We start from the raw sequence: 57,281 nt of genomic DNA, 5'->3' as shown, positions 1-57,281 counted from the left end.
ACCCATCTGGCGTGTTCCCGTGGGATCGCTATGGCAGCGAACTGCCGCTCCAGATCAGTTGGGCGGCAAAAACGCTGCACCCCGACCTGTTTACGGATATCGACCCCGTGGTGCTGACGCAGGATTTCTACCGCACCTATTTCCACTACAACCTGACCGCGGATGACGCACAGCGCATCCTTGCCGGCCAGCCGCCGCAGCCCGTGCCGGGCAGCGCCCCTTGAGGTTGCGCGGACTGACCATTGCAGCCCTGGCGACTATCGTGCTGATGGCGTTTGCGGTTTTCTCGGCCTGTATCGGGCGCTTTGCGGTGCAGCCCGCGCAGGTGCTGCACGCGTTGGCGGCCAGCATCGGGCTGGTGGCGCGGGCCGATACGCCACAGGCGCATATGGTGCACAGCGTCGTGTTTGGCGCGCGCCTGCCGCGCATTGGCGGCGCGCTTTGCGTGGGGGCGGCGCTTTCGGTGGCGGGGGCGGCGTATCAGGCGGTGTTTCGCAACCCGCTGGTCTCGCCGGGCCTGCTGGGCGTGCTGGCCGGTGCGGGCACCGGGGCGGCGCTGGGCATTGTGTGGGGGCTTGGGCCTGCGGGTGTGGGCGGACTGTCCTTTCTTGGCGGGTTGCTGGCGGTGGCCTGTGGCGTGGGGGTGGCGCATCTGTTTGATGCCGCGTCGATGCTGATGCTGGTCTTTGGCGGGCTGATCAGTTCGGCACTGTTCACGGCGCTGCTGTCGCTGCTCAAATACATCGCTGACCCGCAGAACCAGCTGCCTGACATCGTGTTCTGGCTGCTGGGCAGCCTCACGCAGGTTACGCCGCGCGCGCTGGGGGTGATGGTGGGGCCGGTTGTGGTAGGCATCGTGCTGCTCAGCGCGTGCGGGCGCATGCTCGATGGCCTGGCCATGGGCGATGAGGAGGCCCGCACGCTGGGCATTCCGGTCGTGGCGCTGCGCTACGGCGTGATTGGCGCGGCCACGGTGCTGGCAGCACTCACGGTCTCGGTTGCGGGCATGATTGGCTGGGTGGGGCTGGTGGTGCCGCATGTGGCAAGGCTGCTGGTGGGGCCGTGCAACATGCGCGTACTGCCCACGAGTGCCTGCCTTGGCGGCATGTTCCTGCTGGTGTGCGATGATCTGGCGCGCACGCTTTCAGTCGAGGAAATTCCCGTGGGCCTGATTGCCGACCTGCTCGGTGTTGCGCTGTTCGTGGCCGTGCTGCCCTTGCTGCGGCGGGGGTGGCGGGCATGAGTGTCGTGCTGTGCATGGATCATGTCAGTTTCAGCCATGCCGGGCGCATTGTGCTGCATGACCTGTCGTTTGGCATCAGGGCAGGGGAGATGACCGCGCTGCTCGGCCATAACGGCGCGGGCAAGACCACGCTGTTGCGCCTGCTGCTGGGGCTGACACGACCGGGGGCTGGGCAGGTGCTGCTGGAAGGCCGGCCCATGCAGGCGTGGTCGCGGCGCGAGGTGGCGCGGCGTATTGCCTATGTGCCGCAGGGGCATGTGCCGCTGTTTCCCTACAGCGTGCGTGACATCGTGGGCATGGGCCGCCTGGCGGAAACGCCCTTTGCGCCGGGCCTGCATCGCCATGACCGCGATGAGGTGACGCACGCGCTGCATGCGCTGGGCATAACCCATCTGGCGGACCGGCCCTATACCGAGCTTTCGGGTGGCGAGCGGCAGGCGGCCCTGCTGGCCCGCGCCCTGGCGCAGGGGGCGCGCACGCTCATTCTCGATGAGCCGGAAACCGGGCTGGATTACGGGCAGAAGCAGCGGCTTTATGCCCTGTTGCGCACACTTGCCACGCAGGGCCACGCCATTGTGGCCACCACGCATGATCCGCTTGCCGCTGCCCGCGTGTTTGACCGCGCCATTGCGCTGCGACAGGGGCGGATCATGGCCGATGGGCCTGCGGCCGATGTGCTTGCCCCGCCCATGCTGGAACAGCTTTACGCGCCGCGCTAGAGAATGGAAGTTTTTGGTGAAGCGTTTTTCAAAAAGGCGGCACCCAAAAACTTTTTGTGCGAGTACAGGGCCGACATGATGGTCATGCCCTGCTGCGCCATGCCAGAAGGCACAGCGCCTGCATGCAGACCGCGCCCAGTGGCAGCCACACAAATCCTGCCATAATCCATGCGGACAGTTCCGGTGGCTGCGCAATTCCACCCTCGATGTAATGGCCCTGTGACAGGAACTGCGCCAGAACGAAGCCGGTCAGCCCCATTGCCAGTTTCGTGACCCATGTGTTGATCGAATATGCCAGGCCAGCCGCCCCGGTCGAGCTGCGTGGATCACCATCATCCACGGCCTGCGCGAGCAAGGTGTAATACAGCGGAGACATCACGCCCTGAGCCAGTGCCAGAAGGGCCACGGACAGGAAAAAACCCGTCATGGACGCACCTGCTGCAGCCATCATCAGATAGGCGGCTGCCTGCGCGATCAGGCATATGATCCCGCTACGGACAGTCCCCATACGTCTTGCAAGCGGAAGGCACGCGGGCACGCCCGCAAATAGCAGAATGGTGACGCCGGTAATGATATTCGCACCCAGTTGCTCCGTACCACCCAGAATGACGCGGGCGTAATACAGAACAAAGCCGAACAGGGCCGCCTGCCCCACGAAGTAAAAGAATGCGAGCAGGTTGCTCAGCACCCAGTGCCGGTTTGCGCAAAGATGGCGCAGCGTGACCATAGGGTTCTGGCGGATGGGTGCCGGTGCATGCCGCACGGTGCAGCCACGCGCCACGCACAGCCACAACAGGCTGCCCAGAACGGACAGCGCCAGCACATAAACCGCCATGCCATACCGGTGCTGCGCCGCACTCTCGCCCCCACCGAGCCATGTGATGGCGGGAATGGTCAGCAGCGCCACAAGCAGTGATCCGGCCTGGCACCCCATCATGCGGAAGGCATTAAGGCCAACCCGCCCTGTGGCGGAGCGGCTCATCATGACCGCCAGCGCACCATAGGGCGTGTTGATGCACGAATAGATGGCGCCAAACACGATATAGGTCGCGCCAGCCCACACCACTTTCCCCGTGGGCGAAAGCGGCAGGGCCACAAAGCACAGGAAGCCCGTCAGGCCAAAGGGAATGGCAAGCAAGCGGATCAGGCGCGGTACGATCAGCCCGCCGATACGGTCAACAACATAACCGATGGCCGGATCGCAGAAGGCATCCACAACACGGGCCACCAGCAATATCCACGATACGGCAACCAGCGGCAGCCCGTATATGTCCGTATAATAATACATCAGGTAGGATGACGTCATGCCCCACATCATGTTGGAGGCAGCATCACCGCAGCCATAGGCCATCTTTTCTTTTACCGAAAGCGCCTGCCTGTTCTCCATTATCCTGCTTTTCCGGCAATTTCAGGTCCAGCCGCACGCTATCATGTGGCTGTAAAACGGCAAGCCGTGCTGGGCGCCATCAATTCAATAGTAAACCGGGTCATGAATGGTTCCGCCTGCCAGGCCGCGTGCTCCTTGGGAAACATAAGGAAGTTTTGGGGGAAGCTTTTTTCAAAAAGCGTCGATGAACGCTGCCTTTTTGAAAAAAGGCAGCACTCCAAAACTTCTGTCTTTCATGGCACTTTTCCAGCGCTGGCCAGAGAACCATACACCCCCCCATGCGTCTGCCTGATATCCCCCTCAAGCAGGACGTTTTCCCATGAAAGCACTGACCTGGCAGAAAAAAGGCAAGATCACCTGCGAAAGTGTGCCTGATCCTGTCATTATGGATGGACATGACGCCATCATCAGGGTCACCGCCTGCGCCATCTGTGGCTCCGACCTGCATCTGATGGATGGCATGATGCCAACCATGCAGTGCGGCGACATCCTTGGCCACGAAACCATGGGCGAAGTCGTTGAGGTGGGGCGTGACAACACCCGCCTTACGGTAGGCGACCGGGTGGTGGTGCCCTTTACCATCTCGTGCGGGGCGTGCCGGCAATGCAGATGGGGCAACTGGAGTTGCTGCGAGCGCACCAACCCCAATGGCCGCCAGCAGGCCGAGACCTTCGGCTACCCGCTGGCGGGGCTGTTTGGCTACTCGCACATAACGGGTGGTTTTCCCGGCGGGCAGGCGGAATACCTGCGGGTGCCGCATGCCGATGTCGGGCCGATCATCGTGCCGGAAGGGCTGAGCGATGATCAGGTTCTTTTCCTGTCCGATATCTTTCCCACCGGCTATCAGGCTGCCGAACACTGCGACATCACGCCCGAGGCCGAAAAGACCATCGCCATATGGGGCTGCGGCCCGGTGGGGCAGATGGCGATCCGCTCATGCTTCCTGCTTGGGGCCAAACGGGTCATCGCCATCGATCAGGTACCCGAGCGGCTGGCCATGGCGCGGGCGGCGGGAGCCGAGACGATCGATTTTGGCACTGAAAATATTCAGGAAACCCTCGTTGAAATGACTCACGGGCTGGGGCCGGATGCGGTGATCGAGGCCGTGGGCATGGAAGCGCATGGCGCGGATACCATGATGCAGAAGGTGGGCTCGGCCCTGCTGTCAGCCACCACGCTCGAGCGGCCCTTTGCGCTCAACCAGGCCATTCTGGGCTGCAGGCCCGGCGGCATCGTGTCGATGCCCGGTGTTTACGCAGGTGCCCTCGGGCCGGTCATGATCGGGCTGCTGATGAACAAGGGCCTGACCCTGCGCACGGGGCAGACCAATGCCCAGAAATACCTCCAGCCCCTGCTTGAGCGGATTGAGAACGGCGACATCGACCCCTCCTTCGTCATCAGCCACCGTTCCGCCGATCTTGAGGAGGGGCCTGCTTTGTATGAGAAATTCCGGGACAAGAAGGATGACTGCATCAAGGTTGTGTTTTACCCGCATGGCGGTGGCTGACAGGCCATAAAAACAGGAAAACGAGCCGGGGCATCCAAACAATCGGTTTGCCAGACAGGCGCGGACAGTCCACTTTCGCTATCGAAACAATCCGGCGTAACCGCGAAAGATCAGGACATGAATCAGCGTCGCATAGCCGTCATACAGGCGGGAACCAGCCTGTTCGACACCCCCCGCACCCTTGACCGCATGGAGGCGCATTGCCATGCCGCCGCAGCACAGGGTGTTGAACTTGCCGTTTTCCCCGAAGCCTATATCGGCGGCTATCCCAAGGGGCTGACATTCGGCGCCGTTCTGGGCAGCCGCTTTCCCGAAGGGCGCGATGACTACCTGCGCTACTGGAAATCGGCAATCAATGTGCCGGGGCCGGAAACGATGCGGATCGGTTCATTCGCAGCGAAGATGAAGGCGCATATCGTGGTCGGTGTCATTGAACGCGATGGCGCCACGCTTTACTGCACGGCGCTTTTCTTCGGGCCTGATGGCACGTTGCTGGGCCGGCACCGCAAACTCATGCCCACCGGCACCGAGCGGCTGGTATGGGGGCAGGGCGATGGGTCCACCATTCCGGTATTCGAGACAGGGATCGGCCGTATCGGCGCCGCCATCTGCTGGGAAAATTACATGCCCGACCTGCGCCAGAGCATGTATGCGCGCGGGATCAACCTGTGGTGCGCACCAACGGTGGATGAGCGCGACATCTGGCAGGCCTCGATGCGCCATATCGCCTATGAGGGCCGGACTTTCGTGCTTAGCGCCTGCCAGTACATGACCCGCGCCGATGCGCCCGAGGCCTATGACTGCCATCAGGGCAACAACCCCGAGACCGTGCTCATCCGTGGCGGCAGCATTATCGTCAATCCGCTGGGCGAGATCATTGCAGGCCCGGTTTACGATCGGGAAGCCATCATCACCGCCGATATCGATCTTGATGATGTCATCCGGGGCAAATACGATCTCGACGTGGCGGGACATTATGCACGCCCCGATATTTTTACGCTGCACGTCAATGATGCAGCCCAGCGCCCCGTATCCTTTGCCACGCCGGTTCCGCCCGCGCCCGTAGACGGGGAGGATGCCCAATAGGGAACGCCCGGCAGCCTGCTTGCGAGCGCGCGCGCTTTGCGCCCGTGCCGCTACAGGTTTGCCGTCAACTGTATGCCCAGCACCGCAGCGTCATGAAAGGTGGTCGTGGCGCCCGGGTGCTGGAGGTACTGGAAGTCAAACTGCATGGTGGTGGAATTGCGCAGCACGTGGGTGCTGTAAAAGGCTTCGTACACGTTTTCCCAGTGCTGCACGCCCCATACCGGCCCCCACTGGTTGCTCAGGTAGGGCAGGCCGAGCGCGCGCGATGATTCCTGTTGCAGCGACAGCGTGCTGCTCATGTCCATGTGCTGGAACATGGCCCCGATCTGGTCCTGCCTGCGGTGCCACGGCGAGCCTGATTCAACAAGGCCAATCCATTCATGGTCACGCATGGCCACGAGGTTGCCCTGCGAATAGCCAGCACCACCCACCGCCACCAGTCCCTCCGCAACGCCGGGGCCATTACGCACCAGCATCTGGTCAAACATGAACCACGCCGTGCTCATGCCCGCTTCATACCGGCGCGGCTGGCCCGTAAGCTGGAATGAGTTGCCATGAACATCAGAATAGAGGTTGGGGTAACGCGAGTTATCGTACCACGCGCCAAGCTTGTAGTTGCCGCGCAGCGAATGCTTGCCAAACCACGGCATCCAGCCCAGTTCGACCTGCGATGTGACCTTGCTCATGCCGCTCTGGGCCAGCGCCCAGCCTGAAATGCCGCCGTTATAGGAATGGGGTGACACCATGAAGATGCCCCCCATGAGATAGACCTTCTTGGCCGGGAACACGCGCAGCACCCCGCCCAGATTGCCCGAGGGCCAGTCACGCCCGCCCGGCACGTATTTGCCCGGCGCGAAATTGCTGCACACCGACACGTTCATGAAAGAACAGGCCACGTAATCATAGGCGAAGAAGCTGCCGGTCGGAATGTCACCGCCGGAAACGACGATCCGTTTATGCAGGAACGTCTTTTCGGCATACAGCGCCACCAGATGCGCCACGACATTACCGCGCCCGCCATAGATCTGCTCGGGGTTGGTGACCGAATCACCAAGGTTGTAGCCAAAGTTGCGCCCATGGCCGTTGATGACGAGCATATGGGTCCATAACCCGCTTACATGCGCAAGCCGCTGCCAGTCGATATCAAGTTCACCGGCCACCTGGCCTGCCAGCACGTCCGAGCGCGTGCGCCCGCCGCGCACATTGCCCATGAATTCCTCATTGACCGCAAAGTTGAGGTACAGGCCATGTTTGTTCAGCCACCGGCGCGCGCCAAACCACTGGCCAAGCAGATGCGGCGCGCCATGCAGGGTGGGCACCTGCGGGTCAACCACGGCGTTGCCCCATCCTTCAAGCGGAAAGGCATGGGCGGAATAGGGCTCAAGTTCGACGGGCAGGGATTTGGAGGTTTCACTCTGGGCAAATGCGTCATCAATGCAGATCACGATTATGAAAATCAAAGCAATTGATGTCAGTATTTGCTTCACGAGGAATCCGTTCCAGAATTTCCCGTTAATTGCATTATTTTCGCAATTGACTTCAAACTATAAAATCTAATTAATTTGTAATATTTTGCACATATTTAATAAAATAAGTATGAATTGATGTAAAATTTCCGCTATTTAAAATAAAATTATTAACAAATGTTCATAAAAATACATTTCTGCCTGTCAAATGCGTCTGAAGTCGCAATCAGGAAAAACCGGTGCTGCAAAATAGCTCATAAGCGTATCAGGTATTGATAAAAGTATTTTGCAGAAAATGGATGGATCTAAAAAATACATATGTATTTTTTATTTTAAAAACACAAAAATATTTCGATTATGCTTTAATCATAAAAAAGTTTTGGTGAAGCTTTTCCAAAAAGCTTCAGAAGAACGCCGCCTTTAAAAAAGGCGGCGCCCGGAAACTGTTGATTTTTATCCCCCGCAGGATTACTGCGCCGGAGGCTGCCCGGCTTCGGGCGTCTCATTCGTTTCAGTGGCGGGGGGCTCGTCACGGTCAACCACCTTGATGGAATCCCCCACCAGCCCCTTGGCAAAGGCCTCGGCGGAGAAGGGGCGCAAATCTTCGGCCTGCTCGCCCACGCCCACCAAATGCACCGGCAGGCCGAACGCATCGGCCAGCGCCACCACAATGCCGCCGCGTGCCGAGCCATCAAGCTTGGTCACCACAAGCCCGGTCACGTTGACCAGTTCCTTGAACACCCGCACCTGCTCCACCGCGTTCTGCCCGGTGGTGGCATCGAGCACCAGCAGCACGGAATGCGGCGCGGTTTCATCAAACTTGCGCATGACGCGGATGATCTTGGTCAGTTCCTCCATCAGCGCGCTCTTGTTGTGCAGGCGGCCCGCGGTATCGACCAGAAGCAGGTCGGCACCTTCCGCCGTGGCGCGCTTGAGGGCCTCGAATGCAAGCCCCGCCGCATCGGCATTGGGCTTGCCCGCAATGACCGGCACGCCGGTGCGCTCGCCCCACACCTGCAACTGCTCGACGGCGGCGGCGCGGAAGGTATCGCCCGCCACCATCATCACCTTCTTGCCCTGCTCGCCATAATAGCGGGCCATCTTGCCAATGGTGGTGGTCTTGCCCGTGCCGTTCACGCCCACCACCAGCACCACATGCGGCTTGTGCCTGGGGTCTGGCTCGAACGGAATGGCGACGGGCTGGAGGATGTTGGCAATTTCTTCGGCCAATGCCTGGCGCACTTCCTCGTCCGTCACTTCCTTGCCGAATTTGGAGCGGCGGAAGGAGTCAATCACCTTGCCCGCAACGCTGGGGCCAAGATCGGCGGAGATCAGCAGGTCTTCCAGATCTTCCAGCGCCTGGTCATCAAGCTTGCGCCGGGTAAAGACGGCGGTCAGCCCGCCGCTGAGTTTCTGCGTGGAGCGCGACAGCCCCGCCTTGAGACGTGAGAAGAAGCCAAGAGCCATATCAGAGAATTTCCGCCACCAGTCCGTTATCGTCAACCGCCACCGGGCGCACCGTCTCGATCCGCCCTGCACCCGACACGGCACCTTCCACCAGCCGCACCGGCGCGAATTCTTCCGAATGGCCCGCCGTGTCGGTTTCCATCAGCACGCGCAGGGTGCGCCCGCGCAGGCGTTCATGAAAGTCGCGTGCCGCCTGTGCCCCTGCCGCACGCAGCCGCGCCGCGCGCGCCTTGCGCTCGGGCACGGCAATGGCGGGCATGCGCGCTGCTGGCGTGCCGGGTCGCTCACTATAGGGAAAGACATGCAGGTAGGGCAGGGCATTGTTCCGCACGAATTCGAGTGTCTGTTCAAACAGCGCGTCATCCTCGGTCGGGAAGCCTGCAATGACGTCCGCCCCGATGCCGATATCGGGCCTGAGTGCCCGCGCGCGCGCCAGAACGGCTGCTGCATCGGCCGTAAGGTGGCGGCGCTTCATGCGCTTGAGGATGATGTCGCTGCCCGCCTGCAAAGACAGGTGCAGGTAGGGCATGAAGCGCGGCTCGGCCTTGAGCAGCTTCCAGATATCCTCGTCAATCTCCACCGGATCAACCGAGGACAGGCGCAGCCGCTCGAGTTCGGGCACAAGGGCGAGCAGCCTGCGGCACAACTGCCCCAAAAGCGGCTTTCCCGGCAGGTCGTGACCCCATGAGGTAATGTCCACGCCGGTCAGCACCACCTCGCGGTAGCCCGACTGCACCAGCGCGCGCACCTGCTCCACCACCGCGCCCACCGGCACAGAGCGCGAGGGGCCGCGGCCAAAGGGAATGATGCAGAAGGTGCAGCGATGGTCGCAGCCCTGCTGCACCTCGACAAACGCGCGGGTGCGCCCGGCAAATTCGGTTACCAGATGCGGTGCTGTCTCCCGTGCGGCCATGATGTCGGACACGGCATGGCCTTCGCCCAGCGCCATCTCGCTCCAGCTTGCGGCTTCCAGCTTCTCGCGGTTGCCCAGCACGCGGGTCACGCCGGGCAGGGCAGCCCAGCGTGCGGGGTCGATCTGGGCGGCGCAACCGGTGACCACGATGCGGGCATCGGGCCGCTCGCGGTGCGCGCGGCGCACGGCCTGCCGCGCCTGGCGCTCGGCCTCGCCCGTGACCGCGCAGGTGTTCACGATCACCACATTGTCCAGTCCGGCGGCGTGGTTGCGCATCACCTCGCTCTCATAGGTGTTGAGGCGGCAGCCGAAGGTCAGGATTTCGGGCTTGGTCATCGGGGGTAGTCTTCAGGGTTGAACTGGCCGGTAAAGCTGGTCACGGCGGGGCCGGTCATGAGCACGTGGCCGTCCGCCTCGCGCCACGTAATGTTCAGCTCGCCGCCATCCATCGCCACGGTGCAGGTGCGCGCGACCAGCCCGCGTCGTATGGCGTTGACCACGGCGGCGCACGCGCCCGAGCCACAGGCCCGCGTCAGCCCGCTGCCACGCTCCCACACGCGCAGGCGCATGGCGTCCGGTGCGGTGACATGGGCAAAGCCGATATTGGCGCGCTGGGGAAAGAGCGGATGGTGCTCGAGTTCCGGCCCCGCCACGTACGGGTCCATCGCATCAGGCGTGGGCAGGAAGAAGGTGGCATGCGGGTTGCCCATCGACACTGCCGCCGGATCGCCCGCAATGGGCAGGTGCAGCGTGTCCATCGCTTCGGCCAGCGGCACATCTTCCCAGCCCTGCGCAGGCACGCCCATATCGACCGTGACCATGCCGGGGCGGATGATGGTGGCAGGCAGTACGCCCGCGCGGGTCTGCAGGCCGATGCTGGTGCGCCCGCTTTCACGCGCCACAAGGTCGGCAACACAGCGCGAGGCATTGCCGCAGGCGCCGGATTCCGAGCCATCGGCGTTGAAAAAGCGCACGAACACGTCCGCACCCTCGGCGCAGGCCGGGCGCAGGATGACGAACTGGTCGCAGCCAATGCCGGTATGCCGGTCGGAAAGGGCGGCAATGCGGGCAGGCGTGAGGTCATGGCGCTGCGCGCGCTCATCGACCACCACAAAATCATTGCCCAGCCCGTGCATTTTCAAAAAACCGGTCATCATCCGTCCTGTATAGCGGTTCGCCACCCCTTTATGCGAGCGGGATGGCACCGCCTGCGCCCGCTTGCAAGCCCGATCAGATAAAACGCCCCGGCTTTCCGCGCTGCAGCACCTCGATCTTGTAGCCATCGGGGTCGGTGATGAAGAAGAACCTGCCCACGAACCGTTCGCCACACGCCATGTCCTTCACCGCCAGCGGCGCAAGGCCTGCTTTGGTCAGCCGGGCATGCTCGGCATCCACATCGGCGACTGACACGGCAAGGTGCCCATAGCCATCACCAAGGTCATAGGGCTTGGTGCGCCCGTGGTTGACGGTCAGTTCCAGTTCAAATGTCTGTTCATCATTCGACAGGTAGATAAGGCTGAAGCTATCAAAAACAAGCCGGTCGGCCACTTTCAGGCCGAAGGCGGTTTCATAGAAGGCAAGGCTCGCGGCTTCATCAAGCACGCGGATCATGGAATGGATCATGCGGGCCATTCGGCTTTTCTCCTGTTCTCCAAGGCACGGGGCGTGATACGCCCACCCCGTATCGCATTGTTACACCTGCACTGTCTGGCACATTCATGAACGACCTGCACGGGTTTCACCCGCATTCCTTCACCGTCGCCTCTTCTGAGTCCGATACGCTGTTCTATTCGCGCAGGCCCACCGGCCCCTTGCTTGATCAGGGCGCGCAGACAGCCATCACAGCGCTTTATCGCACGCTCCTGCCCGAGGATGGCAACATCCTCGACCTGATGGCAGGCCCGGACAGTCACCTGCCGCCCGACATGGCATTTGACAGTGTGATCGGCATCGGCGTGAATGCGCAGGCGCTTGATGCCAATACCCGCCTGACCGACCGCGTGGTGGAGGACATAAACGAAACCCCCGACCTGCCACTCGCCGATGAAAGCATGGATGCCGCACTGCTGTGCGATGTCGTGCCCTATTTGCGCCAGCCGGTGCAGGTGCTGCGTGAAGTGGCCCGCGTGCTGCAACCCGGCGGCCTGATCATCATTACGTATGGCGAGCGCTTCATACCGCAAAAGGCCACGGCGCTGTGGCAGGCGCTTGAGCCTGATGACCGCGGGCGCATGCTTGGGGTGCTGTTGCAGCGCGCGGGGTTTGGCCCGGTGGATACCGGCAGCGTGACCCCCGCGCCGGAGGACATGTTCTGGAAGGATGCGGTCATGGCGCTGACGGCTCGCCGCCCTGACATTTTGTAACATTGGCTGCCCGTGCGGCCATATTCCGCCATGCCGGGCGTGGCACAAACAGCACGGCGCGGCGGATCACGACTTATTAAAACAAATTATCATTTACCCGGGCCGCCGGACATGTTTTGTCACATCCTGTCTTGAACCTGTTCTGGGGCCTCCTGGCAATAAATGCAGATTCCGTTCCTCTCCGGCAAGCCCGCCGGCCGTCTGGCCAGCCTGCTCATGCTGTGTTCCGTTCTGGTGCCCATGGCTGCTGCATGGGGCGATGAGGATCCCGAATCGCTGGATATCATGGAACGCCAGATGGCCCATCTGCAGCAGCAGCAGCAGGCCCTGCAAAATGAACTTGCCGCCATGCACCAGCAGATAGCCCAGCACCGCGCCCGCCTTGGCGGCACGTCGGCGGCTGGCGGCGGCAGCGCGGGCCACCCGCTTGAGGTCACGGGCTCGGGCGGGCATGTGCGCGGCGGCTGGGTGCCGGTGGAAGGCCATGCAACCCAGCAGGCGACGGGTGGCGAGCGCGTGGGTCGCCCCCATATCGGCGGCTATTCCGACCCCACATCAGAACTTGGGGATCAGCCCACGGTTGAATCCGTGGTGGCGCATCGCGAGGAAGACCTGATCTCGCACATGGCCAACAACAATGTCGGCCCCCACAACCGCGAGACGGTGGGCGCGCAGTCGGCTGGTGCGCTGGGCAGCAAGGTGTTCCACCTTGGCCCGGTGGCCATCATCCTTGGCGGATTTTTCGATGCGGCGGCGCTGGTCGAGAACCGTCAGGTGTCATCGGGCATCTTCAACTACTGGAATGCCATCCCCTTCCGCGACAGTTCGAATTTCCACACCACCAATTTCAATGGCGATGCGCGGTATTCGCGCTTCTCGCTTATGGCGCGCGGGCAGCTCAACCCGCACCTGACCGTGGCGGGCTTTGTGGAAACCGATTTTGGCGCGAGTGCCGAGACCACCAACCCGTACGAGAGCAATTCCTACGTGCCCCGGCTGCGGCAGGCTTACCTGACGCTGGATGATTCGCGCGCGGACACGCATTTCCTCATCGGCCAGGCCTGGACCATGCTCACGCCAGACCGCGTGGGCATCGTGCCCCGCCAGGAAAGCCTGCCCGAAACGATTGAATCCTCCATCCTCGCGGGCCAGACCTGGTCGCGGCAGTGGCAGGTGCGCATCGTCAAGGACTTCCTCAAGCATCGCCTGTGGACCGGCCTGTCGATCGAGAACCCGGCCACCATCTATGACACCACCGGCTTCTCCGCCGCGGGTGACAATGGCGAATACAGCCTGGCCAATGGCGGCTATGCCAAGCTCGGCTCGAACGGCGTGGGGCTGAGCAGCGCCACCACCAACTATTCCAACGAGATCGCGCCCGACATCATCGGCAAGCTGGCATGGGACCCCTCATGGGGCCATTACGAGGTCGAGGGCGTGGTCCACTTTCCACATGACCGTTCGGTCATCAACGGCGTGGGCGAGAACCATACCGCCATTGCCTGGGGGGCGGGCGGCTCGATGATCCTGCCGGTCATTCCCCACCGGCTGGAAGTGCGGCTGGCAGGGCTGGCGGGCAAGGGCATTGGCCGCTACGGCTCGGTGCTGCTGCCTGATGCCACGCTGCGCGCCAATGGCGCGCCCGCCCTGCTGTCAAGCGCGCAGACCACGGCAGGCGTGATCGCGCACCCCAACAAGGTGATCGACGTGTATGGCTATTTCGGCATGCAGCGTTCGGGCCGCAGTTATTTTGACGAAGATGGCGGCACCTATGGCTACGGCAACCCCAATGCCGACAATACGGGCTGCATGACCGAAGGCTCGGACCTCAACTCCGCGGCACTCGGCGGCTGCACGGCCAATATCCGCTCGGTGGAGGAGTTTACCATCGGAGCCTGGTATCGCTTCATCCACGGCCAGTACGGCACGGTGCAGGCGGGCACGCAACTGGCCTATTCGCGGGTGCATACATGGGGTGGCATGGGTGGCGCGCCCACGACCAGCCTGAGCGAGATCTTCTTCGATTTCCGCTACCTGCCTTTCCAGTAAGGCAGGCGTGTCACGGCGCATATTGCGTCAGGCCGGGAAAAGGGGGATGGTGGCCCCGCAATCGGGAAAAACGGAAAGGCCTGCGCTCATGTCCATCAGGTTACGGCATTTGGTCCTTGCTGCGTGGCTGGGTGCTGCTGTTGCGCCAGGCATGGCCATGGCGGAGGGCGGTCATGCCGATGCGGGCAATGAAGACCCCGGCGAGGCCTCGCAGCGTCATGCCACCATGCACCAGCTTTCCAAAAAGCCGCCGCTTCCCACGCTGCATATGGATTACAGCCAGTACCGCTTCATCCCCAAGGGTGACAGGATCAAGGAACAGCCAGACGTGAACCGCCTGCTGTTCTGGACCCCCGCCGGCGAGCCGGATGGCTATGCCGAGAAGCGCGGCACCGCCGTGCTGTATTACGACCGCACCGGCAAGGCCGTGCGCGTGGATACAAACCCCTACAACCGCTAGGAACAATAAAGGGAAGTTTTTGGGTGTCGCCTTTCAAAGCTTTTTGAAAAAAGCTTCACCAAAGACTTCTGTCATTTCAACGTATTGTTCATGAAAAAAGGGACCACCTGATGATGGTCCCTTCCTTCACGTAACGGGGTGGCCGGTCAGATGGGCATGGCCCGTTCAAACACGGCTTCAAGCGCCATGATGCCGGGCAGCGTCTTGCCTTCCAGCCATTCAAGGAAGGCGCCGCCAGCACTCGAGATGTAGGAGATATGCTTCTCCACCCCCGCATGGCGCAGGGCGGAGACCGTATCACCACCGCCTGCAATGCTCTTGAGCGCGCCTGCATCGGTCAGGCGGCCCACCTCGCGGGCGACTTCATTGGTGGCCGTATCGAACGGCGTGATCTCGAACGCGCCAAGCGGGCCGTTCCAGACCAGCGTTTTCAGCGTGGCGAGCTTCCCGTTGATCAGCCTGACCGTCTCCGGCCCCACGTCGAGCGCCATGGCGTCAGCCGGAATGGCATTGACCGGCACCGTGCGCGTGGGCACGTCGGCCCTGAAGTCGGTTGCGGTCACCACATCAACCGGCAGGATGATTTCGCAGTTCTTTTCCTTCGCCTTGGCCATGATGGCACGCGCGGTGTCGTGCATCTCGGCCTCCTGCAGCGAGCGGCCCACATCCACGCCTTGGGCAGCGAGGAAGGTGTTGGCCATCGCGCCGCCAATAATCAGCATGTCCACTTTTTCAAGCAGGTTGCCGATCAGGTCGAGCTTGGTCGAGATCTTGGCCCCGCCCACGATCGCGCCCACCGGGCGTGCGGGGTTTTCAAGCGCGATGTTGAGCGCGTTGAGTTCCGTCTCCATCAGGCGGCCTGCAAAGGAGGGCAGCAGCCGGGCCACGCCCTCGGTCGAGGCATGGGCGCGGTGGGCGGCGGAGAACGCATCATTGACGTAATAGTCGGCCAGGGAGGCGAATTCCTTGGCCAGCGCCGGGTCGTTCTGCTCCTCGCCGGGGTAGAAGCGGGTATTTTCCAGCACCACCACGTCGCCATCCTGCATGGCGTCAACCGCCTGCTGCACCTTGGGGCCGGTGCAGTCATCGACAAAGGTGACCGGGCGGCCAAGTGCATCCCCAAGCGCGTTGGCGATCGGGCCGAGCGACATTTCAGGCACCGGCTTGCCCTTGGGGCGGTCGAAGTGACTGACCACAATCACCTTCGCGCCCTTCTGGGCCAGTTCCTGAATGGTGGGCAGCAGGCGCAGGATGCGCGTGGCGTCCGTGATCTGGGCGTTGCGCACCGGCACGTTCAGATCAGCGCGCAGGAGGACCTTCTTGCCCGTGGCATCAAGGTCATCGAGCGTCTTGAAGCTTGCGGCACCCATTACAGGGCACCGAATACGGCGGCCGTGTCGGCCATGCGGTTGGAGAAGCCCCACTCATTGTCGTACCAGCTGCAGATGCGCACCAGCTTGCCGCCATCAATCACCGCCGTCTGGGTGGCATCGAAGGTGGAGGAGGCGGGCGAGTGGTTGAAGTCGGTGCTGACCAGCGGCGCGGTGTTGTAGGCGAGGATGCCCTTGAGCGGGCCCGACTCGGAGGCTTTCAGCAGGGCTGCATTCACTTCCTCGACGGAGGCCGGGGCCTTTTTGGGCACGAAGTCGAGCGAGACGAGCGACACGTTGGGGGTCGGCACGCGGATGGCGGTGCCATCGAGCCTGCCCTTGAGGTGCGGCAGTACCAGCCCCACGGCGCGCGCGGCCCCGGTCGAGGTCGGGATCATGTTCAGCGCGGCGCCACGGGCACGGCGCAGGTCCTTGTGCAGTGTGTCCACCGTGCGCTGGTCGCCGGTATAGGAGTGGATGGTGACCATGTAGCCACATTCGATGCCGAACGTGTCATCAAGCACCTTGGCCACCGGGGCAAGGCAGTTGGTGGTGCATGACGCGTTCGAGATGACGGTCATGTCAGGCGTCAGCACGTCCTGGTTCACGCCGTAAACGATGGTGGCGTCCACGCCCGATGCCGGGGCGGACACGATCACCTTGCGCGCGCCTGCGGTAATCAGCTGGGCGGCCTTTTCCTTGTCGGTAAAGCGGCCGGTGCATTCGAGCGCCACGTCCACGCCCTTGAAGGGCACCTTTGTGGGGTCCGCCTCGGCCGAGACGGTGATGGGCGCGTAGGTGCGGCCATTGGCCGTGATGATGATCTGGTTGCCTTCAACCTTCACCTCGGCGGGGAAGCGCCCGTGCACGCTGTCATACGACAGCAGGTGTGCGTTGTCGGCCACGCTGCCCAGGTCATTGATCGCGACCGGCACCACATCGGTGCGCCCGCTTTCAATGATGCCACGCAGCACGAGGCGACCGATGCGACCAAAACCGTTTATTGCGACTTTAACAGCCATGTTCTTATTATCTCCGTAAGGGTCAGACATGTTCACACACTGGCATCGAGCGATGCCGTCCCTGATGGTGGAGGCGCGCCGTTTCCTCCCACGGTTTCCATCGCGGTTCCGTCATGGGTGCGGAGCAGCCGCATGGCGTCGCGGCAGATCCGCTCCGGCGTGATGTCGGCCAGGCTGTCAGGCGCATCAGGCGTGGGGGTGGCCCCGAACCCGTCAATGCCCACGAACAGCCCGCCCGTTCCAAGCCAGCGATCCCATCCAAAACCCGATGCGGCCTCGATTCCGATCCGGGGCGCTGTTCCCAGCACGGCAGCACGATACGTCATTTTTTGGGCGGCGAACAGTTCCCAGCACGGAAGTGATACAACCGCCGCCCCGATGCTTGCCGCGCGCAGCAGCGCGCGCGCGCCCAGCGCCACGATGGCCTCATGCCCCGTGGCCACCAGCGTAACCTGGCGCGGGCCTTCCGCCTCGGCCAGCACGTAGCCGCCGCGCGCACACAGGTTGGTCAGGCCATGCTGCTCGCGCTCGGGCACGGCGGCGGCAATCGAGGGGGCGGATTCCAGCACCAGCAGGCTCGGCCCGGTCGTGCGCCGCAGGGCCAGTTCCATGCATTCCATGGTCTCGCGGTGGTCGGCGGGGCGGAACAGCGCCATGTTGGGCATGGCGCGCAGGCTGGCCAGTTGCTCGACGGGCTGCCAGCCGCCCGCATGCTCGCCGCGCGGCAGGTCGTCATCGCTGAGCAGGTAGATCACCTGCTGGCCGGTCATGGCGGCGTAGCGCAGGGCAGGGCGCATGCGATCCACCGCGATGATGGTGGTGGCGCCAAAGGCCAGCAGCCCGCCATGCAGCGCAATGCCGTTGAGCAGGGCGGCCATGCCATGCACCTGCGTGCCGCATGAAAGATCGGGCTCGCCGCTGCTGCGCCGCAGGGCGGAAAAATCGGGCATCATGCCCTGGCGCGAGCGCAGGCAGGTCAGTTCGGGCAGCAGTTCATGCAGGGTTTCGAGCCCGCGCCGAGCCGAGAAGGCGGGCGAGGCACGGGCGAGCAGCGCGCTGTGCTCGCGCCACGAACGCTGCCAGTCAGGCTGCCAGAAGGCGGGGCGCTGGTTGCGGGCCATGCGCTCGAACTCGGCTTTCTGCCGGTCCTTGAACAGGCGGCGCAGCCACGAGCGCCGCGCGCTCGCCCCCCGGCGCGCAGCCCCCGCCCACAGGCCCGGATCATCGACAAAGGGCGGTGGCGGATCGGTTTCAGGCGGGGCGATGCAGGCGATCAGGCACGGCTTGTGCGTGCGCTGGGCAGAGGCGATGACGCTTGCGATCTGTTCGGTATTGCCCGCATCAACCTTGCGCACCGACCAGCCCGATGCGCTGTAGCGCGGCAGGATGGTGTCCACCTCCTCGCGCTCGGTGCTCCACAGGCCCACCACCAGGGTCACGCGGTCAAGGCCGAGCTGCCCTGCCAGGGCGGCGCTTTCCAGTGCCACACCGGTGGAAAGCTCGCTCCAGCACCCCAGCGCCCATACGCGGTGGTTGACCACCGCGCGGCCAAAGCGGGCAGCGAGCTTCTGCTCGGCCAGCGCCATGCCGATCGCCGCCCCCAGCCCCTGCCCGTTGGGGCCGCAGGCCTGCCGGTCGCTCGCGGCAGGCGCGCCGGGGCGCGACGCCTGGCCCGACAGTTCGGCCATGATGCGCGGCAGCACCCGGTAGCGCGGCGAGGAAATGACCAGGCGGTCACGGTCCGGCCAGTCGGGGCTGGCGGGGTCGAAGCGCAGGAAGCGACTCCACAGCACCGCGCACAGCCCGGCCATGACCCGGGCGTGCGGCGCATGCCGCCGGTCGGTTTCATGAACGCCGATGGCATGGCGGATCGCCGTTGCCAGCCGATCGGGCATGGAAGGGGCTTCTGGTTGCAGGGCAGGCGAAATTACGAGGGCTTCTTGGTCTTCGGGCATGCGGCATCGTCCATGGAGCAGGGTATGATCGGTCGGAGCCGGTGGGTACTGTTACTGCGCCCGGTGCATTGCGGCAACATTGCTGCGCGCGCCCCTATGCCGGGCGGGGTGGATACTGTATCGGTAACAGGTCATGTCCCGTCCGTCCTCCCGCCTTGTCCGCCGCGCCGTTCTGGCAGCCATCCTGTGCCTGCCAGCCATGAGCGGATGCCGGCTGGTCAGCCAGAAAACCTTCAACCGCCACGCAGGCGACCCGCCAAAGCTGCCGAGCACGCCGGTTCCGCAGGTTGCGAGCATCGAAAGGCCGCCGCTCGTCACCATCGTGGCGGGCACGCCGCCCGCGCAGTGGCAACCCGCGGTCAGGGCCGCCGTGGCCGATGCGCTTGCGCGCAAGCCCAATGCTCTGTTCACCATCGTGGTCAATGTGCCGGTGGGCGCCGCAAGCGGCGTGCCGGACATGAAGGCCGCGGTGGACACGGACGGCCAGCCGGTGCTGCAGGCGGTGATGGATGCGGGCGCGGGCACCGCCCAGACCGAGATGGATGCCCGGGGCGTGCCCGCCGACAGCGCAACGCAGGTCTGCATTTACGTCGAGTAGTTCAATGCGCTTTTGCAATTTCCGCCCCCATCATGCCATAAAGGCCCGGTTGCCGGTGGTTGACCGCCCGCTCTAGCGCCGATGAGGGGGGCTTCCATCCCCCGGCCTGAGCCACCCCGCACGGTGGGCGTAATGAATGAAGGCCCCGTAAACACGAGCGGGGTATGGCATGGAGAAAACCAGCAGTGTCCAGTAATCATGTGGATGGGCATCCCTTTTTCCGGTTCTGCCAGACGGCGCTGGCCGATATCCGCGCCCAGGGGCGGTACCGGCAGTTTACGCCCCTGTCACGGCTGGCCGACCGCTACCCGCTATACGAGCAGCCCGAAACCGCGCCCACGCCATCCACGCCCGCCTGCCCCGAAGACCGGGAGGTGGTGGTCTGGTCCTCCAATGACTACCTTGGCATGGGGGTCGAGCCTGTTGTGGTCGAGGCGGCCATCCGCGCCATCCATGAGCATGGCGCAGGTGCTGGTGGCACGCGCAACATCGCGGGCACGAGCCCGGTGCACACCGCGCTGGAGGCGGAACTCGCCGACCTGCACGGCAAGGAAGCGGGGCTGCTGTTCGGCTCGGGCTATGTTTCGAACCAGGCATCGCTCCAGACCATCCTGACAAGCATGCCCGGCTGGATCTGTTTTTCCGACCGGCTGAACCATGCCTCCATGATTGCGGGCATCAAGGGCGCGCGCGGGTCGAGCACGGTCATTTTCGAGCATAACGACCTTGCCGACCTTGAAGCCAAGCTGGCCGCCGCCCCCAAGGATGCGCCCAAGCTGATCGCGTTCGAGAGCGTGTATTCGATGGATGGCGACATAGCCGACATCGCGGGCACCTGCGCGCTGGCGCGTAAATACGGCGCCATGACCTACCTTGATGAAGTGCATGCCGTGGGCCTGTATGGCGCGCAGGGCGGTGGCGTGTCGCAGCGCGATGGCGTGGCCGACCAGGTGGACATCATCGAGGGCACGCTGGCCAAGGGCTTTGGCGTGCATGGCGGCTACATCACCGCTTCGAGCAATATCGTGGAATATCTGCGCCTGAACGCCTCGGGCTTCATCTTTACCACCGCGCTGCCGCCTGCGGTTGTGGCGGCGGCGCTGGCGAGTGTGAAGCAGGTGCGCAAGGATAACTGGCGGCGCGAGCGTATTTTCGAGCGTGTCGATACCTTCCGTGCCAAGCTGCGGGCAGCGGGCATTCCGTTCAACATGACGCCGAGCCATATCGTGCCCATCCCTGTGGGCGATGCCCGGCGCTGCCGCGAACTGAGCGACCGGCTGCTCAATGATTACGGCATGTACACAACCCCCATCAACTACCCCACCGTGCCCCGTGGCACCGAGCGCCTGCGCCTTACGCCGGGGCCGCGCCATACGGATGCGATGATGGACGAGATGGTGGCGGCCCTGGGCCACCTGCTGCGGGTCAATGACCTGGCCGATGCCTCCGCCGTGGCCATGGCCTGAGGCAATACCCTTTTCCGGCCTCCCGTCAGCACGGAAGGCCGGAAAGAATGCCTTATTGCAAAGCCCTGAAAAGAATAAAGGTTTTTGGTGAAGCTTTTTGCAAAAAGCTTCGAAAAGAACGCCGCCTTGTTTGAAAAAAGGCGGCGCCTGAAAATGTTTATTCTCTATCTTAATGGTTCTGCGCGATGGCCTTCTTCAGGTCATCGTAGCTGACGGCGCCGGGAATGATCTGGCGGGCGTTGAACACGAAGGTGGGCGTGCCATCAAGCCCGATCGCGCGCGCGAGTTCCATATTGGCCTGCAGGATGGACGTGACCTTGGCACCATTCATGTCACTGACAAGCTGGGTGGCATTCAGCCCGGCCTGGGTGGCCAGCGTGCGCATGCGCTCGACCGTGGGCTGCACGGAATCGTTCATCACCACACCCTGCATGCGGAAATAACCTTCCTGCCCGCCCTGCACGAAGGCCGCCACAAGCGCCTGCGATGCAATCAGGCTGGGCTGGCCGAGCACGGGAATGACCTTTTCAATAATGCGCAGGTCCCTGTTCTCGCGCGTCAGGCGGTCGAGGTCGGGCAGCACCTTGCGGCAGTAAGGGCAGCGGGGGTCATAGAATTCGACAACGGTGGTCTGCCCTTTTGCATTGCCCAGCACGCCATCGGTCGCCGTTGGCGTGGTCAGGTCGGCGCGGTGGCTTTCCAGCGCGGAACGGGCGGCATTCTGCTGGGCGGCATTGGCGCTGGTGCGCAGGGCGGCAATGGCGTCTGACAGGATGGTGGGATCGGTTTTCAGCGCGTTGCGCATGATCTCGACAATTTCCTGCCGCTGGGCGGGGGTGAAACTGGCCTGTGCCTCTGCAGCCCGGCCCGCGCCCGCCGTGGCAGCCAGCATTGCCCCCGTGGCGAGCAGGGTGGGCAGCAGGCGTGGCCGGTTGTGGCGGGGCGAAAGAAAGGTCACGGGTTTGCTCCGTTGTCATGTCGCGATAGGGTGGTGTGTAAAGGATCGGGCAGCGGAAAGAAATGGGCCATGCCACCGCGCGGGCGCCATGCCTGTTGCCGATGGCCCGGAACGCCGCTAAGTCGTGAAGGGTCTGCTACGATCGCGCGGCCGTTATGAGCCGTTGAACGGAATGAAGCCGACCTGCCCATTGGAGAAGCGTTGCGTGCCTGAGCATTCGTCGATCACCCCTGTCGCCCGTCGGTCCATGCGTACGGCGCTTTGTGCTGTTCTGGCCCTTTCGGTTACGGGTTGCGCCTTCAAGAACTATTCACCCGTCAAAATCGTCTCGAGCATGTTTGGTCCCTCGCCGGGGCAACTGATCGGCACGGTCTCCTCCGATGAGCCGCAGGCCACTCTGGTCGGGCGTGACATTCTCCAGCGCGGCGGCAATGCGGCGGATGCGGCCACGGCCATGGGGTTTGCCCTGGCCGTGACCCTGCCGTCACGGGCCTCGCTTGGTGCGGGCGGGGCATGCCTTGCCTACCGCCCCGGTGACCAGAACGGCGGCCGCGCCTTCATGTTCCTGCCCGTGGCAGGGACAGTTGACGGGGTGGGCATGCCACATGCCGACCGCCCGGCAGCGGTGCCCATGCTGGCGCGCGGGCTTTATCTCATGCATCTGCAATATGGCTCGGCCGCGTTTTCTGAGATGGTGCCGGGGGCGATTACGCTTGCGGCCAATGGCATCAATGTAAGCCGCCAGCTTGCCACCGATCTCGCCGCCGTTCAGGTGCCCCTGCTCGCCGATGCGGGCGTGCGCGCGGTCTTTGCCCGCTCGGACGGCAAGGCGCTGGCCGAGGGCGATGCGCTGGTGCAGACCCATCTTTCGGGCGCGCTGGACCAGATCCGCAGCATGGGCGTGGGTGATCTTTATAACGGCGCGCTGGGCCAGTCCTTTGTGGCGGGCAGCCAGAAGGCTGGCGGTGGCCTGACCATGGCCGACATGCGCGCGGCCATTCCCACCGAGCGCCTGCCGCTATCGGTGAGCAGTGGCGAGACGCAGGTCAGCTTCCTGCCGCCGCCTGCCGATGGCGGGCTGGGTGCCGCGGTGGCATTCCGCACGGCCGCATCATCCGATGCGGCAACCCGCGCGCAGGCCAGTGTTGCGGGCTGGCGGGCACAGAACGGCAGCCACGCCAGCGGCACGGGCGATGACCTGACCGCCCGCGCGCAGGCCTTTGTCAATGCAGGGGGCGGCAGTGGCGGCGGCCTGCCATCGCTGCCTGCGTCCACCTCGTTTACCGTGGTTGACCACGCGGGCATGGCGGTGGCGTGCAGCCTGAGCATGGACAACCTGTTTGGCACCGGGCGCATGGCGGGCAATACCGGCATCGTGCTCGGCGCCTCGCCCGCGCGCCTGCCGCAGCCGCTTTATGCTGCCGCCATTGCCAGCCAGGGCCGTGCCTTCCGCGCGGTGGTGGCAGGCTCGGGCCAGAACGATGCGGCGGCGGCAACCGGGATTGCCATGCGCCAGCTCCTTGCAAGCCAGACGCCCGATGCCCATCCTGTAACTGCGCAGGGCCGCGTCAACGCCATATCCTGCCCGCGTGGCCTGCCGGGTGATGGCGCAACCTGCACCGCCGTGACCGACCCGCGTGGCGCGGGGCTGGCCATGGGGCCGCGCTAAACGGCGGTTATTGCGCGGCGGGCCATCATTATCGGGGCAGGATGGGAACAGGGCCATTGTAAATGATCCTGTTTTGTTCCATATTGCAGGACATGACCCGCCCCTGTTCCGGGCTGGCGTGGCAGGGCAGGGTGCCCGTTATAAGGTTTCATTCCACAAGAAGCAGGTAGGCAGGCAATGGCACAGGCTCCGGGTATAGATAAAAGCAAGGCCCTGGAAGGGGCATTGAGCCAGATCGAGCGTGCGTTCGGCAAGGGTTCGATCATGCGCATGGGCGAGCGCCCGTCCGAGCAGGTGGATGTGATTTCCACCGGCTCGCTCGGTCTCGACATCGCACTGGGCATTGGCGGCCTGCCGCGTGGCCGCATTGTCGAGATTTATGGCCCCGAAAGCTCGGGCAAGACCACCATGGCGCTGCACGCCATTGCCGAGGCGCAGCGCAAGGGGGGCACCTGCGCCTTCATCGATGCCGAGCATGCGCTTGATCCCGGCTATGCCCGCAAGCTGGGCGTGGATGTGGACAACCTGCTGATCAGCCAGCCCGATGCGGGCGAGCAGGCGCTCGAGATTGCCGACACGCTGGTGCGCTCGGGCGCGATTGACGTGCTGGTGGTCGATAGCGTGGCCGCCCTCGTGCCGCGCGCCGAGCTTGAGGGCGACATGGGCGACAGCCATGTCGGGCTGCATGCCCGCCTCATGAGCCAGGCCCTGCGCAAGCTGACCGGCTCGGTCTCGCGCTCCAACACCATGCTGATCTTCCTCAACCAGATACGCCTCAAGATTGGCGTGATGTTCGGCAGCCCCGAGACGACGACAGGCGGCAACGCGCTGAAGTTCTATGCCTCCGTGCGCATGGACATCCGCCGCATCGGCTCGATCAAGGACAAGGACGAGGTGACCGGCAACCAGACCCGCGTCAAGGTGGTCAAGAACAAGATGGCGCCGCCCTTCCGCCAGGTCGAGTTCGACATCATGTACGGCGAAGGCATCAGCAAGGTTGGCGAACTGATCGACCTTGGCGTCAAGGCAGGCATTGTTGAAAAGTCCGGCGCCTGGTTCTCATGCGACAGCCAGCGCATCGGGCAGGGGCGTGAAAACGCCAAGCAGTTCCTGCGCGACCACCCGGAAATGGCCGCCGATATCGAGCGCCGCGTGCGCGAGCAGGCCGGTGTGGTGGCCGAGGCCATGCTCGTCGGCCCCGATGAGGAGGGGGCTGACTGATTGCCCTTGGCCTGTTCCCTTGTAACGGGCTATCGTCCCTGCGCTCTGGCGTGGCCTGTGCCACGGGGGAGCAGGGGCTGAAAAGCGGGGGTAAGGGCAGCCGGAATGAGACCACGTCTTGCAATGATCGGCTTGCTGGCCTGCCTTGCCGCCTGTAGCGGCGGGCATGACGACAATAATGATCCGGCCGATGTGGATGAAGCCCCCCGCCCGCTCGGGCGCAGCGCGTGGGAGGGACACCACGCCACGCATGCCGACAATGCCCTGCGCCCGCTCTCGCGCCACCTGCCCAAGCCACCCAGCCCCAACGAGGATGGCGCCACCGAGGATTACCATCCCCCCCCGGATGCCGAGGCGATGCGGATGATCTCATCGGGCTATGATGCCAATCAGGCGGGCGATGATGACCAGTCCGACAGTGATGATGGCAAGCATTTTGTCGTGCCGGACACGCAGCTCAGCTTCGGCAAACCGGGTAGCAAATAGCTGCATGTAAAGATGTTTTTGGTAAAGCCGTTTTTAAGAGACGGTTTAAAAACAACCCATTGATAAAAAATGATAAAAGTTTTTGGGTGCCGCCTTTTTGCAAAAAGGCGGCGTTCTTCGACGCTTTTTGAAAAAAGCTTCACCAGAAACGTCCTTATGATTTCTGGATGTTTTTTGAGCTGACTTTTCAAACGGTCTTTTATTCGTTTGCAGACCCGTTCTTACAGCACCAGCACGGCCCGGATGTCGTTCACATTGGTCAGCGTGGGGCCGGTCATGACCAGATCGCCCGTCTGCTGGAACACCGTGTAACTGTCATGTGCGTGCAGGGCGGCACGCGGGTTGCAGCCTGCGGCTTCGGCGCGGGCCAGCGTATCGGGGGTGATGATGGCCCCCGCCGCGTCCTCGGTGCCATCAATGCCATCGCTATCCGCCGCAATGGCCCAGATGCCCTGCTGCCCCTGCAGCGCGCAGGCCATAGAGAGCAGGAACTCCGTATTGCGCCCGCCGCGCCCCGGCGCAGGACCGGCGGGGTTGATGCTCACTGTCGTCTCGCCACCAGAAAGCAGCACGGCAGGCCCCGCCACGGGCAGGCCGTGCAGGCGCGCCGACAGGGCGATGCCAGCCATGAGCGTGCCGGCGTCGCGGCTTTCGCCTTCCAGCGCGTCGCCCAGGACAAGGGGCGTCAGGCCGCATGCGCGTGCCATGCGGCTTGCTGCCTGCAACGCCATCAGTGGCGTTGCGATCAACGTGACCTGATTGGCGGGCGAAAGCACCATCGGCCCGGCATCATGGGCCAGCATCTTTTGCGCGGCCTCCGGCAGGGCAATGCCGTAATGGGCAATGATGGCGCGGGCGTCGGCAGGTGTGGTGGGGTCCGCCACCGTGGGGCCACTCGCGATGGTCAGCGGGTCATCGCCCGGCACGTCGCTTATGGCGAGTGTTACGACCCGCGCGGGGCTGGCGGCGGCTGCCAGCCCACCGCCCTTGATGGCCGAGAGGTGGCGGCGCACCACGTTCATGTCGCGTATGCTGGCCCCGCTATGCAGCAGGGCGCGGTTGATGGCGCGCAGGTCATCAAGCGTCACGCCTGCCTTGGGCAGTTCCAGCAGTGCTGATCCGCCGCCTGAAATCAGGGCGATGACCAGATCATCAGGTTCCAGACCCGCTACTTCCGCCATCATGGCACGGCCTGCGGCCATGCTGCGGTCGTCGGGCACGGGGTGGGCGGCCTCCAGCACGCGGATGCGCTGCGTGGGAGTGGCATGCCCATCGCGCGTGACCACGCAGCCGCTCATTTCCACATCCGGCCAGGCCTGTTCAAGGGCGGCCGCCATGGTGGCAGCGGCCTTGCCCGCGCCCACCACCACGCACCGGCCCTTTGGCTTGGGGGGCAGGTGGCGCGCGAGCACCTGGGCGGGCAGGGCGCTGTGAATGGCGGCATCAAGAATGCAGCGCAGGGTGGCGCGGGCATGCCCGTCCGTCCAGTCCGCAGGCGCGCCCTGCCGGGGAGTGGCGGAAAACGGATGGATGGTTGAATCGTTCATGACGCTATCCTGTCATTGGCGTGGCTGCCGCATGGGGGCAAATGGCCTGCCTGCGGGCGGGATGCCAGCTAAAGGCACGGTGGGGTGCATACCATCGGGGCGGCATGGCGTGGTGTGTCACAATTGTCACGTCTGTGTCAGGATGGGCGGAATGGGGCGGGTTGTGGCGGGCGTACACGCTAAATTGGGCGGCCCATCTCTGGATTGGCGCAGGCGATGGTGATACGCGGCAGATGGCCTGCAGCCATGGGCGGGCCGCCACAGCAGAAAGGACAAGGGCATGGAGGACTGCATGCTGGACGCACGTCCCGTCATCTCCACGCATCCGGCTCCCGGCCCGGTGCAGCCTTACCTGATCTTTCCCCGCCCCGAATGGGCGGCCCTTCGCGCCAATGTGCCGCAATCGCTGGGCGAGGCCGATATCGCCACCCTGCGTGGGCATAACGAGCCGGTCTCGCTGGAAGACATAACCGAGATCTACCTGCCGCTGTCGCGCCTGCTCAACCTGCATGTCATGGCCCCCCGCAGCCTCAACAGCATGGTCAAGAGCGCGTTCATAGGCAGGCCGGGCGTGACCATGCCGTTCGTGATCGGCATCGCGGGCAGCGTGGGGGTGGGCAAGAGCACGTTTGCCCGCCTGCTGCAGGCCGTGCTGTCGCGCTGGCCAGACCACCCCAACGTGGCGCTGGTCACGACCGATGGCTTCCTGCTGCCCACGCGCGCGCTGGAAAAGCGCAACCTCATGCACCGCAAGGGCTTCCCCGAAAGTTATGACCTGCGGCAGATGATCGGTTTCCTGTCGGCGCTGAAGGCAGGCGGGCGCAACCTCAAGGTGCCGGTCTACTCACACGAAGCCTATGACATCGTGCCCGATCGCTATCAGGTCATCGACCAGCCCGATATCCTGATCTTCGAGGGGCTGAACGTGCTCCAGACCGTGTCCGAGCAGCCGTTCATGGCGTCTGACTTCTTTGACTTCTCGATCTATCTCGATGCTGATACCAGGGTGATCGAGGACTGGTACGTCAAACGCTTCCTGCTGTTGCAGAAAACCGCCTTCCGCAAGCCCGGCTCCTATTTCCATCATTATGCCGACCTGCCGGAAGGCGAGGCCGAGCAGCTTGCGCGTGACATCTGGCGGCGCATCAACCTGCCCAACCTGCAGCAGAACATCCTGCCCACGCGCGAGCGCGCCCGCGTGGTCATGCACAAAAGCCCGAGCCATGCGATCGATACGGTGTGGATGCGCCAGATTTAAGGATCGGTTTTTAAAAGAGTAGCGTTTTTGCGGTGCATCAGGCTTGGTCTTCGGTGTCCCATATCGGTACGGATACGTTCTTTCGGGCCTGCAACTCCTTTAACCGTTTCACGACGCTGTCGGGCACCCGTGCCGCATCGCGGTCCTGGTCGGGGCGGCCGGTGGGGGAGCGGTAGTAGCTTTCATCCGGCAGGTACTCATCGGTTCCGAACGGATCGCCGGGCGCATAGACCGGGAAATGGTCATTTTCATATTTTTCAATCAGGTCGGGCAGCACGCGGAGTTCATGGCCGCGATGGCGCATCATGAAATGCTCCAGGTACCGCCATGTCATGATGGTTACGGGGGAGATGTCGTCTCCATCATCATGCTGGTGGCCATCCGTCGTGAACGCAAAACCATAGAGCGGGTCCGGTGCCGCAAGGCGGTCATCGGTGAAGGCAACGGCCTTGCCAAGGTTGACCACCTCGCCGCACTCCATGCACACCATATAGTAGTATCTGCCCATGTGCCCCTCTCCATAACAGGCCCGTCCGGGTCACTATAGTTTGGTTACGGCGCATGAAAAACGCGGCCCGGACTGCTCCGGGCCGCCATGGCGCATGGTGTCTGCCCGTGCTGCCTATGCGTTGAGATAGACGGTCTTGGTATCGACATAGGCTTCAAGCCCGTACTGGCCGTCCTCGCCACCAATGCCGCTATCGCCATAACCGTGGTGGAAGCCCTGCGCAGCTTCCCCGCCTTCGCGGTTGACGTAGATCTCGCCAAAGTTCAGCTCGTTGGTCATGCGCATGATGTTTTTAAGGTTCTGCGTGAACATGTAGGCCGACAGGCCATAGCGCGAGTTGTTGGCCTGGGCTATGGCATCATCAAAGTCTTTCACGCGGATCAGCGACAGCACGGGGCCGAACACTTCGTCCTGCGCAATGTCCATCTCCGCCGTCACCCCCGTCAGCAGGGTGGGCGCGTAGAAATTGCCCTGGTCATACGCGCCGCCGGTCAGCCGCTTGCCGCCGAGTTCGACCTTCGCCCCCTGGCTGATGGCTTTCTGCACGATGGCATCGACCTTCTCGAGTTCGGCGGCGCTGATCTTGGGGCCCATGTCAGTGGCTTCATCAAGCGGGTTGCCGGTTTTCAGCGCGGCCACCTTTTCACGCAGGCGTTTGAGGAATTCGTCATACACGGCGGTGTGCACATAGGTGCGCTCGTTGGCCGTGCAGACCTGCCCGCAATTCATGAAGCGCGCGGCAACGGCTGCATCCACCGCCTTTTCAATATCGGCATCCTCCATCACGATGAACGGGGCCTTGCCGCCGAGTTCAAGCCGCACTTCCTTCAGCCCTTCGGAGGCTGCGGCCATGATCTTGCGGCCTGCGGGCGTGCTGCCGGTCATGGTGATGAGCTTGGTGATGGGATTGGTCACCAGCGCATTGCCCACCGTGGCGCCGCCGCCGGTCACGACATTGAACACGCCTTTGGGGAAGCCTGCCTCGACCGAAAGTTCGGCCAGCGCAAAGGTGGAAAGCGGGGTGAGTTCATGCGGCTTGATGACGAATGTGTTGCCAGCGGCCAATGCCGGGCCAAGCTTGCGCGCGGTCAGCGCAAGCGGAAAATTCCATGCCGAGATGCCCGCCACCACGCCGTGGGGGATCTTCTCGATCAGGATTTTCTCGCCCGGCCGGCTACCGGGAATGATGTTGCCTTCAAGCCGGCGCACGTTCTCGGCGGCAAAGCGGATCAGCTCGATGGCGAAGCCCACTTCGATGCGGGCTTCCTTCAGCGGCTTGCCGTTCTCCAGGGTGATGATGCGGGCCAGCTTTTCGCTGTCGCGCCTGATCAGTTCAATCAGGCGATAGAGATAATCCGCCCGCTCGGTTGCGACCCGCCTGCTCCATGCGGGAAAAGCCGCCTGTGCCGCCTCAAGTGCGGTGTTGACGTCATCCTCGCTCGCCACGGCCACCGTGGCCAGAACAGTGCCCGTGGCGGGGTTGTGGATGGTGTCGCACCCGGACGTGCCCGGCTTGCGCCAGTCTCCATTGATGAACAGGTCATAGGTTTTCGGTTTGGCCGAGATATGGATCATGATCCGGTTTTCCTTGTGCGGGCATGTCATGGCGCGCGGCAAGGCCACCCGCGCCCCGTAGCAAGGAGGCAGGGTGGGTGCGCGCGGGCTGTCAGTAACGGCGGGGCCAGGTTCAGGATTCGAGGAACGGACGCCCCTCATGGGCAACGAGCAGGTCGTGCATGTCGGTTGCGTGCTCTTCCTCTTCCGCCAGGATCTTTTCGAGCATGATGCGCGTTGTGGGGTCATGATCGGCGAAATAGCGGATCAGTTCACGGTAATGCTCGATCACCAGCCGTTCGGCCACGAGGTTCTGGCGCACCATTTCAACAAGGTTGCCGCCATTGCCGTATTCAGTGGCGGAGCGGGTGGCCAGCCCCTCGGGCGAGAGGTCGGGCACGCCGCCAAGCTGGTCGATGCGCGCGGCAGCCCACATCATATGGGCGCGTTCTTCCTTGGCGTGGGTGGCGAACTCGGCGGCCACGCTCTCGCTGGTAATGCCCTCGACGGAGATGGAGTGCATCGTATAGCGCAGCACGCACACAAGCTCGGTCGCCACCACGGTTTGCAACAGGTCGATGGCGGTCTGCACATTGCCCTGATAGGCGGGGGTGAGCGCACCCTTTTCAATGGCTTTTTTCGCGCGTTCGCGCAGGGTCTTCACGTCGGTCAGGAACGTATTTTCAGCAATATCGGCCATGATGGGTTTCCCTGTATGTGGCGGCCCGCACATGGTGCAGGCCAGTTGAAAGGGGTTGCTGACGTAACGGGCCGAAAGAGCGCGTGGTTCCCCCCAAATGGGCCACCTTTCATGACAAAACGCCCATAAACCCGAGAAAATGGGGGCTGAGGCAGGTTTTTCGCCTGCACAGGCGTTGCCATTCACGGCCAGATCATTATTGATCTGAATTAATAAGACCTATTTGCATTAAGGATGACTCAAGCGCATGGTAGCATTCACCGCAGGCCAGCCCGAAAAGCTTCCCCGCCGCGCCTTGAGCGAGGAAGCCTATGATCATGTGCGTCGTGGGTTGATCCGTAGCCGGTATCGCTCGGGCGAACGGCTTGTCCTGCGTCCGCTTGCCGCTGAACTCGGGCTGAGCCCCACGCCGGTGCGCGAGGCGCTGCTGCGGCTTGTGTCCGAGCATGCGCTCGAACTCAACGACCGCAACACCGCCGTCGTGCCCGCCATGACCCAGCGCAGCTTTGCCGAGATCCATGATCTGCGGATGGATCTTGAAATGCGCCTTGCCGCCGCCGCCGCCCAGCGCGCCTCTTCCCACGGCATCGAGGCGCTGGTCATCCTGCAGCATCAGTTCATGGATGCATCACGCGCGCGTGATGACGGGGGCATGGCGGCTTTCAACGCCGATTTTCACACCACGGTGGCCACCCTGGCCGAACTGCCACTTACGGCCAACATCCTGCGCAACCTGTGGATGCGGATCGGGCCGATCTATGCCCTGTCACGCCCGATGATCCAGGTCGAGCATGAAGGCCGCACCCACCCGCATGAAGACCTGATCGCGGCCCTGCGCCAGCGCGACGTGACGGCGGCGCAGGCGGCGGTCACGCGCGATTTCGAGCATGCGCGGCGCTGGATCGAGCCCCGCCTGTCGTAACCGGCGGGGTTGCCTCGGGCCGCCTTAAGGCCGGCCCGAGGGGCGCATCTGCTCCGGCACTTCGATGTCGATTTCCAGCATCGAGACGGAATTGCCCCGGTCGAGCTTGACCTGAACCTTGTCCTGATCCACGGCGATATGCCGCTTGATCACTTCGAGAATTTCAGCCTGCAGCTTGTTCAGCAGGTCGGATTCGTTGCCATTGCCCGTGCGCTCATGGGCCAGCAGGATCTGCAGGCGGTCACGCGCGACGGGGGCCGAGGTCTTGGAACTGCGGCCAAAGAAGGAACCGAACAGGCTCATCAGCTTTTCCCCTTGAACAGGCGTGCCAGCAGGCCCTTGCGTTCAACCGGTACGGTTACTTCCAGCTTCTCGCCTTCCAGCCTGCGCGCGGCTTCGGCATAGGCGCGGGCGGGCGGGCTGTCGGGGCTGCTCAGCGTAACCGGCGCGCCAAGGTTGGAGGCGCGCAGCACTTCCTCGCTTTCAGGAATGATGCCGAGCAGCGGGATGGACAGGATCTCGAGCACGTCTTCTATGCGCAGCATCTCGCCACGGGCGGCGCGGGCGGGGTCGTAGCGGGTGAGCAGCAGGTGCTTCTCGATCTTGCCGCCGCCCTTGGCCTTCTCGGTCGTGCTGTCGAGCATGCCGATGATGCGGTCGCTGTCACGCACCGACGAGACCTCGGGGTTGGTCACCACGATGGCATGGTCGGCATGGTACATGGCCAGTTGCGCGCCGCGCTCGATGCCTGCAGGGCTGTCACAGACCACCCAGTCGAACTTTTCACGCAGTTGCGCCATCACGCTGGCCACGCCCTCGGCGGTCAGGGCGTCCTTGTCGCGTGTCTGCGAGGCGGGGAGGATGGACAGCGTCTCGATCCGCTTGTCGCGGATCAGCGCCTGCGAGAGCTTGGCATCGCCCTGGATGACGTTGATCAGGTCGAACACCACGCGCCGCTCGGCCCCCATGACCAGGTCGAGGTTGCGCAGCCCGACATCGAAATCGACCACCACCACGTTCTGGCCTGTCTGTGCCAATGCCGCGCCGAGTGCCGCCGTGGACGTTGTCTTGCCGACGCCGCCCTTGCCGGATGTGACAACCAGCACTTTTGCCATGGAGGTAGTTCCTTGTGCGCTTTTGGGGGGTGTTTTCTTGTTCATGACCTGATGGATACGGTTGTAATATGGATGGGCGCGCATGATGCGCAACGGGGGCGGGACTTAAAGTTCAGGGTTTGCGGCCCCTGATGGTGGGCGGCACAAGCGGCTGGACCACAAGTGTGTCATTATTGAGAATGATCTGGGCCGGTTTTTCAACATAACGCGGGTCGATTTCCTCGGCGGTGATGTAATAACCGTCGATCGCCAGCAGCTCGGCCTGCATGGAATGGGCGAAGATGCGGGCATCGGGCTGCCCGTTCATGCCTGCTATGGCGCGGCCGCGCAGCGGGCCATAGACATGGATCGACCCGCCTGCCGTCACCTCCGCCCCCGAGCCGACCGAGCCGAGGATGATGATGTCGCCATCGGGGTTCATGATCACCTGGCCCGAGCGGATCGGCTGCTCGATGATCAGCGAACCCCCGCGTGGCGGCTCGACGGGCGCAGGCGCCGTGTCATCAGGGATGTCAACCGCACCTGAGGCGCGTCCGCCCTGAAAGCTTGCGGGCCAGTCCCACCCGGCGCAGGCGGGCCAGTTCGTGTCGCCGCCTTCGATGCCGATGATGCGGATGCCGCGCGCGCGCAGCGCCGGGTAAAGTTCGGCCAGCCCCTCGGTCCCGGCCTCGAGCAGGGAGAGGTCGAGAATGACCGGCTTGCCCGCAAAAAAGGCGCTCGAGCGCGCGATCTGGGCATCAAGCCCTGCCAGCCAGTCGGCCAGCAGGGGTTCGGGCGAGAGGACCAGGGCCAGGAAGGACCGGCCACGGGCGCGGATCTTGGGTGTGGGACGCAGTTCGTCTGGCAACGTGTTCCTGTCCTGCTCTGGGTCAATGGGCCTGTCTGTTTTCAGCTACCGCGCCGTAGCCTGACTGTCGAGGGAATCCTGTCTTTTCATGGATATGCAGTACCGGTTTTGCAGGGATGTGTGGCATGGGGCTTACTCGGGGCTTGGCGAAGGGCGTGGCAATGCAATAAAGCGGAAACATGCGCATCCTGTACCACCTTCCCCTTTCGCCCTATTGCCGCAAGGTTCGCCTCGTGATGGGCGAAAAACGGCTGCCGTTTGAACTCAAGATCGAACGGGTGTGGGAACAGCGCCCCGAGTATCTCGACCGCAACCCCGCGGGCACCGTGCCCATGCTGCAGGAAGATACCGGGTTGTGCATTCCGGATTCGTGGGTGATCTGCGAATATCTTGAGGAAGCCTATCCCGACACCCCGCTGCTGGGCCGCACGCTGGCCGAGCGGGTGGAGGTGCGCAGGCTGGTGGTGTGGTTTGACGAGAAATTCGGCCGCGAGGTCTCGCGCAACCTGCTGACCGAGAAGGTGTACAAGCGCATCTCCGGCACCGGCAACCCTGATGGCGCCGCATTGCGGGCGGGATATGCCAATATCCGCACCCACCTGTCCTATATCGACTGGCTGGCGGAAACGCGGCGATGGCTGGGGGGCAACCAGCTTTCGCTGGCCGATTTTGCGGCGGCGGCGCATCTGTCCTGCCTCGACTTCCTTGATGACGTGGACTGGTCGCGCGCGCCTGCCGCCAAGGACTGGTATGCCCGCGTCAAGAGCAGGCCGTGCTTCCGCTCCGTGCTGCAGGACCGGATCTCGGGCTTTACGCCGCCCGCCCATTACGCGGACCTGGATTTCTAGCGCATGACAGTGCAAGGGGCCGGGCATGACGCCATCGTGCTGGGCGCGGGGGCCGCGGGCCTCATGGCGGCTGCCACGGCGGGGCAGGGTGGCGCGCGCGTGGTGGTGCTTGACCATGCGCAGCATGCGGGGCGCAAGATCCTCATCTCGGGCGGCGGGCGGTGCAACTTCACCAACATGGATGCAGGGGCGGGGCAGTTCCTGTCCGCCAATCCGCATTTTGCCAAGTCGGCGCTGGCGCGGTACACGCCCGCCGATTTTCTGGCCCTTGTGCAGCGCCACCGCATTCCCTGGCACGAGAAGGCGGCAGGCCAGCTCTTCTGTGACCGTTCGGCGCGCGACATCGTGGACATGCTCATGCGCGAATGTGCCTCAGGTCAGGTGGAAATGCGCCTGTCGCACCGCATCATAGACGTGGCGCGCGACGGGGCGGGGCAGTACCGCGTCGAGACCGACCATGGCGTGTTCCATGCGCCGAGCCTGATCGTGGCCACGGGTGGCCTGTCGATTCCCAAGCTTGGCGCCACGGGGCTGGCGCATGATCTCGCGCGCCGCTTCGGTCTGGGCATGGTGGCCCCGGCGCCCGCCCTCGTGCCGCTCACCTTTGGCGCGCGCGACATGGCTTGGATGGAACCGCTGGCCGGGCTTTCGGTCAATGTGGGCATTGCCTGCCAGGATGGCGCGGGGCGGCAGGCGCGGCATGTCACCTTCCGCGATGGCATGGTGTTCACCCATCGCGGTCTGTCGGGGCCTGCCATCTTGCAGGCATCATCGTACTGGCAGCCGGGCGAGGTGCTCGAGATCGACCTGCTGCCCGGCATCAATGCGGCGGCCCGGCTGCTCGAGATCAAGCGCGACCGCCCACGCGCGGGCGGGGTTGCCATGCTGTCCATGCTGCTGCCGCAGCGTCTGGCCCAGTTTTTTGCGCGCTCCGGCCTGCCCGAAGGCCAGCTTGCGGGCCTGCCCGATTCGGTGCTGACCGATATGGCCGGCATGCTCGGGGCCTGGCGGCTCAACCCGCATGGCACGGAAGGCTACGTGAAGGCCGAGGTCACGCGCGGCGGCGTGGATACGGCCAGCCTCTCCTCACGCGATATGGAAGCGCGCGACGTGCCGGGGCTGTTCATGGTGGGCGAGGCGGTGGACGTGACCGGCTGGCTGGGGGGCTACAACTTCCAGTGGGCATGGGCGAGCGGGCATGCGGCGGGGCAGGCCGTGGCCGAACGTCGCGGCTGAATGCTGTTTGCGGGCCAGCCTTTCCTCCTCGTTTTCCTGCCGCTGGTGCTGGGGCTGTATTATGCCGTAGCCGCCAGCAGGTCTGCCCGCCAGGCCGTGCTCATTGCCGCCTCCCTTGTCTTTTACGGGGTGTGGGACTGGCGGTTCGTGCCCCTGCTGCTGGGCATGACCGGCTTCAGCCAGGGGGTTGCCGTGCTGTGGGGGCGCACCCGGTGGCGGGGCTGGCTGTGGCTGGGCATTGCGGGCAACCTTACGGTGCTGTTCGGCTTCAAATACGCGGGCTGGGTGGCGGGCTGCGTGCTGGCGGCCATGGGCAGGTCATATGCGCCGTGGTCAGTGATCCTGCCGCTGGGGCTGTCGTTTTTCGTGTTCCAGAAAATATCCTACCTTGTTGACCTCGGGCGCGGGCAGGCGCGGGTGTACCGGCTGGCGGATTTTATGGAGTTTGTGACCTTCTTCCCGCAACTCGTGGCTGGCCCCATCGTGCGGCATAACGAACTGATCCCGCAATTTGACGCCAGCCCGCGTGGTCCCGCCATGTGGGAGAATCTCGGGCGCGGTTTCCTGCTGCTGCTGGTGGGGCTGGGCAAGAAGGTGGGGCTGGCCGATACGCTGGGCAGCATCTGCACGCCGGTGTTCGAGGCCGCCCATATGGGCCATGCCCCGGCGCTGGGGGCGGCGTGGCTGGCCGCCGTGAGCTTCATGCTCCAGCTCTATTTTGACTTTTCCGGCTATTCTGACATGGCGATCGGCATGGCGCTGATGATGGGCATCCGCCTGCCGTTCAATTTCAATGCGCCTTACCGCGCCGTCTCGGTGCGTGACTTCTGGCGGCGGTGGCACATGACGCTGTCACGCTTCCTGCGTGATTACGTCTATATCCCGCTGGGCGGCAACCGCTGCCCGCCCGCGCGGCAGGCGGCGAACGTCATGGCCACCATGGGGCTGGCCGGTCTGTGGCACGGGGCGGGGTGGAATTTCGTGGTATGGGGCCTGCTGCATGGCGCAGCCCTCACCACCGCTCACGGATGGGACCGCACCGGGCGCACTTTGCCACGGGGCATGGGCTACGGGTTGACCATGACCTTCGTGTTGCTGACATGGGTGGTGTTCCGCGCTGCCGACCTGCCCACGGCAGGGCGCATGCTGGCAGGAATGCTGGGCGCGCATGGCGGCGGTGGCGTGGCGGTGGGCCACCCTGTGGTGCTGGGCCTTGCGCTGGTCATTGCGGTCATTGGCCCCGCCTCGCAGCAGGTGGTGCTGGAACGCGTGCGGCCCACGCCGTGGCTTGCGGTGGCAGCCGGGGTCGCCTTCGTGCTGCTGGTGTTTCTGGTGGGGGGCAGGCCGCCGGAGGCGTTCATCTATTTCCAGTTCTGAAAGCCTGTGCAGGCAATGCCGCCTTTCCTGAAAAAAGGAAGCACCTAAAAACGTTTATTCGTTTCATTGTGTGGATATATTGAAATCCTCACGCATCCCGATCGACAGCAAAAAATGTCAATTCGTTTTTGAGTTCCTCCATATTCAGGAACCACAAATCATAACCAGTATTGGGTTCCGTTTTCATGTTCTTTATGTATATGTAATAACTGGTTGTATTATCAGTCGTGTCGTCATCAATTTCGATCTTCCATCCCTCGTATTCACCTGATCGGATAATGTCCTTATTTTATGATGTTCATTGCTTGATCCATGAAATTTTAAAACCCGGTCTGTAAACCTGCCAGAAACCGGAAGGAAGTTTTTGGTGAAGCTTTTTCCCAAAAGCTTCAGAAAACCCTGTTTTTCAAGATAACATACGCCAGTATCATGCCGCCGGGACTGGTATTGGCCATGATGCTTCCCAATCTATGCAGATACAGCCCATAATGGGGCATGGTTGCACCACGTACAGGCAGGAGCATATGGCAGGCAGGCGAGACAGCATGGATGATGGCCCGGCGGACCTGTTTGGCAATGCGGCCCCGCAGCCCCCCGCGCGTGGCCCGGTAGCATTTCCGCAGGCCCCCTCCGCCCAGCCCGCCCGCAACCAGCCCCTGGCCGACCGCCTGCGCCCCACCACGCTTGATGAAGTTGTAGGCCAGGACCACCTGCTCGGCCCCGATGGCAGCCTGCGCCAGATGCTGGCCCGCGGCTCGCTCGCCAGCCTGATCCTGTGGGGCGGGCCGGGGGTGGGCAAGACCACCATCGCCCGCCTGCTTGCCGCCGCCGCTGGCCTGCGCTTCGTGCAGCTTTCGGCCGTGTTCTCGGGTGTTGCCGACCTCAAGCGCGCGTTTGATGAGGCCCGGCGCATGGCGGCCTCGGGCGGTGGCACGCTTTTGTTCGTTGATGAAATCCACCGCTTCAACCGCGCCCAGCAGGATGGCTTCCTGCCGGTTGTGGAGAATGGCACCGTGGTGCTGGTCGGCGCCACGACCGAGAACCCGTCCTTCGCGCTCAACAGCGCCCTGCTGTCGCGCTGTCAGGTGCTGGTGCTGCACCGGCTGGATGACGCGGCGATGGAGCAGTTGCTCGACCGCGCCGAGTCCACCACCGGCAGGTCCCTGCCGCTCACGCCCGAGGCCCGCGCAACCCTGCGCGCCATGGCCGATGGCGACGGGCGCTACCTGCTCAATATGGTCGAGCAGCTTCTGGCCCTGCCGCACCAGCGTGAACTGCTTGACCCCGCAGCCCTGTCGCGCCTGCTCGCCCGCCGCGCCGCCCTGTATGACAAGGACCGCGAGGAGCATTACAACCTCATCTCGGCGCTGCATAAATCCCTGCGCGGTTCCGACCCCGATGCAGCACTCTACTGGTTTGCCCGTATGCTCGAAGGCGGCGAGGACCCGCGCTACATCGCCCGCAGGCTCACCCGCTTCGCCGCCGAGGACGTGGGCATGGCCGACCCCCAGGCCCTGCCGCTGGCAGTTGCGGCATGGGAGACCTTCGAGCGCCTTGGCTCGCCGGAGGGGGAACTGGCCCTTGCACAGCTCGTGGTGCATCTGGCCACGGCGCCCAAATCGAATGCGGTGTACAAGGGCTACAACATGGCCCGCCAGGCCGCGCGCGCCACCGGCAGCCTCATGCCGCCCGCCCATATCCTTAATGCGCCGACCACGCTGATGAAGGATATCGGCTACGGCAAGGGCTATGAATACGACCATGATGCGGAGGGCGGCATATCGGGGCAGAACTACTTCCCCGATGGCATGCGCAGGCCGAAACTGTACCAGCCGACCGACCGGGGATATGAACGCGAAGTCGCGCGACGGCTGGACAGTTGGAACAGAGTGCGCGAAAGCCGTGGGTCATGAGTGTCGTTACCCTTACCGTCAGCGATGACGAAGCCGATATCCGCCTCGACCGCTGGTTCCGCAGGCATTACCCGCACCTGACGCAGGGCGCGTTGCAAAAGCTGTGCCGCACGGGGCAGGTGCGCGTGGATGGCAAGCGCGCCACCGCCGCCACCCGGCTCGCACCCGGCCAGGCCGTGCGCGTGCCGCCCATCCCCAATGCCAGCCGCCCCCCGCCGCTCGCGGTCAAGCCGCTTGATGAGCGGCAGGTGCGCGAGATCAACAAGATGGTGCTGTACCGTGATGACCATCTGATCGTGCTCAATAAGCCCGCGGGCATTGCCGTGCAGGGCGGCCCCGGCATCACCCACCATATCGACGCGCTGCTCGACGGCCTGCGTGAAAACCCCGATGACCCGCGCCCCCGCCTGGTCCACCGCATCGACCGTGACACGTCGGGCCTGCTGCTGGTGGCCCGCACGCCCGGCGTTGCCGCCAAGCTGGCTGCCGCCTTCAGGGGGCGTGACGTGCGCAAGGTCTACTGGGCCGTGGTGGTGGGGCGTCCGTCGCCTGCCACCGGCATCATCGACCAGCCTTTGACCAAGCTCGGCGCGGGTGCCGGGGCCATCAGCGTGGTGGCCGAGCGGGGGGATGCGGATGCAGTGCATGCCCTGTCGGAATACGAGGTGGTCGATGCGGCAGCGCGCAAGATGTCGTGGCTGGCCCTCTCGCCGCTGACAGGCCGCACCCACCAGTTGCGCGTGCATTGCGAGGCGCTGGGCAACCCCATACTGGGCGACCCGAAATACGGTGGCGACAAGGCGCATGTCGCAGGCTTTGCCGACAGGCTGCACCTGCACGCCCGCAGGCTGGAACTGCCGCACCCCGCTGGCGGTACGCTGGTGGTCGAGGCGGAGCTTTCGCCCCACATGCGCGAGACATTCAGGCAGATCGGGTTCATAGCCCCGGCCGCCGCACCGGCCCGGCGCAAATAACGCCGCCCGGCACCACAGGACAGGAAGTGAAATGGCACAGAACGGAAATGCAAAACGGATCCTGATCGGGGGCGCGGTCGCCCTTGTGGTGATAGCGGGCGGCGGGGGGCTGGTGCTCAAATCCATGCTCGACCCCGATGCCGTGCGCGCCAAGGCCATCGCCGCGATTGAGAAACAGACCGGCCGCCAAGTGCGCATGGGTGCGCTGGAGTTCAGCGTTTTCCCCACCCTTTCGCTTTCGGTGAAGGATGTGGGCCTGTCTGACATGGCGGGCGGGGCCTATACCGACATGGTCACGGCGGACAGCCTGCAGGCCAGCGTGGGCCTGATGGCGCTGCTGCACCACGAGATCCAGCTTGATGGCCTGAAGCTTGACCATCCGGTCATCCACCTTGAGCGCACCGCACAGGGCATGGCCAACTGGCGCCTCACCCCCACCGGCGCGCAGGCCACCGCAAAGCCTGATGCCGCAACCCAGCAGGCGGCATCGGACTGGAAGGTGCAGATTGGCAGCATCCGCATCAGCAATGCCGATGTGGACTGGGATGACCGCCTTTCAGGCAGCAAGGGCAAGGTCGTGCTCGACCACATCAACCTGACCGATGTGGATGGCAGCAAGCCCGAGGTCGATGTCGCGGGCCATAACGATACCGGCAGCTTTACGTTGGCGGGGCATACGGGGTCGATCAACCTCACCTCCACCGCGCGCTCCGGCTGGCCGGTGGCGCTCAAGGCCGCCTTCAAGGCCGGTGGCGAGCAGGTGGGGCAGGTGGCGCTTGATGGCACCGTGGCCGATCCCGACCACATGAAGGGCTATAACCTCACGGTTGATGGCAACATCGCCAGCCTCAAGGCGATCGACGCCTTCGTGCCGGGGCTGAGCCTGCCCGACGTGCGCCGCCTCACGCTCAAGGCCAATGTGGTTGACGGCAGTGCTGCCGACAAGGAAGGCAGCACACCGCTGCTCAACTCCCTGCACCTCGATACGGGCGCGGTCGATGCGGGGCAGTACCTGTCGGGCCTGACCCTGCAGGGCCTGTCGATCGATGCGCCGGGGCCGAAGGATGCGGTCACGATCAACAGCCAGGGCCAGTTCCAGGGCAAGGGGCTGAAGCTGACCGGAACCCTCGGCTCGCTGCAGCAGCTTGATGCGGCGGTGATGTCGCACCTTGCCGAGGCGCTGCCGCTATCGCTCGACCTGTCGGGCGAGCCGGGCTCGCTGCGGGTGGCGGGCACGCTGGGCGGTTCGCGCGCGGTGGTCAATGTCACGGCCACGGCAGGGCAACTGCCGCTGCCCAATGGCGCGGTGCTCGATCATCTCGATGCCTCGACCCATCTGGTGAGCGAGGATAACGGCGCGCATTTCCAGCTTTCCGACCTGATGGTCAAGAGCACGCAGCTTGCGCTCAAGGGCGGGCTTGACCTGTCAGTGCATGGTGGTGCAGGCGGGGTGCCGCTGGTCAGCGGTGCGATCGACGCAAGCTGGCTCAACGCGGATGCCCTGATGGGGCCGCCCGCGCAGGCGGATGCGAAAAAGGTGACCGCCAGCCCCGCGCAGGCCCAGGCAAATGATGAGGCCCTGCCGTTTGGTGAACTGCGCAAGCTGGACATGGACCTGCGCCTGAGTGTCGCGCAGATGGAATTCGAGGGCGATACGTATCGCAATGCCCTGACCCACATCAACCTGCGCGGCGGCCTGCTGAAGGTTGACCCCCTGCAGGCCGAAGGCACGGGCCGCCGCCTGTCGGGGCAGTTCGAGGTGGATGCAACGGCGGGCAAGACGCCTACCGTTTCAGGCACGATCGGCACGCTGGTGCTGCCCGCCGCCTGGCTGGAGAGCAAGGCCGGACTTTCGAACATGGTGCAGGGTGCGTTGCAGGTGGTCGGTTCGGTCAGGACGCAGGGCAACACCCGCACCGAACTGCGTAACGGCATGAACGGGCATCTGGGCGTGTCGATGGTCAATGGCACGGTCAGCGGCACCGCGCTGGGCGACCTGCTTGGTGATGCCGCGCGTGGCGCGCTGGGTTCCGGCCCGATCGCGCTGCGCTGCTTTGGCCTGCACATGGCCATGGCGGATGGCACGGCCAATGTCGATACCATCGGCGTGCAGACCAATGCCCTGACCGTAACCGGCAAGGGCACGGTGGGCATGGTGTCGCAGGCGCTTGACCTGCATCTGGTGCCGCAGCTCATGATCAGCGGCACCGGGGCTTCCGTGCCGCTGCGCGTAGGCGGCACGCTCGGCGCGCCGCGCCCCAAGATGGATGCAGGGTCTGACGGGCGCTACGCCATCGGCCTGCTGCTTGGCGGCTCGAACAGCAATGCCGTGGCCGATCCGTGCCCGGCTACCCTCAAGGCCGCGCGTGAAGGGGCAAGTGGCCCCGAGCCCACCACGGCAGCGCCCAAGGCGGAAGGCAGTGCCAATGGCGCGGCTGGCCTGATTGGCAACTCCAAGGCCTCGCCCGACGTGAAGAAGGTGGGCGGGCTGCTCAAGGGGCTGGGCATCCTCAAATGATGAAGGATGGCGTACGCCCCCCCACGCCCCAGACCGCAGGCAAGCGCCGGCGGTTCTGGGCCACGGCCGCGGTCAGCCCGGTTGCCGGGGGCGGTTTTGCGGTGGAACTTGACGGGCGGGGCATCCGCCTGCCCGGCGGCACGGCGCTGTGCGTGCCCTCGCGCGCGCTCGCACAGGCCATTGCTGATGAATGGATGAAGGCGGGCGGGGAAAAGGGCGGCCATTTCACCCCCGATGACCTGCCCATGACGCGCATCGCGGGCACCATGATCGAGCGCGTGGCCCCTGATCGCGCGGCACAGGTCGCGGCCCTGCTGCAATACGTGGATGGGGAACTGCTGTGCTACCGCGCCGATTATCCAGCCCCCCTGTGCCGCCAGCAGCAGGCGGAGTGGGACCCGCAGCTTGCATGGCTGCGCGCGCGTCATGGCATCGACATGGCAGTGACCACGGGCATCATGCCGCTCGTGCAGTCACCCGCCGTGCATGATGCGTGGCGGGCGCTGCTGGCACCGATGGACAGCGCGACGCTTGCTGCATTGGGCGTGATGGTGCCCGCGATGAAAAGCATCGTGCTGGGGTCGGCAGTGGTAACGGGCGCGCTGGCCGCGGCAAAGGCTGCCGTGATTGCCAGCGTGGACGAGCGCAGCCAGATGGAAATATGGGGCGAGGACGCAAAACTGCTCGAAGTGCTGCGCTTGCAGGCAGCGGAAGTGGAGGATGCGGCGCGCTTCCTTCAACTGTGCCGGGCTGAGTAATAAAAGTTTCTGGGTGCCGCCTTTTTTCAAAAAGGCGGCGTTCTTTTTGAAGCTTTTTGCAAAAAGCTTCACCAAAAACTTTTCCTGTTACAGGACTTCCCGGCGGCCCACATGGTTGGGCACGGAGACAACGCCTATCTCTTCCAGCCTTCCCATGAGTTCGGTGGCTTTTGCGTAACCGATTCCCATATGACGCTGCAGGAAAGACGTGCTGGCCTTATTGTAGGCCTTGACGATGATCTTTGCCGCCTCCGTCAGTTCATCGATATTTCCGCTGGGTACCTGCGGCTTTTCAGTGGGTTTCGCGGGCAGGGGAATGGCCATGACCCTACTGGCGGAGGGGAAATTGATTTTCTGGCAGACATAAAGGGAGCGGATCAAATCCAGATCCTGCTCAGGCACATCCTCCATGGAAAAAGCGTTCCCGAATGTCTCGGCAATCAGGTGGAGGGTGGCAGGATCGAGGGTGGCGTCTTCATACGCAAGGGCCAGAATCTGTTTTCCAGCGGCGGTGACAATCCTGAAATTGACCATGACGGATCACCCAATCCATTGATGAAAAAAAGGCCGCCTTTACGAAAATAAAGGCGGCCTTAAAAACATTGACTGTCCGTTTTATCCCAGCCTCAGGGCACCAGCACCGTGGCGCTGGCCAGGCAGGCAATGCCTTCCTCGCGGCCGGTAAAGCCGAGGCGTTCGGAGGTGGTCGCCTTGACCGAGATGCGGTCGACATCAACCTTGAGCAGCTCGGCAAGGCGCGTACGCATGGCTTCGGAATGCGGGCCGATCTTGGGGCGCTCGCAGATCAGCGTGACATCGGCATTGACCAGCATGCCGCCGCGCTGGCGGATGCGCTCGCCCGCATGCACCAGGAAGCGCGCGCTGTCGGCATCCTTCCATTCATTCTGGCTGGGCGGGAAGTGGCGGCCGATATCGCCTTCCGCCAGTGCGCCATAAATGGCGTCGCACAGCGCATGAATGCCCACATCCGCATCGGAGTGGCCTGCCAGGCCGCGGGTGTGCGGCACGGTGATGCCGCACATGATCAGCGGGCGGTTCTCGGCAAAGGCATGCACGTCGTAGCCCGTGCCTGTGCGCGGCAGCAGGGTCGGGCCGATCAGGCGTTCCAGTCGCACCAGATCCTCCTTGTAGGTGAGTTTGATATTGTCTTCCGCACCCGGCACGATGGCCACGGGGTGGCCTGCGTTTTCCAGCAGGGCGGCGTCATCGGTGGCGTCGGCGGCTTCGGCCGCGCGGTGCAGGTCGCGCAGCAGGCCAAAGCGGAAGCCCTGCGGCGTCTGGGCACGGAACAGGTCGGTGCGCGGCACGGTATCGGTAATGATGCCATCCTTCGCGCGCTTGATGGTATCGGCTACCGGCACGGCGGGGATCACGCCCGCATGCTGGCCCAGTGCCGCAATCACGCCCTCGGTCACGCTGGCGGGCACGTAGGGGCGCGCGCCGTCATGGATCAGCACAAGCTCGGGGCGCTCGGCCTCGGGCAGGCGGTCAAGCGCCTCAAGGCCCGCGCGCACGCTGGCCTGACGCGTTTCGCCGCCGGGCACCACGGGCTGGATGACGCAGCCCTCAGGCGCAAAGCCTTCGAGCGCACGGGCCAGCAGGGCTGGATCGCCCACCGGCTGGATGAGGCCGACATGAGGGGCAAGGGCATCCGCCGCGTGGCGGATGACGGGCCAGCCGCCGAGCGTGACATACTGCTTGGCGACGGGGGTCGCGGTCTGGGCGCTGTACCGGCTGCCCTGGCCCGCGGCGAGAAGAATGGCTGCAACACGCATGATGCGGAGCAATGCGGCCATGTGGGCCGCACGTCAAGCATTGTGCGCGGGCAGGGGCAATGCCGGGGCTGTCCGGGCCGCCCTTTTCCGGGTTGTCATGGTCGGGCAAAAATGTTTGTTGCGCACCCCGAAGCTGATTGCACGGGGCGGCGGGAGCAGGTATTCTGCCTAAATCATAAGCATTCTTGATGGATAATGTAGCTGGCCTGTTTCCACATTGCCGCATGCGGCTGGAAAGCCGGCGGGGAAGTAGGGTTCATGTCGTCTCAACTGCTCTCGCCCATTGACCTCGGTGGCGGGGTCATTCTCAGGGCGCCGGTCATTCTCGCCCCCATGGCGGGGGTGACCGACCTGCCGTTCCGCAGGCTGGCGCGCAGCCTCGGGGCCGGGCTAGTCGTGTCCGAGATGATCGCGTCATGGGCCATGATCCGCGAGAACGAGACCACGCTGCGCATGGCCGAAGTGGCCGATGATGGCCCCAATTCGGTCCAGCTTGCCGGGTGCGACCCCGAGGCGATGGGCCAGGCGGCACGGATCGCGGTTGATCGCGGGGCCGACATCATCGACATCAATTTCGGCTGCCCGGTCAAGAAAGTGGCCGTGGGCCAGCTTGCCGGCTCCGCCCTGATGCGTGACGAGGCGCATGCAGGCCGCCTGCTTGAAGGCGTGGTGCGCGCGGTCAATGTGCCCGTAACGCTGAAAATGCGCATGGGCTGGGACCATAACAGCCTCAACGCCCCCACACTTGCCCGGATTGCACAGGAATCGGGCATTCGCATGGTAACCGTGCACGGCCACACCCGCCAGCAGTTCTATAACGGCACGGCGGACTGGCACTTCGTGCGCAATGTGGTCGATGCGGTGGACCTGCCGGTCATCGTCAATGGCGATATCCTGAGCGTGGAGGATGCCCGCGTGGCACTCGAGCGTTCAGGTGCGCAGGGTGTCATGATCGGGCGCGGCTGCTATGGCCGCCCGTGGTTCCTGGCCCAGGTGGCGCGCGCGCTGATGCATGGCGAGGATATTCCCGAGCCGGATCTGGTGGCGGAAAAGGCCATCGTGCTGAAGCATTACGGCATGATGATCGACCATTTTGGCGCCCATCCCGGCCTGCGGCTCGCGCGCAAGCATGTGTCATGGTACTCAGCGGGGCTGCCGGGTTCGGCTGGCTTCCGCGCTGCCGTGAACAGGATGGACACGGTCGATGGCGTGGTCGGCATGATCCATGAATTCTATGACGGGCAGATTGCAGCGGGCCATGTGCGCGGGCCGCGCCCCTCCACCGTGGAGGCCGAAAGGGCCGCAGCACGCGCGGCATGAACCATACCCCGCCCGCACCCTCCGGCCATGTGCCCTGCGCGCCCGATAACGTAACGGGCAACGGGCGGATCATACTCGATTCGCTGGCGCTGCCGGTGGTGGTGGTGCGCGCCGATAACGCCATTGGCTACGTCAACAGCGCCGCCGAGCCGTTTTTTGGCATGTCGCGCGCGCATCTGGTGCAGATGCGCCTGACCGACATCCTGCCCGGTGACAGTCCGCTCTTCCTGCTCATGGAGCAGGTGCGCACGCAGGACCATACCGTGGTCGAGCACGAGGTCACGCTCGAAAGCCCGCGCCTGCGCCATGATGGCGTGACCGTGCAGGGCGCCCCCGTAATGGAGGAGCCGGGTTCGGTTGCGCTGACGTTCCATGACTTCTCTGCCGTGCGCGTGCTTGACCGCCAGCTCACCTTCCGCTCGGCGGCGCGCAGTGTCGCGGGCATGGCGGCCATCCTGGCGCATGAGGTCAAGAACCCGCTCTCGGGCATAAGGGGGGCGGCGCAGCTGCTTGAAACCTCGGTGGGTGAATCCGACCGTGAACTGGCGGTGCTGATTCAGGATGAGGTCAACCGCATCCGCGACCTCGTGGACCGGATGGACATGTTCAGCGACCGCCCGCTCGAGCGCAGGCCGGTCAACATCCACCGCGTGCTCGAGCATGTGCGCAGGCTGGCCCAGCAGGGTTTTGCCGCCGATATCCGCTTCGAGGAAGTGTACGACCCCTCCCTGCCGCCGGTATGGGGCAACCGCGACCAATTGGTGCAGGTGCTCCTCAACCTGGTGAAAAACGCCGCCGAGGCCCTGCACGACCACCCCGAGGGCGACGCCCCGCCGCAGATCACGCTCACCACCAGCTACCGCCCCGGCATCTGGGTTTCCACCGGGGCGGGCAGCCAGCGCGTGCAGTTGCCACTGCTGGTTTCGGTGCGTGATAACGGGCCGGGCATTCCCGAGAATATCCGCCCGCACCTGTTCGAGCCGTTCCTCACCACCAAGACCACGGGCAGCGGGCTGGGGCTTGCGCTTGCAGGCAAGATCGTGGGCGACCATGGCGGCGTGATCGAGGTGGAAAGCCAGCCCGGCCGCACCGATGTGCTGCTGCACCTGCCTGTCGTGACCGAAGACCGGGGTACGCCCTGAAGCCCCGCCAGAGTTGAGAGATTTATAGCGTATGTCGCTGCCGACCATTCTTGTTGCTGATGATGACCGCTCCATCCGCACGGTGCTGAGCCAGGCGCTTGGCCGCGCGGGCTATCAGGTCCGCGCCACGGCCCAGGCCTCCACGCTGTGGCAGTGGGTGGAGGAAGGCGAGGGCGACCTCGTGATTACCGATGTGGTCATGCCTGATGAGAACGGGCTGGACCTCATTCCGCGCATCCGCCGCATCCGCCCCGACCTGCGCGTGGTGGTGATGAGCGCGCAGTCTACGCTCATGACGGCGGTCAAGGCTACACAGCGCGGCGCGTTCGAATACCTGCCCAAGCCGTTTGACCTCAAGGAAGTCCTCGCCGTGGTCGCCCGCGCGCTGGCAACCCCGGCCATGCCGGTGCAGCCCGCGGTCGTTCCCCCCCGGCCCGAGGAGCAGATGTCGCTCATCGGGCGCTCGGTGGTGATGCAGGACATCTACCGTATCATTGCCCGCCTCACGACCTCGGACCTGACCGTGATGATCACGGGCGAGAGCGGCACCGGCAAGGAACTCGTCGCCCGCGCTCTGCATGATTACGGGCCGCGCCGCGCCGGGCCTTTCGTGGCCATCAACATGGCCGCCATTCCGCGCAACCTGATCGAGAGCGAACTGTTCGGCCATGAGCGGGGCGCCTTTACGGGGGCGACGAGCCGGGTGGCGGGGCGTTTCGAGCAGGCGGCGGGCGGCACGCTGTTCCTTGACGAGATTGGCGACATGCCGCCCGAGGCCCAGACAAGGCTGTTGCGCGTGCTGCAGGATGGCGCGTTTACCACCGTGGGCGGCACCGTGCCCATCCGCGCCAATGTGCGCATCATCGCCGCCACCCATCGCGACCTGCGCCAGGCCATCCGCGAGGGCAGCTTCCGCGAGGATCTGTATTACCGCCTGAACGTGGTGCCCATGCGCCTGCCGCCCCTGCGCGAGCGGGTGGAGGACATTCCGCTGCTCGCACGGCACTTCCTCAACGAGAACGCCGATGGCGCGGGCAACGTGCGCGTGCTTGATGAGGCGGCGATGGCCCGCCTGCAGGCCTATCGCTGGCCGGGCAACGTGCGCGAACTTGAAAACCTTATGCGCCGCATCACGGCACTTCACCCGCAGGAGAGCATCGGGGCCGACATCATCGATGCCGAACTCGCCGAAGTCAGCAGCAGCGGCGTGTCGGGCGAGGGCAGCAGCACCGAAACCCTGGCCGAGGCGGTCGAGCGCCATCTCCGGCGCTTCCTCGCAGCAGGGGCCGGGCAGGACGACATGCCCATGAGCGATATCTATGACAAGGTGATTGCCGAGGTGGAGCGCCCCCTCATTGCCATGATGCTCTCGGCCACGCGCGGCAACCAGATCCGCGCCGCCGCCATGCTGGGGCTGAACCGCAATACGCTGCGTAAGAAGATCCGCGATCTCGACATTCCCGTAGTGCGCGGGGGGGCATGACCACGCCCGCCCCGTCGCGCCCCGGCGTCGCCTACCGCCTGGCGCGGCGCATGCTCGACATGCTCGTGCGCCGCAACGTGGCCCTTGTGCTGGTGCTGCTGGCCCTTGTGCTGGGGGTGGCGACCTTCGTGGTGCTGTCGGGCGGCAACTCGCTGGCCCATCACCCGCAGATCCAGGCGCTGGTGTTCATCCTCAACTTTCTGGTGCTGCTGCTGCTGGCCACATCGCTGACCGAAAAGGTGGGCCGCGTTCTGGCCGAGCGGCGCAGCGGGCTGGCGGGCGCCCGGCTGCATGTGCGGCTGGTCACGCTGTTCGGCATCGTGGCGGTGGCGCCCACCATCGTTGTAGGCACGTTTGCCGCCGTGTTCTTTCACTACGGCATCCAGATCTGGTTCAGCGACCGGGTCAACACCGCGATGAACGAGGCGCTCGAAACCTCGCGGGGTTACCTGCAGGAGCATAACGCCAATATCCGCACGGAAGCCTTCTCGCTGGCCAATTACCTGGTCAGCGCCCAGAGCGCGCTGGCCGGCTCGGGCGATGACCTGCTGCACAACCCCGATGCGCTCTCGCAGGTGCTGGATTCGCAGGCCACCCTGCGCGGGCTGGACGTGGCCGTGGTGTACGACCCGTTCACCAACACGGTCGTGGCCTCGGGCGGGCTGATGGGGCGCACGGCCAACATGAAGGACCTGCCGCCGCCAGCCGCCACCCTCATGGCCCGCACCAACGAGATCGCGATCCTGGATTCGGCGGATGAAAAGACCGTCCGCGCGGTGGTGACGCTGGGCGATACGCCGCCGCTCATGCTCATGATCGCCCGCCCTGTCGACCCCGACATTCTCGAGCACATGCATCGCACCGAGCAGGTGGTGGCCGACTACCAGCGGCTCAATAGCAACCGTGGCAAGATCCAGTTCACCTTCGTGCTCATCTTCGCCCTCGTGGCGGTGCTGGTGCTCGGTGCCGCCATCCTGATCGGGCTGATGCTGGCCAACCAGATCGTCCGCCCGCTCGGCCTGCTCATTCTGGCGTCCGAGCGGGTGAGCAAGGGCGATCTCGACAGCAACGTGCCCGAAGGCGACCGCGATGACGAGGTGGCCAGCCTGTCACGCGCCTTCAACCGCATGACCACCCAGCTTGCCACCCAGCGCGCCGAGCTGATCCAGGCCAACAACCAGATCAATGAACGCCGCCGCTTTACCGAGGCCGTGCTGTCAGGTGTTTCGGCCGGGGTGATAGGGCTTGATTCGCAGCGCATGATCGAACTGCCCAACCGGGCGGCCAGCGTGCTGCTGCACCGCGACATGACCGAATGCGTGGGCCAGCCGCTGATCGAGGTGGTGCCCGAACTCACCGACATGCTCGACCGCATTGCGCACGATGGCGCGCGCGAACTGACGGGCGAGGTGCAGGTGCTCGCAGGCGGCCGCGCCAGCACCCTGCTGGTGCGAATCGGCGCGGAAATGCAGGGCAGCGTGGCCGGTGTCTCGGCCGAGGGCTATGTGGTTACGTTTGATGACATAACAGCCCTGCAGGTGGCGCAGCGCAAGGCGGCCTGGGCGGACGTGGCGCGCCGCATCGCCCATGAGATCAAGAACCCGCTCACCCCCATCCAGCTTGCAGCCGAGCGGCTCAAGCGCCGCTTCCTGCGCGAGATTTCATCCGACCCCGATACGTTCGTGCAATGCGTGGACACCATCATCCGGCATGTGGGCGATATCGGGCGCATGGTCGATGAGTTTTCCGCCTTTGCCCGCATGCCCCAGCCCGTCATGCGTAACGAGGATCTCTCGCGCATCGTGCGCGAGGCGCTGATCCTGCAACGCAATGCCCACCCCGAGCTGGTCTATGATGTCAACCTGCCCGACCGGGGGCCGATCGTGCGCTGCGACCGCAGGCTGGTGGGCCAGGCGCTGACCAACCTGTTGCAGAACGCTGCCGACGCCATTGCCATGCGCGCGCCCGGCGGGGCGCCGGGCGGGGATGGCGTCATTGGCCACATCCGTATTACATTGGAAAATGACGGCGCGCATGTTCGCCTGCGCGTCGAGGATGACGGGATCGGGCTGCCGGTCGAGGATCGCGCCCGGCTGACCGAGCCTTATGTGACGCACAAGCCCAAGGGAACCGGCCTGGGCCTTGCGATCGTCAAGAAGATTCTTGAAGATCATGGCGGGAGCATCGGGCTTGAGGACAATGCCGGGGGCAGGGGAGCTGTGTCGACGTTGATTTTGCCGATAAAGGACGACCATGGGGCATGAAATCCTGATCGTCGATGATGAGCCGGATATACGGCTCCTTATCGAAGGCATTCTGGCCGATGAAGGATATGAAACGCGGCTGGCGGGTGATTCCGATTCCGCCATCGCCGCCTTCAGGGAACGTCGGCCCGCGCTGGTGGTGCTTGATGTCTGGTTGCAGGGTTCACGGCTTGATGGGCTGGGCATCCTCAATGTGCTGCACAAGGAGGAGCCGTCCGTCCCGGTCATCATGATCTCGGGGCACGGCACCATCGAGACCGCCGTGGCCGCCCTGCAGCATGGCGCATACGACTTTATTGAAAAACCCTTCCAGGCCGACCGGCTGCTCGTGGTGGTGCGCCGCGCGCTCGAGGCCTCGCGCCTTGCGCGCGAGAATGCCGAACTGCGCCTGCGCGCAGGCTCGGGCACCGTGCTCGAGGGGCGCAGCGCCGCCATTGCCGCCGTGCGCAACCAGATCGACCGCGTGGCACCGACCGGCTCGCGCGTGCTGATCTCGGGGGCGGCGGGCACCGGCAAGGAAGTGGCGGCAAGGATGATCCATGCCAGTTCCCGCCGGGCGGAGGGGCCATTCATAGCGCTGAACTGCGCCACCCTGGCCCCGGGCCGGTTTGAAGAGGAACTGTTCGGCATCGAAGGCAGCGATGATGGCGCGGGCCGGCGCACCGGCGTGCTTGAACGCGCGCATGGCGGCACGCTCCTGCTTGATGAAGTGTCCGACATGCCGCTCGAGACGCAGGGCAAGATCGTGCGCGCGCTGCAGGACCAGACGTTTGAGCGGCTTGGCGGCTCGCGGCGGGTGAAGGTGGATGTGCGCGTACTCGCCACCACCAACCGCGACCTGCAGGCCGAGATCGGGCTCGGGCGCTTCCGTGAGGATCTGTACTACCGCCTCGCCGTCGTGCCGCTGCGCATTCCCAGCCTGCGCGAGCGGCGCGAGGACATACCCGAACTGGCCCGCATGTTCCTTGATCGCGCGGCGGAAAACGCGGGCCTGCCGATGCGTGAGCTTTCGGGCGATGCGATTGCGGCGCTGCAGAGCTACGAGTGGCCGGGCAATGTGCGTGAACTGCGCAACCTGATGGAGCGCCTGCTCATCATGATGCCGGGCAACAGCACCGACCCCATCCGGGCCGACATGCTGCCTTCCACGGTGGGAGATGGTGCGCCCGCGCTGCTCAAATTCGATTCTGACGAGGATGTGATGAGCCTGCCCCTGCGCGAGGCGCGTGACCTGTTCGAGACCCAGTACCTTCAGGCACAGCTTTTGCGTTTTGGCGGGAACATAAGCCGTACCGCAGGCTTTGTGGGCATGGAGCGCAGCGCGCTGCATCGCAAGCTCAAGCAGCTTGGCGTTACATCGGAGGACCGCAACGCAGGATGAGCTTTTGCCCACCTGACGCATGCCTGCTAGACAACGAACCGTGATACGGATGGTGGCAACGCCGTAGCATGACACGTGACTGTGCCGTGTTGATTTTCGCCCAACAAACAACAAGTAAGGCCCTGCCGTGGCAAAAGAACCTTCACAGAATGTACAGGACGTGTTTCTCAACCACGTCCGCCGGTCGAAAACGCCGGTCACCATTTTCCTCGTCAATGGCGTCAAGCTCCAGGGCATCATCACCTGGTTTGACAATTTTTCCGTCCTGCTGCGGCGCGACGGGCATACGCAGCTTGTCTACAAGCACGCGATCAGCACCGTCATGCCCGCAACCCCGGTCAGCCTGTTCGACCCCCCGGCCGAGGATACGGAAGAACCGGCAGCCACGGATGGCAGCCCGTCGTGACGGTGGCGGCGCCTTCATCCGCCACGCGCGCCGCTGTCATCCTGCCATGGGAGCGCCCCGACCGGCACGATGATGCCCGCGCCGCCGAAGCCCGGCTGGAGGAAGCGGTGGGCCTTGCCGCCTCCATCGGGCTGGTGGTGGTGTGCCAGGCGGTGCTTCTGCTGCGTGCGCGCCGCCCTGCCACCCTGCTTGGCGGGGGCCAGGTCGATTCGCTTAAAGAGACGGTCAAGGCCGACAACATCACCGTTGTCATCATCGATTCCCGGCTCACCCCGGTGCAGCAGCGCAACCTCGAGCGCGCGCTGGGCTGCAAGGTGATCGACCGGACCGCCCTGATCCTTGATATTTTTGGCGAGCGTGCGGCCACGCGTGAAGGCACGCTGCAGGTCGAACTCGCCCATCTGGAATACCAGCGCAGCCGCCTTGTGCGCACCTGGACCCATCTTGAGCGCCAGCGCGGTGGCTTCGGCTTCCTCGGCGGCCCCGGCGAGACGCAGATCGAGGCCGACCGCCGCATGATCGGCGACCGGATCGTGCGCCTCAAGCGCGAGCTTGAGCAGGTGCGCCGCACGCGCGGCCTGCACCGGCAGGCGCGCAGGCGGGTGCCGTTCCCCATTGTAGCGCTTGTCGGCTACACCAATGCGGGCAAGTCCACCCTGTTCAATGCCCTGACCGGGGCCAGCGTGTATGCGCAGGACCAGCTTTTTGCCACGCTGGACCCCACCATGCGCGGCATCCAGTTGCCCTCGGGGCGGCGGGTGATCCTGTCCGATACGGTGGGCTTCATCAGTGACCTGCCCACCGAACTCATTGCCGCCTTTCGCGCTACACTTGAAGAAGTGGCCGAGGCCGACATCATCCTGCATGTGCGCGATGTCTCGCACCCCGATAGCGCATCGCAGCGCAATGACGTAATCGAGGTGCTCGAGGGCATGGCGCGCAACGGCACGATCGAGGCCGACTGGCAGGGTCGTGTGATCGAGGTGCTGAACAAGGCCGACCTCGTGGGCGGGCGCGATGCCGTGGGCGCGCGACCGGGCAACGTGGTCATTTCCGCCATTACCGGCGATGGCCTGCCCGACCTGCTGGCCGCGATTGACGAGCGCATGACCCGCGCGATGGAAGTCGTGCGCTACCGCGTGCCCATAACCGAGGGCGCGGCCATGGCCTGGCTGCATGAGCATGGCGAGGTAACCGAGCGGAGCGATGGGGAGGAAGGGGCCGAAATGACTGTGCGCCTTTCGCCTGCCAACCGCGCGCGTTTCGAGATGCAGTTTGGCCGCGTGGTAACCTGCCTGGTCGATTAGGAACGCATTGATAAAAAATGATGAAAGTTTTTGGGTGCCGCCTTTTTTCAAAAAGGCGGCGTTCTCCGAAGCTTTTTGAAAAAAGCTTCGCCCAAAATTTTCTGATGATCGCAGATTTCCTGCGAAACGGGCCTCGCATGCAGGCGGCAGCGCAGGAATGGCGGGTTGAACAACGGACAGGGGCGGAGGCAGCAATGACGCAACGGATCACACTGGCGGATATGCACAAGGTGGTGGCGATGATGCGTGAAGCAGCACAGCGCCATGTCATGCCGTCCTTCCGTTGCCTTGACCGCGCCGATATCCGCAGCAAGAGCGGGCCGATGGATATCGTGACCGTGGCGGACGAAGCCACCGAGCGCGACCTGACCGCAGCCCTGCAGGCTGCATGGCCCGAAGCCCTCGTGGTGGGGGAGGAGGCGGTGGCGGCCAGTCCCGACCTGCTTGATGGCCTGGCCATGGCTGACCTGGCCTTCGTGATCGACCCGATTGATGGCACAGCCAATTACGCGGCGGGCGTGCCGCTGTTTGGCGTGATGGTATCTGCCGTATCGGGTGGCGAAGTGGTGGGCGGGGTGATTCTGGACCCCATCTGCAATGTTGCTGCCGTAGCCGCGCGCGGGCAGGGTGCATGGCTTGATGATGGCAGGGGGGGCGAGCGCCGCCTGCAGGTCGCTCCCGCCGTGCCCGCGCACGAGATGGCGGGCAACGCCTCATGGCGCTACCTGCCTGCCCCCGTGCGTGATGTCGTGACCCATAACCTGCCCAAGGTGGCGGGATCGTGGGATTTCCGCTGTGCGGCGCATGAATACCTGATGCTGGTCGATGGGCGCTGCCACTTCCTGCTGTTCAACCGCACCCTGCCGTGGGACCATCTGGCAGGCTGGCTGATCCATCAGGAAGCCGGTGGCTACAGCGCCCATTTTGATGGGGCGCCCTATCGCGTGACCGACCGCAGCGGCGGCCTGCTTTACGCGCCTGACCGGGCAAGCTGGCAGGCGTTGCATGACCTGCTGCTGACGATGCCCTGAAAGATGAAAGTTTTTTGGTGCCGCCTTGTTTCAAAAAGGCGGCGTTCTTTCGAAGCTTTTTGAAAAAAGCTTCACCAAAAACTTTTGATTTTTAAGTCTTTTTTGTTGCTGCGCGCTCGCGGCGTTTCACCGCCTGCCAGCCTTCCTCCATGGTTTTCACGTCCACATCGGCTAGTGCGAGCCCCCGGTCGGCCAGGTCGTGCTCGACGGCGGTAAAGCGGCGGGTGAACTTGGCGTTGGCCTGGCGCAGGCAGGCCTCGGGGTCCATGTCCAGCTTGCGGGCCAGTGTGGCCAGCGTGAACAGCACGTCGCCGAGTTCATCAAAGATCTTTTCGCGGTCGCCGCTTTCAAGCTCGACCTTCAGTTCATCGAGTTCCTCATCCACCTTGGCGGCGACCTCGCCCACCGTATCCCAGTCAAAGCCCACCCGGGCGGCACGGGCGGAGAGCTTGCGCGCGCGGATCAGTGCTGGCAGGCCCACGGGCACGTCATCAAGCGTGCCGCGCCGGTTGCGGGCGAGGCGTTCGAGCGCCTTGCCGTTTTCCCACTGCCCGGCCTGGGCTTCGGCCTCGCCAAACACATGAGGGTGGCGGCGGACCATCTTGTCGCCAATCAGGGTGGCCACGGTGGCAAAGTCGAACAGGCCTTTTTCATCGGCCATCTGCGCGTGATAGACGACCTGGAGCAGCAGGTCGCCGAGTTCATCGGGCAGGCCGTCCCAGTCCTCGCGCGCAATGGTGTCGGCCACTTCATAGGCTTCTTCAATGCTGTAGGGCGCGATGGAGGCAAAATCCTGCACCTTGTCCCACGGGCAGCCGGTCTTGGGGTCGCGCAGGCGGGCCATGATGCCGAGCAGGCGTTGGAGGGGGGCTGCGGCGTCTTGCATCGGGTATGTCCTGCCTGTTTGTGTTGCGGTCGGGCGCAGGTTTTGTATAGATCGCACACCCCGCAGCGGGAAGTTCTTATCAGGATACACGGCACATGAGCAGCGACGGACAGGCAACGGTCTTTATCGATGGCGAGGCAGGCACCACGGGGCTTGGCATCCGCGAGCGGCTGGCGCACCTGCCGGTCACGCTGCGCTCCATCGACCCCGCCCGCCGCAAGGACGCTGACGCCCGGCGCGAAATGATGGCCGCCGCCGATGTAGTGGTGCTGTGCCTGCCTGACGCGGCGGCGAAGGAAGCCGTGGCCATGGCCGACGCCATGGGGGATGATGCACCGCGCATCCTTGATGCCAGCACCGCGTTCCGCACCGATCCGGCCTGGGTTTACGGTTTCCCCGAAATGGATGCGGCCCAGCCGGAGCGCATCCGCAAGGCGGCGCGCGTGTCCAACCCCGGCTGCTACCCCACGGGGCTGGTGGGCCTGCTGCGCCCGCTCGTCAAGGCCGGGCTGGTGCCAGATGACTACCCCGTCACGGTCAATGCCGTAAGCGGCTACAGCGGCGGCGGCCGCAGCATGATCGAGGCGCATGAGCGCGATGGCGGCCCGGCCTTCGAGCTGTACGGGCTGGGGCTTGGCCACAAGCACATACCGGAAATGAAGCTGTATGCGGGCCTTGCACAACTGCCTTTGTTCGTGCCTTCGGTCGGGCATTTTCCGCAGGGCATGATCGTGTCCGTGCCGCTGCACCTTGACCTGCTGCCCGGCGATGTCAGCCTTGCCGAC

General features: G+C 64.2%; 51 protein-coding genes (2 of these 51 only partly in view). 31 read left to right on the top strand and 20 right to left on the bottom strand.

Going from position 1 to position 57,281, the window contains the following annotated elements; all coding sequences use genetic code 11:
• The 3 genes in view from QEG70_RS07735 to QEG70_RS07725 are tightly spaced (at most 44 nt apart) and all read left to right on the top strand, a layout consistent with a single transcriptional unit that may run on beyond the window.
• Nucleotides 1-224, top strand: partial view of an ABC transporter substrate-binding protein gene (locus tag QEG70_RS07735; RefSeq protein ID WP_308720129.1) — the end only. 781 nt of this gene lie to the left of the window's left edge; only the last 224 of its 1,005 coding nucleotides appear in the window; its start codon lies off the left edge, out of view; the stop codon is at nt 222-224.
• 44 nt (nt 225-268) lie between these two features.
• Nucleotides 269-1,243 (top strand): FecCD family ABC transporter permease, encoded by a 975-nt coding sequence (locus QEG70_RS07730; RefSeq protein WP_308720233.1) that lies wholly within the window; start codon nt 269-271, stop codon nt 1,241-1,243.
• The gene (locus QEG70_RS07725; RefSeq protein WP_374762568.1) at nt 1,240-1,962 is read left to right on the top strand and encodes an ABC transporter ATP-binding protein; all 723 of its coding nucleotides are present in this window, start codon (nt 1,240-1,242) and stop codon (nt 1,960-1,962) included. The genes QEG70_RS07730 and QEG70_RS07725 overlap by 4 nt, the downstream gene beginning before the upstream one ends.
• A gap of 82 nt (nt 1,963-2,044) precedes the next feature.
• Here QEG70_RS07725 and QEG70_RS07720 read toward each other — a convergent pair whose 3' ends face one another.
• Entirely contained in the window at nt 2,045-3,349 is a 1,305-nt protein-coding gene (locus QEG70_RS07720; protein ID WP_308720127.1) for an MFS transporter, read from the bottom strand.
• Between the two features lie 319 nt (nt 3,350-3,668).
• Here QEG70_RS07720 and QEG70_RS07715 point away from each other — a divergent pair, with 319 nt between their 5' ends.
• Together QEG70_RS07715 and QEG70_RS07710 are read left to right on the top strand one after the other, a co-directional pair.
• Nucleotides 3,669-4,856 carry a zinc-dependent alcohol dehydrogenase gene (locus QEG70_RS07715; RefSeq protein WP_308720126.1) on the top strand — a complete coding sequence of 396 codons (1,188 nt, stop codon included), beginning with the start codon at nt 3,669-3,671 and terminating at the stop codon, nt 4,854-4,856.
• A gap of 117 nt (nt 4,857-4,973) precedes the next feature.
• Nucleotides 4,974-5,942: a carbon-nitrogen hydrolase family protein gene (locus QEG70_RS07710; RefSeq protein ID WP_308720125.1), complete on the top strand. Its 969-nt coding sequence runs from the start codon at nt 4,974-4,976 to the stop codon at nt 5,940-5,942.
• Nucleotides 5,943-5,992: 50 nt separating this feature from the next.
• Here the strand turns inward: QEG70_RS07710 and QEG70_RS07705 are convergent, their stop codons facing one another.
• The 5 genes from QEG70_RS07705 to QEG70_RS07685 all read right to left on the bottom strand — a co-directional run bounded on the left by QEG70_RS07705 (nt 5,993) and on the right by QEG70_RS07685 (nt 11,420).
• Nucleotides 5,993-7,393: a carbohydrate porin gene (locus QEG70_RS07705; protein WP_374762573.1), complete on the bottom strand. Its 1,401-nt coding sequence runs from the start codon at nt 7,391-7,393 to the stop codon at nt 5,993-5,995.
• Between the two features lie 483 nt (nt 7,394-7,876).
• Entirely contained in the window at nt 7,877-8,875 is a 999-nt protein-coding gene (gene ftsY, locus QEG70_RS07700; RefSeq protein ID WP_308720123.1) for a signal recognition particle-docking protein FtsY, read from the bottom strand.
• Between the two features lies 1 nt (nt 8,876).
• The gene (gene mtaB, locus QEG70_RS07695; RefSeq protein WP_308720122.1) at nt 8,877-10,124 is read right to left on the bottom strand and encodes a tRNA (N(6)-L-threonylcarbamoyladenosine(37)-C(2))-methylthiotransferase MtaB; all 1,248 of its coding nucleotides are present in this window, start codon (nt 10,122-10,124) and stop codon (nt 8,877-8,879) included.
• Complete coding sequence (gene dapF, locus QEG70_RS07690; RefSeq protein ID WP_308720121.1) at nt 10,121-10,945, bottom strand: diaminopimelate epimerase; 825 nt, start codon at nt 10,943-10,945, stop codon at nt 10,121-10,123. The genes mtaB and dapF overlap by 4 nt, the downstream gene beginning before the upstream one ends.
• Nucleotides 10,946-11,018: 73 nt before the next feature.
• Nucleotides 11,019-11,420, bottom strand: coding sequence for a VOC family protein (locus QEG70_RS07685; RefSeq protein WP_308720120.1), 402 nt, complete (start codon nt 11,418-11,420; stop codon nt 11,019-11,021).
• Between the two features lie 86 nt (nt 11,421-11,506).
• Between QEG70_RS07685 and QEG70_RS07680 the strand changes: the two genes are divergently transcribed.
• From QEG70_RS07680 to QEG70_RS07670, 3 genes are all read left to right on the top strand, one after another.
• On the top strand, nt 11,507-12,151 hold the full coding sequence (locus QEG70_RS07680) for a class I SAM-dependent methyltransferase (protein WP_308720119.1): 645 nt from the start codon (nt 11,507-11,509) through the stop codon (nt 12,149-12,151).
• 162 nt (nt 12,152-12,313) lie between these two features.
• Nucleotides 12,314-14,200 carry a hypothetical protein gene (locus QEG70_RS07675; RefSeq protein WP_308720118.1) on the top strand — a complete coding sequence of 629 codons (1,887 nt, stop codon included), beginning with the start codon at nt 12,314-12,316 and terminating at the stop codon, nt 14,198-14,200.
• A gap of 157 nt (nt 14,201-14,357) precedes the next feature.
• The gene (locus QEG70_RS07670) at nt 14,358-14,660 is read left to right on the top strand and encodes a hypothetical protein (RefSeq protein ID WP_308720232.1); all 303 of its coding nucleotides are present in this window, start codon (nt 14,358-14,360) and stop codon (nt 14,658-14,660) included.
• Between the two features lie 146 nt (nt 14,661-14,806).
• Here the strand turns inward: QEG70_RS07670 and QEG70_RS07665 are convergent, their stop codons facing one another.
• From QEG70_RS07665 to QEG70_RS07655, 3 genes are read right to left on the bottom strand one after another with little or no spacing between them, the layout of a single operon-like run.
• Nucleotides 14,807-16,030 carry a phosphoglycerate kinase gene (locus QEG70_RS07665; RefSeq protein WP_308720117.1) on the bottom strand — a complete coding sequence of 408 codons (1,224 nt, stop codon included), beginning with the start codon at nt 16,028-16,030 and terminating at the stop codon, nt 14,807-14,809.
• The gene (gene gap, locus QEG70_RS07660; protein WP_308720116.1) at nt 16,030-17,052 is read right to left on the bottom strand and encodes a type I glyceraldehyde-3-phosphate dehydrogenase; all 1,023 of its coding nucleotides are present in this window, start codon (nt 17,050-17,052) and stop codon (nt 16,030-16,032) included. The genes QEG70_RS07665 and gap overlap by 1 nt, the downstream gene beginning before the upstream one ends.
• Nucleotides 17,053-17,084: 32 nt before the next feature.
• Complete coding sequence (locus QEG70_RS07655; RefSeq protein WP_308720115.1) at nt 17,085-19,007, bottom strand: transketolase-like TK C-terminal-containing protein; 1,923 nt, start codon at nt 19,005-19,007, stop codon at nt 17,085-17,087.
• Nucleotides 19,008-19,140: 133 nt separating this feature from the next.
• On the opposite strand from QEG70_RS07655, the gene QEG70_RS07650 reads away from it, so the two are divergent.
• A complete protein-coding gene (locus QEG70_RS07650) occupies nt 19,141-19,605 on the top strand; it encodes a hypothetical protein (RefSeq protein WP_308720114.1) in 465 nt (154 codons plus the stop codon).
• 164 nt (nt 19,606-19,769) lie between these two features.
• Nucleotides 19,770-21,071 (top strand): 5-aminolevulinate synthase, encoded by a 1,302-nt coding sequence (hemA, locus tag QEG70_RS07645; protein WP_308720113.1) that lies wholly within the window; start codon nt 19,770-19,772, stop codon nt 21,069-21,071.
• A gap of 169 nt (nt 21,072-21,240) precedes the next feature.
• Here the strand turns inward: hemA and QEG70_RS07640 are convergent, their stop codons facing one another.
• Entirely contained in the window at nt 21,241-22,029 is a 789-nt protein-coding gene (locus tag QEG70_RS07640) for a DsbA family protein (protein ID WP_308720112.1), read from the bottom strand.
• Between the two features lie 247 nt (nt 22,030-22,276).
• Between QEG70_RS07640 and QEG70_RS07635 the strand changes: the two genes are divergently transcribed.
• The 3 genes from QEG70_RS07635 (at nt 22,277) to QEG70_RS07625 (ending at nt 25,405) form a co-directional block, all read left to right on the top strand.
• A complete protein-coding gene (locus tag QEG70_RS07635; protein ID WP_308720231.1) occupies nt 22,277-23,698 on the top strand; it encodes a gamma-glutamyltransferase in 1,422 nt (473 codons plus the stop codon).
• 177 nt (nt 23,699-23,875) lie between these two features.
• A complete protein-coding gene (recA, locus tag QEG70_RS07630; protein WP_078526443.1) occupies nt 23,876-24,919 on the top strand; it encodes a recombinase RecA in 1,044 nt (347 codons plus the stop codon).
• 105 nt (nt 24,920-25,024) lie between these two features.
• On the top strand, nt 25,025-25,405 hold the full coding sequence (locus QEG70_RS07625; protein ID WP_308720111.1) for a hypothetical protein: 381 nt from the start codon (nt 25,025-25,027) through the stop codon (nt 25,403-25,405).
• Between the two features lie 221 nt (nt 25,406-25,626).
• On the opposite strand, the gene QEG70_RS07620 is transcribed toward QEG70_RS07625, so the two are convergent.
• Nucleotides 25,627-26,952: a glycerate kinase type-2 family protein gene (locus tag QEG70_RS07620; protein WP_308720110.1), complete on the bottom strand. Its 1,326-nt coding sequence runs from the start codon at nt 26,950-26,952 to the stop codon at nt 25,627-25,629.
• Between the two features lie 280 nt (nt 26,953-27,232).
• Between QEG70_RS07620 and coaA the strand changes: the two genes are divergently transcribed.
• Nucleotides 27,233-28,210, top strand: coding sequence for a type I pantothenate kinase (gene coaA / locus QEG70_RS07615; RefSeq protein WP_308720109.1), 978 nt, complete (start codon nt 27,233-27,235; stop codon nt 28,208-28,210).
• A gap of 37 nt (nt 28,211-28,247) precedes the next feature.
• Here the strand turns inward: coaA and QEG70_RS07610 are convergent, their stop codons facing one another.
• From QEG70_RS07610 to QEG70_RS07600, 3 genes are all read right to left on the bottom strand, one after another.
• On the bottom strand, nt 28,248-28,718 hold the full coding sequence (locus tag QEG70_RS07610) for a hypothetical protein (RefSeq protein ID WP_308720108.1): 471 nt from the start codon (nt 28,716-28,718) through the stop codon (nt 28,248-28,250).
• A gap of 114 nt (nt 28,719-28,832) precedes the next feature.
• Nucleotides 28,833-30,293, bottom strand: coding sequence for an aldehyde dehydrogenase (gene aldA / locus QEG70_RS07605; protein ID WP_308720107.1), 1,461 nt, complete (start codon nt 30,291-30,293; stop codon nt 28,833-28,835).
• Between the two features lie 112 nt (nt 30,294-30,405).
• On the bottom strand, nt 30,406-30,972 hold the full coding sequence (locus QEG70_RS07600) for a ferritin-like domain-containing protein (RefSeq protein ID WP_308720106.1): 567 nt from the start codon (nt 30,970-30,972) through the stop codon (nt 30,406-30,408).
• A gap of 247 nt (nt 30,973-31,219) precedes the next feature.
• On the opposite strand from QEG70_RS07600, the gene QEG70_RS07595 reads away from it, so the two are divergent.
• Nucleotides 31,220-31,894: a GntR family transcriptional regulator gene (locus QEG70_RS07595; RefSeq protein WP_308720104.1), complete on the top strand. Its 675-nt coding sequence runs from the start codon at nt 31,220-31,222 to the stop codon at nt 31,892-31,894.
• A gap of 24 nt (nt 31,895-31,918) precedes the next feature.
• On the opposite strand, the gene minE is transcribed toward QEG70_RS07595, so the two are convergent.
• From minE to minC, 3 genes are all read right to left on the bottom strand, one after another.
• Nucleotides 31,919-32,197 (bottom strand): cell division topological specificity factor MinE, encoded by a 279-nt coding sequence (minE, locus tag QEG70_RS07590; protein WP_308720103.1) that lies wholly within the window; start codon nt 32,195-32,197, stop codon nt 31,919-31,921.
• Nucleotides 32,197-33,009, bottom strand: a complete 813-nt coding sequence (gene minD / locus QEG70_RS07585) for a septum site-determining protein MinD (RefSeq protein ID WP_308720102.1) — start codon at nt 33,007-33,009, stop codon at nt 32,197-32,199. Before minD ends, minE begins: the two co-directional genes overlap by 1 nt.
• Nucleotides 33,010-33,121: 112 nt before the next feature.
• Nucleotides 33,122-33,856 (bottom strand): septum site-determining protein MinC, encoded by a 735-nt coding sequence (gene minC / locus QEG70_RS07580; protein WP_308720101.1) that lies wholly within the window; start codon nt 33,854-33,856, stop codon nt 33,122-33,124.
• Nucleotides 33,857-34,035: 179 nt separating this feature from the next.
• Here minC and fzlA point away from each other — a divergent pair, with 179 nt between their 5' ends.
• The 7 genes from fzlA (at nt 34,036) to QEG70_RS07545 (ending at nt 43,480) form a co-directional block, all read left to right on the top strand.
• Nucleotides 34,036-34,704, top strand: a complete 669-nt coding sequence (gene fzlA, locus QEG70_RS07575; protein WP_308720100.1) for an FtsZ-binding protein FzlA — start codon at nt 34,036-34,038, stop codon at nt 34,702-34,704.
• Nucleotides 34,705-34,707: 3 nt separating this feature from the next.
• Nucleotides 34,708-35,940: a BaiN/RdsA family NAD(P)/FAD-dependent oxidoreductase gene (locus tag QEG70_RS07570; protein WP_308720099.1), complete on the top strand. Its 1,233-nt coding sequence runs from the start codon at nt 34,708-34,710 to the stop codon at nt 35,938-35,940.
• Nucleotides 35,941-37,317 carry an MBOAT family O-acyltransferase gene (locus QEG70_RS07565; protein WP_308720098.1) on the top strand — a complete coding sequence of 459 codons (1,377 nt, stop codon included), beginning with the start codon at nt 35,941-35,943 and terminating at the stop codon, nt 37,315-37,317.
• A 524-nt stretch (nt 37,318-37,841) separates the two neighbouring features.
• Nucleotides 37,842-39,230, top strand: coding sequence for a replication-associated recombination protein A (locus QEG70_RS07560; protein ID WP_308720097.1), 1,389 nt, complete (start codon nt 37,842-37,844; stop codon nt 39,228-39,230).
• A complete protein-coding gene (locus QEG70_RS07555; protein ID WP_308720096.1) occupies nt 39,227-40,204 on the top strand; it encodes an RluA family pseudouridine synthase in 978 nt (325 codons plus the stop codon). Before QEG70_RS07560 ends, QEG70_RS07555 begins: the two co-directional genes overlap by 4 nt.
• 31 nt (nt 40,205-40,235) lie before the next feature.
• On the top strand, nt 40,236-42,722 hold the full coding sequence (locus tag QEG70_RS07550) for an AsmA family protein (RefSeq protein ID WP_308720095.1): 2,487 nt from the start codon (nt 40,236-40,238) through the stop codon (nt 42,720-42,722).
• Nucleotides 42,719-43,480, top strand: coding sequence for an ATP12 family chaperone protein (locus tag QEG70_RS07545; RefSeq protein WP_308720094.1), 762 nt, complete (start codon nt 42,719-42,721; stop codon nt 43,478-43,480). Before QEG70_RS07550 ends, QEG70_RS07545 begins: the two co-directional genes overlap by 4 nt.
• A gap of 87 nt (nt 43,481-43,567) precedes the next feature.
• On the opposite strand, the gene QEG70_RS07540 is transcribed toward QEG70_RS07545, so the two are convergent.
• Complete coding sequence (locus tag QEG70_RS07540) at nt 43,568-44,014, bottom strand: DNA translocase FtsK (protein ID WP_308720093.1); 447 nt, start codon at nt 44,012-44,014, stop codon at nt 43,568-43,570.
• Between the two features lie 92 nt (nt 44,015-44,106).
• Nucleotides 44,107-45,276: a 2-C-methyl-D-erythritol 2,4-cyclodiphosphate synthase gene (gene ispF, locus QEG70_RS07535; protein WP_374762572.1), complete on the bottom strand. Its 1,170-nt coding sequence runs from the start codon at nt 45,274-45,276 to the stop codon at nt 44,107-44,109.
• A 258-nt stretch (nt 45,277-45,534) separates the two neighbouring features.
• Between ispF and dusB the strand changes: the two genes are divergently transcribed.
• The 8 genes from dusB (at nt 45,535) to QEG70_RS07495 (ending at nt 55,610) form a co-directional block, all read left to right on the top strand.
• Entirely contained in the window at nt 45,535-46,596 is a 1,062-nt protein-coding gene (gene dusB / locus QEG70_RS07530; protein ID WP_308720091.1) for a tRNA dihydrouridine synthase DusB, read from the top strand.
• Nucleotides 46,593-47,738: a two-component system sensor histidine kinase NtrB gene (locus tag QEG70_RS07525; RefSeq protein WP_308720090.1), complete on the top strand. Its 1,146-nt coding sequence runs from the start codon at nt 46,593-46,595 to the stop codon at nt 47,736-47,738. Before dusB ends, QEG70_RS07525 begins: the two co-directional genes overlap by 4 nt.
• Before the next feature lie 31 nt (nt 47,739-47,769).
• The gene (ntrC, locus tag QEG70_RS07520; RefSeq protein WP_308720089.1) at nt 47,770-49,221 is read left to right on the top strand and encodes a nitrogen regulation protein NR(I); all 1,452 of its coding nucleotides are present in this window, start codon (nt 47,770-47,772) and stop codon (nt 49,219-49,221) included.
• A complete protein-coding gene (locus QEG70_RS07515; protein ID WP_374762566.1) occupies nt 49,218-51,485 on the top strand; it encodes a sensor histidine kinase NtrY-like in 2,268 nt (755 codons plus the stop codon). The genes ntrC and QEG70_RS07515 overlap by 4 nt, the downstream gene beginning before the upstream one ends.
• Nucleotides 51,475-52,866 carry a nitrogen assimilation response regulator NtrX gene (ntrX, locus tag QEG70_RS07510; RefSeq protein WP_308720088.1) on the top strand — a complete coding sequence of 464 codons (1,392 nt, stop codon included), beginning with the start codon at nt 51,475-51,477 and terminating at the stop codon, nt 52,864-52,866. Before QEG70_RS07515 ends, ntrX begins: the two co-directional genes overlap by 11 nt.
• A 127-nt stretch (nt 52,867-52,993) precedes the next feature.
• Nucleotides 52,994-53,272 (top strand): RNA chaperone Hfq, encoded by a 279-nt coding sequence (gene hfq / locus QEG70_RS07505; RefSeq protein ID WP_078526480.1) that lies wholly within the window; start codon nt 52,994-52,996, stop codon nt 53,270-53,272.
• On the top strand, nt 53,269-54,579 hold the full coding sequence (gene hflX, locus QEG70_RS07500) for a GTPase HflX (protein ID WP_308720087.1): 1,311 nt from the start codon (nt 53,269-53,271) through the stop codon (nt 54,577-54,579). The genes hfq and hflX overlap by 4 nt, the downstream gene beginning before the upstream one ends.
• A gap of 194 nt (nt 54,580-54,773) precedes the next feature.
• A complete protein-coding gene (locus QEG70_RS07495; protein ID WP_308720086.1) occupies nt 54,774-55,610 on the top strand; it encodes an inositol monophosphatase family protein in 837 nt (278 codons plus the stop codon).
• A 91-nt stretch (nt 55,611-55,701) separates the two neighbouring features.
• Here QEG70_RS07495 and mazG read toward each other — a convergent pair whose 3' ends face one another.
• A complete protein-coding gene (mazG, locus tag QEG70_RS07490) occupies nt 55,702-56,496 on the bottom strand; it encodes a nucleoside triphosphate pyrophosphohydrolase (RefSeq protein ID WP_308720085.1) in 795 nt (264 codons plus the stop codon).
• 95 nt (nt 56,497-56,591) lie between these two features.
• Between mazG and argC the strand changes: the two genes are divergently transcribed.
• Nucleotides 56,592-57,281, top strand: the 5' portion of a protein-coding gene (argC, locus tag QEG70_RS07485; RefSeq protein WP_308720084.1) for an N-acetyl-gamma-glutamyl-phosphate reductase. Its footprint extends 246 nt past the window's final position; the window shows 690 of its 936 coding nt (coding positions 1-690); it begins with the start codon at nt 56,592-56,594; its stop codon lies beyond the right edge, outside the window.

Origin of the sequence: Komagataeibacter xylinus (genome assembly GCF_031081985.1) — a bacterium.
Classification (GTDB): Bacteria; Pseudomonadota; Alphaproteobacteria; order Acetobacterales; family Acetobacteraceae; genus Komagataeibacter; species Komagataeibacter xylinus_E.
This window is presented reverse-complemented; position numbering and strand designations above follow the sequence as displayed.

Coding starts and splice junctions, on each gene's coding strand:
- QEG70_RS07730 (WP_308720233.1), top strand. CDS start 269: ATGGCGTTTGCGGTTTTCTCGGCCTGTATCGGGCGCTTTGCGGTGCAG.
- QEG70_RS07725 (WP_374762568.1), top strand. CDS start 1,240: ATGAGTGTCGTGCTGTGCATGGATCATGTCAGTTTCAGCCATGCCGGG.
- QEG70_RS07720 (WP_308720127.1), bottom strand. CDS start 3,349: ATGGAGAACAGGCAGGCGCTTTCGGTAAAAGAAAAGATGGCCTATGGC.
- QEG70_RS07715 (WP_308720126.1), top strand. CDS start 3,669: ATGAAAGCACTGACCTGGCAGAAAAAAGGCAAGATCACCTGCGAAAGT.
- QEG70_RS07710 (WP_308720125.1), top strand. CDS start 4,974: ATGAATCAGCGTCGCATAGCCGTCATACAGGCGGGAACCAGCCTGTTC.
- ftsY (WP_308720123.1), bottom strand. CDS start 8,875: ATGGCTCTTGGCTTCTTCTCACGTCTCAAGGCGGGGCTGTCGCGCTCC.
- mtaB (WP_308720122.1), bottom strand. CDS start 10,124: ATGACCAAGCCCGAAATCCTGACCTTCGGCTGCCGCCTCAACACCTAT.
- dapF (WP_308720121.1), bottom strand. CDS start 10,945: ATGATGACCGGTTTTTTGAAAATGCACGGGCTGGGCAATGATTTTGTG.
- QEG70_RS07685 (WP_308720120.1), bottom strand. CDS start 11,420: ATGGCCCGCATGATCCATTCCATGATCCGCGTGCTTGATGAAGCCGCG.
- QEG70_RS07680 (WP_308720119.1), top strand. CDS start 11,507: ATGAACGACCTGCACGGGTTTCACCCGCATTCCTTCACCGTCGCCTCT.
- QEG70_RS07675 (WP_308720118.1), top strand. CDS start 12,314: ATGCAGATTCCGTTCCTCTCCGGCAAGCCCGCCGGCCGTCTGGCCAGC.
- QEG70_RS07670 (WP_308720232.1), top strand. CDS start 14,358: ATGGCGGAGGGCGGTCATGCCGATGCGGGCAATGAAGACCCCGGCGAG.
- QEG70_RS07665 (WP_308720117.1), bottom strand. CDS start 16,030: ATGGGTGCCGCAAGCTTCAAGACGCTCGATGACCTTGATGCCACGGGC.
- gap (WP_308720116.1), bottom strand. CDS start 17,052: ATGGCTGTTAAAGTCGCAATAAACGGTTTTGGTCGCATCGGTCGCCTC.
- QEG70_RS07655 (WP_308720115.1), bottom strand. CDS start 19,007: ATGCCCGAAGACCAAGAAGCCCTCGTAATTTCGCCTGCCCTGCAACCA.
- QEG70_RS07650 (WP_308720114.1), top strand. CDS start 19,141: ATGTCCCGTCCGTCCTCCCGCCTTGTCCGCCGCGCCGTTCTGGCAGCC.
- hemA (WP_308720113.1), top strand. CDS start 19,770: ATGGCATGGAGAAAACCAGCAGTGTCCAGTAATCATGTGGATGGGCAT.
- QEG70_RS07635 (WP_308720231.1), top strand. CDS start 22,277: ATGCGTACGGCGCTTTGTGCTGTTCTGGCCCTTTCGGTTACGGGTTGC.
- recA (WP_078526443.1), top strand. CDS start 23,876: ATGGCACAGGCTCCGGGTATAGATAAAAGCAAGGCCCTGGAAGGGGCA.
- QEG70_RS07625 (WP_308720111.1), top strand. CDS start 25,025: ATGAGACCACGTCTTGCAATGATCGGCTTGCTGGCCTGCCTTGCCGCC.
- QEG70_RS07620 (WP_308720110.1), bottom strand. CDS start 26,952: ATGAACGATTCAACCATCCATCCGTTTTCCGCCACTCCCCGGCAGGGC.
- coaA (WP_308720109.1), top strand. CDS start 27,233: ATGGAGGACTGCATGCTGGACGCACGTCCCGTCATCTCCACGCATCCG.
- QEG70_RS07610 (WP_308720108.1), bottom strand. CDS start 28,718: ATGGGCAGATACTACTATATGGTGTGCATGGAGTGCGGCGAGGTGGTC.
- aldA (WP_308720107.1), bottom strand. CDS start 30,293: ATGATCCATATCTCGGCCAAACCGAAAACCTATGACCTGTTCATCAAT.
- QEG70_RS07600 (WP_308720106.1), bottom strand. CDS start 30,972: ATGGCCGATATTGCTGAAAATACGTTCCTGACCGACGTGAAGACCCTG.
- QEG70_RS07595 (WP_308720104.1), top strand. CDS start 31,220: ATGGTAGCATTCACCGCAGGCCAGCCCGAAAAGCTTCCCCGCCGCGCC.
- minE (WP_308720103.1), bottom strand. CDS start 32,197: ATGAGCCTGTTCGGTTCCTTCTTTGGCCGCAGTTCCAAGACCTCGGCC.
- minD (WP_308720102.1), bottom strand. CDS start 33,009: ATGGCAAAAGTGCTGGTTGTCACATCCGGCAAGGGCGGCGTCGGCAAG.
- fzlA (WP_308720100.1), top strand. CDS start 34,036: ATGCGCATCCTGTACCACCTTCCCCTTTCGCCCTATTGCCGCAAGGTT.
- QEG70_RS07570 (WP_308720099.1), top strand. CDS start 34,708: ATGACAGTGCAAGGGGCCGGGCATGACGCCATCGTGCTGGGCGCGGGG.
- QEG70_RS07565 (WP_308720098.1), top strand. CDS start 35,941: ATGCTGTTTGCGGGCCAGCCTTTCCTCCTCGTTTTCCTGCCGCTGGTG.
- QEG70_RS07560 (WP_308720097.1), top strand. CDS start 37,842: ATGGCAGGCAGGCGAGACAGCATGGATGATGGCCCGGCGGACCTGTTT.
- QEG70_RS07555 (WP_308720096.1), top strand. CDS start 39,227: ATGAGTGTCGTTACCCTTACCGTCAGCGATGACGAAGCCGATATCCGC.
- QEG70_RS07550 (WP_308720095.1), top strand. CDS start 40,236: ATGGCACAGAACGGAAATGCAAAACGGATCCTGATCGGGGGCGCGGTC.
- QEG70_RS07545 (WP_308720094.1), top strand. CDS start 42,719: ATGATGAAGGATGGCGTACGCCCCCCCACGCCCCAGACCGCAGGCAAG.
- QEG70_RS07540 (WP_308720093.1), bottom strand. CDS start 44,014: ATGGTCAATTTCAGGATTGTCACCGCCGCTGGAAAACAGATTCTGGCC.
- ispF (WP_374762572.1), bottom strand. CDS start 45,276: ATGCGTGTTGCAGCCATTCTTCTCGCCGCGGGCCAGGGCAGCCGGTAC.
- dusB (WP_308720091.1), top strand. CDS start 45,535: ATGTCGTCTCAACTGCTCTCGCCCATTGACCTCGGTGGCGGGGTCATT.
- QEG70_RS07525 (WP_308720090.1), top strand. CDS start 46,593: ATGAACCATACCCCGCCCGCACCCTCCGGCCATGTGCCCTGCGCGCCC.
- ntrC (WP_308720089.1), top strand. CDS start 47,770: ATGTCGCTGCCGACCATTCTTGTTGCTGATGATGACCGCTCCATCCGC.
- QEG70_RS07515 (WP_374762566.1), top strand. CDS start 49,218: ATGACCACGCCCGCCCCGTCGCGCCCCGGCGTCGCCTACCGCCTGGCG.
- ntrX (WP_308720088.1), top strand. CDS start 51,475: ATGGGGCATGAAATCCTGATCGTCGATGATGAGCCGGATATACGGCTC.
- QEG70_RS07495 (WP_308720086.1), top strand. CDS start 54,774: ATGACGCAACGGATCACACTGGCGGATATGCACAAGGTGGTGGCGATG.
- mazG (WP_308720085.1), bottom strand. CDS start 56,496: ATGCAAGACGCCGCAGCCCCCCTCCAACGCCTGCTCGGCATCATGGCC.